Origin of the sequence: Bacillus paralicheniformis (assembly GCF_001042485.2) — a bacterium.
Lineage (GTDB): Bacteria > Bacillota > Bacilli > Bacillales > Bacillaceae > Bacillus > Bacillus paralicheniformis.
On the sequence record NZ_LBMN02000012.1, the window covers coordinates 400,764 to 458,434 of the forward strand.

At 46.3% G+C, this 57,671-nt stretch carries 59 protein-coding genes, 1 tRNA gene and 1 riboswitch (2 of these 61 cut by a window edge); of the genes, 10 read left to right on the forward strand and 50 right to left on the reverse strand.

Going from position 1 to position 57,671, the window contains the following annotated elements:
• From ACH97_RS11115 to ACH97_RS11160, 10 genes are all read right to left on the reverse strand, one after another.
• On the reverse strand, nt 1–102 hold the start of the coding sequence (locus tag ACH97_RS11115; protein WP_020450717.1) for an NADPH-dependent FMN reductase. The gene continues 417 nt to the left of window position 1, outside the view; 102 of the gene's 519 nt are visible here — the first part of the coding sequence; its start codon is at nt 100–102; its stop codon lies beyond the left edge, outside the window.
• Between the two features lie 4 nt (nt 103–106).
• On the reverse strand, nt 107–757 hold the full coding sequence (locus ACH97_RS11120) for a response regulator transcription factor (protein WP_020450716.1): 651 nt from the start codon (nt 755–757) through the stop codon (nt 107–109).
• Entirely contained in the window at nt 745–1,893 is a 1,149-nt protein-coding gene (locus ACH97_RS11125; protein WP_020450715.1) for a GAF domain-containing sensor histidine kinase, read from the reverse strand. The genes ACH97_RS11120 and ACH97_RS11125 overlap by 13 nt, the downstream gene beginning before the upstream one ends.
• 118 nt (nt 1,894–2,011) lie before the next feature.
• Complete coding sequence (locus tag ACH97_RS11130; protein ID WP_020450714.1) at nt 2,012–2,209, reverse strand: helix-turn-helix transcriptional regulator; 198 nt, start codon at nt 2,207–2,209, stop codon at nt 2,012–2,014.
• Between the two features lie 21 nt (nt 2,210–2,230).
• Nucleotides 2,231–2,689 (reverse strand): DUF6773 family protein, encoded by a 459-nt coding sequence (locus ACH97_RS11135; protein ID WP_020450713.1) that lies wholly within the window; start codon nt 2,687–2,689, stop codon nt 2,231–2,233.
• Between the two features lie 131 nt (nt 2,690–2,820).
• Nucleotides 2,821–4,566: a phospho-sugar mutase gene (locus ACH97_RS11140; RefSeq protein ID WP_020450712.1), complete on the reverse strand. Its 1,746-nt coding sequence runs from the start codon at nt 4,564–4,566 to the stop codon at nt 2,821–2,823.
• A gap of 184 nt (nt 4,567–4,750) precedes the next feature.
• On the reverse strand, nt 4,751–6,418 hold the full coding sequence (gene glpD / locus ACH97_RS11145; RefSeq protein WP_023856505.1) for a glycerol-3-phosphate dehydrogenase: 1,668 nt from the start codon (nt 6,416–6,418) through the stop codon (nt 4,751–4,753).
• Nucleotides 6,419–6,563: 145 nt separating this feature from the next.
• Nucleotides 6,564–8,054 carry a glycerol kinase GlpK gene (gene glpK, locus ACH97_RS11150; RefSeq protein ID WP_023856504.1) on the reverse strand — a complete coding sequence of 497 codons (1,491 nt, stop codon included), beginning with the start codon at nt 8,052–8,054 and terminating at the stop codon, nt 6,564–6,566.
• A gap of 44 nt (nt 8,055–8,098) precedes the next feature.
• Nucleotides 8,099–8,914: an MIP/aquaporin family protein gene (locus ACH97_RS11155; RefSeq protein ID WP_023856503.1), complete on the reverse strand. Its 816-nt coding sequence runs from the start codon at nt 8,912–8,914 to the stop codon at nt 8,099–8,101.
• 226 nt (nt 8,915–9,140) lie between these two features.
• Complete coding sequence (locus ACH97_RS11160; protein ID WP_020450708.1) at nt 9,141–9,698, reverse strand: glycerol-3-phosphate responsive antiterminator; 558 nt, start codon at nt 9,696–9,698, stop codon at nt 9,141–9,143.
• Between the two features lie 173 nt (nt 9,699–9,871).
• Between ACH97_RS11160 and ACH97_RS11165 the strand changes: the two genes are divergently transcribed.
• Entirely contained in the window at nt 9,872–10,864 is a 993-nt protein-coding gene (locus ACH97_RS11165) for a quinone oxidoreductase family protein (protein ID WP_020450707.1), read from the forward strand.
• A gap of 101 nt (nt 10,865–10,965) precedes the next feature.
• Here ACH97_RS11165 and ACH97_RS11170 read toward each other — a convergent pair whose 3' ends face one another.
• The 8 genes from ACH97_RS11170 to ACH97_RS11205 all read right to left on the reverse strand — a co-directional run bounded on the left by ACH97_RS11170 (nt 10,966) and on the right by ACH97_RS11205 (nt 18,948).
• Nucleotides 10,966–11,877: an AEC family transporter gene (locus ACH97_RS11170; RefSeq protein WP_020450706.1), complete on the reverse strand. Its 912-nt coding sequence runs from the start codon at nt 11,875–11,877 to the stop codon at nt 10,966–10,968.
• Nucleotides 11,878–12,062: 185 nt separating this feature from the next.
• A complete protein-coding gene (locus tag ACH97_RS11175; protein ID WP_048350328.1) occupies nt 12,063–12,260 on the reverse strand; it encodes a hypothetical protein in 198 nt (65 codons plus the stop codon).
• A 353-nt stretch (nt 12,261–12,613) separates the two neighbouring features.
• Entirely contained in the window at nt 12,614–13,414 is an 801-nt protein-coding gene (locus ACH97_RS11180) for a formate/nitrite transporter family protein (RefSeq protein WP_020450704.1), read from the reverse strand.
• Between the two features lie 245 nt (nt 13,415–13,659).
• Entirely contained in the window at nt 13,660–15,288 is a 1,629-nt protein-coding gene (gene abc-f, locus ACH97_RS11185; protein WP_020450702.1) for a ribosomal protection-like ABC-F family protein, read from the reverse strand.
• 334 nt (nt 15,289–15,622) lie between these two features.
• Complete coding sequence (locus ACH97_RS11190; RefSeq protein ID WP_020450701.1) at nt 15,623–17,161, reverse strand: bifunctional GNAT family N-acetyltransferase/carbon-nitrogen hydrolase family protein; 1,539 nt, start codon at nt 17,159–17,161, stop codon at nt 15,623–15,625.
• 23 nt (nt 17,162–17,184) lie between these two features.
• Nucleotides 17,185–17,847, reverse strand: a complete 663-nt coding sequence (locus ACH97_RS11195; RefSeq protein WP_020450700.1) for an HAD family hydrolase — start codon at nt 17,845–17,847, stop codon at nt 17,185–17,187.
• A gap of 138 nt (nt 17,848–17,985) precedes the next feature.
• The gene (locus ACH97_RS11200) at nt 17,986–18,390 is read right to left on the reverse strand and encodes a CBS domain-containing protein (RefSeq protein ID WP_373368040.1); all 405 of its coding nucleotides are present in this window, start codon (nt 18,388–18,390) and stop codon (nt 17,986–17,988) included.
• 189 nt (nt 18,391–18,579) lie between these two features.
• Nucleotides 18,580–18,948: a YhcU family protein gene (locus ACH97_RS11205; RefSeq protein WP_020450698.1), complete on the reverse strand. Its 369-nt coding sequence runs from the start codon at nt 18,946–18,948 to the stop codon at nt 18,580–18,582.
• Between the two features lie 112 nt (nt 18,949–19,060).
• On the opposite strand from ACH97_RS11205, the gene ACH97_RS11210 reads away from it, so the two are divergent.
• Nucleotides 19,061–19,978, forward strand: a complete 918-nt coding sequence (locus ACH97_RS11210; protein ID WP_020450697.1) for an RluA family pseudouridine synthase — start codon at nt 19,061–19,063, stop codon at nt 19,976–19,978.
• A 30-nt stretch (nt 19,979–20,008) separates the two neighbouring features.
• Here ACH97_RS11210 and ACH97_RS11215 read toward each other — a convergent pair whose 3' ends face one another.
• The 3 genes from ACH97_RS11215 to ACH97_RS11225 all read right to left on the reverse strand — a co-directional run bounded on the left by ACH97_RS11215 (nt 20,009) and on the right by ACH97_RS11225 (nt 26,344).
• Nucleotides 20,009–20,593 (reverse strand): class D sortase, encoded by a 585-nt coding sequence (locus tag ACH97_RS11215; RefSeq protein ID WP_020450696.1) that lies wholly within the window; start codon nt 20,591–20,593, stop codon nt 20,009–20,011.
• Nucleotides 20,590–24,210 carry a DUF6359 domain-containing protein gene (locus ACH97_RS11220; RefSeq protein WP_048350327.1) on the reverse strand — a complete coding sequence of 1,207 codons (3,621 nt, stop codon included), beginning with the start codon at nt 24,208–24,210 and terminating at the stop codon, nt 20,590–20,592. The genes ACH97_RS11215 and ACH97_RS11220 overlap by 4 nt, the downstream gene beginning before the upstream one ends.
• 112 nt (nt 24,211–24,322) lie before the next feature.
• Nucleotides 24,323–26,344 (reverse strand): ATP-binding protein, encoded by a 2,022-nt coding sequence (locus ACH97_RS11225; protein ID WP_048350326.1) that lies wholly within the window; start codon nt 26,342–26,344, stop codon nt 24,323–24,325.
• 51 nt (nt 26,345–26,395) lie between these two features.
• On the opposite strand from ACH97_RS11225, the gene ACH97_RS11230 reads away from it, so the two are divergent.
• On the forward strand, nt 26,396–26,716 hold the full coding sequence (locus tag ACH97_RS11230; protein ID WP_048350325.1) for a hypothetical protein: 321 nt from the start codon (nt 26,396–26,398) through the stop codon (nt 26,714–26,716).
• A gap of 316 nt (nt 26,717–27,032) precedes the next feature.
• Entirely contained in the window at nt 27,033–27,680 is a 648-nt protein-coding gene (locus tag ACH97_RS11235; protein WP_020450692.1) for a spore coat protein, read from the forward strand.
• Here ACH97_RS11235 and ACH97_RS11240 read toward each other — a convergent pair.
• Together ACH97_RS11240 and ACH97_RS11245 are read right to left on the reverse strand one after the other, a co-directional pair.
• Complete coding sequence (locus ACH97_RS11240; RefSeq protein WP_230459164.1) at nt 27,670–28,569, reverse strand: hypothetical protein; 900 nt, start codon at nt 28,567–28,569, stop codon at nt 27,670–27,672. The genes ACH97_RS11235 and ACH97_RS11240 overlap by 11 nt on opposite strands.
• 115 nt (nt 28,570–28,684) lie before the next feature.
• Nucleotides 28,685–29,263, reverse strand: a complete 579-nt coding sequence (locus ACH97_RS11245; RefSeq protein ID WP_020450690.1) for a YhcN/YlaJ family sporulation lipoprotein — start codon at nt 29,261–29,263, stop codon at nt 28,685–28,687.
• Between the two features lie 145 nt (nt 29,264–29,408).
• On the opposite strand from ACH97_RS11245, the gene ACH97_RS11250 reads away from it, so the two are divergent.
• Together ACH97_RS11250 and ACH97_RS11255 are read left to right on the forward strand one after the other, a co-directional pair.
• A complete protein-coding gene (locus tag ACH97_RS11250) occupies nt 29,409–31,205 on the forward strand; it encodes a S9 family peptidase (protein ID WP_020450689.1) in 1,797 nt (598 codons plus the stop codon).
• Between the two features lie 47 nt (nt 31,206–31,252).
• The gene (locus ACH97_RS11255) at nt 31,253–31,594 is read left to right on the forward strand and encodes a hypothetical protein (protein WP_020450688.1); all 342 of its coding nucleotides are present in this window, start codon (nt 31,253–31,255) and stop codon (nt 31,592–31,594) included.
• Between the two features lie 45 nt (nt 31,595–31,639).
• Here ACH97_RS11255 and ACH97_RS11260 read toward each other — a convergent pair whose 3' ends face one another.
• The 4 genes from ACH97_RS11260 to ACH97_RS11275 all read right to left on the reverse strand — a co-directional run bounded on the left by ACH97_RS11260 (nt 31,640) and on the right by ACH97_RS11275 (nt 35,646).
• Nucleotides 31,640–33,025: an L-cystine transporter gene (locus ACH97_RS11260; protein ID WP_020450687.1), complete on the reverse strand. Its 1,386-nt coding sequence runs from the start codon at nt 33,023–33,025 to the stop codon at nt 31,640–31,642.
• 126 nt (nt 33,026–33,151) lie between these two features.
• The gene (locus ACH97_RS11265; protein ID WP_041817169.1) at nt 33,152–33,970 is read right to left on the reverse strand and encodes a MetQ/NlpA family ABC transporter substrate-binding protein; all 819 of its coding nucleotides are present in this window, start codon (nt 33,968–33,970) and stop codon (nt 33,152–33,154) included.
• 21 nt (nt 33,971–33,991) lie between these two features.
• Nucleotides 33,992–34,642: a methionine ABC transporter permease gene (locus tag ACH97_RS11270; RefSeq protein WP_020450685.1), complete on the reverse strand. Its 651-nt coding sequence runs from the start codon at nt 34,640–34,642 to the stop codon at nt 33,992–33,994.
• Nucleotides 34,643–34,644: 2 nt separating this feature from the next.
• Entirely contained in the window at nt 34,645–35,646 is a 1,002-nt protein-coding gene (locus ACH97_RS11275; RefSeq protein WP_020450684.1) for a methionine ABC transporter ATP-binding protein, read from the reverse strand.
• 99 nt (nt 35,647–35,745) lie between these two features.
• A riboswitch (SAM riboswitch) is annotated at nt 35,746–35,859 on the reverse strand.
• A 303-nt stretch (nt 35,860–36,162) separates the two neighbouring features.
• Here ACH97_RS11275 and cspB point away from each other — a divergent pair.
• Nucleotides 36,163–36,363, forward strand: a complete 201-nt coding sequence (gene cspB, locus ACH97_RS11280) for a cold shock-like protein CspB (protein WP_003155376.1) — start codon at nt 36,163–36,165, stop codon at nt 36,361–36,363.
• Nucleotides 36,364–36,482: 119 nt separating this feature from the next.
• On the opposite strand, the gene ACH97_RS11285 is transcribed toward cspB, so the two are convergent.
• From ACH97_RS11285 to queG, 15 genes are all read right to left on the reverse strand, one after another.
• On the reverse strand, nt 36,483–37,424 hold the full coding sequence (locus tag ACH97_RS11285; protein ID WP_020450683.1) for an ABC transporter permease: 942 nt from the start codon (nt 37,422–37,424) through the stop codon (nt 36,483–36,485).
• The gene (locus ACH97_RS11290; RefSeq protein WP_020450682.1) at nt 37,417–38,340 is read right to left on the reverse strand and encodes an ABC transporter ATP-binding protein; all 924 of its coding nucleotides are present in this window, start codon (nt 38,338–38,340) and stop codon (nt 37,417–37,419) included. The genes ACH97_RS11285 and ACH97_RS11290 overlap by 8 nt, the downstream gene beginning before the upstream one ends.
• Before the next feature lie 19 nt (nt 38,341–38,359).
• Complete coding sequence (locus ACH97_RS11295) at nt 38,360–38,902, reverse strand: ATP-binding cassette domain-containing protein (protein ID WP_241494248.1); 543 nt, start codon at nt 38,900–38,902, stop codon at nt 38,360–38,362.
• A 441-nt stretch (nt 38,903–39,343) separates the two neighbouring features.
• A complete protein-coding gene (locus tag ACH97_RS11300; protein ID WP_020450679.1) occupies nt 39,344–39,673 on the reverse strand; it encodes a hypothetical protein in 330 nt (109 codons plus the stop codon).
• Nucleotides 39,674–39,686: 13 nt separating this feature from the next.
• Nucleotides 39,687–40,217 (reverse strand): NAD(P)H-dependent oxidoreductase, encoded by a 531-nt coding sequence (locus ACH97_RS11305; RefSeq protein ID WP_020450678.1) that lies wholly within the window; start codon nt 40,215–40,217, stop codon nt 39,687–39,689.
• A 17-nt stretch (nt 40,218–40,234) separates the two neighbouring features.
• Nucleotides 40,235–41,800 carry a DHA2 family efflux MFS transporter permease subunit gene (locus ACH97_RS11310; RefSeq protein WP_217626294.1) on the reverse strand — a complete coding sequence of 522 codons (1,566 nt, stop codon included), beginning with the start codon at nt 41,798–41,800 and terminating at the stop codon, nt 40,235–40,237.
• 63 nt (nt 41,801–41,863) lie between these two features.
• On the reverse strand, nt 41,864–42,496 hold the full coding sequence (locus ACH97_RS11315; protein WP_020450676.1) for an HlyD family secretion protein: 633 nt from the start codon (nt 42,494–42,496) through the stop codon (nt 41,864–41,866).
• 307 nt (nt 42,497–42,803) lie between these two features.
• Entirely contained in the window at nt 42,804–43,970 is a 1,167-nt protein-coding gene (gene yhbH / locus ACH97_RS11320) for a sporulation protein YhbH (RefSeq protein ID WP_020450675.1), read from the reverse strand.
• Nucleotides 43,971–44,136: 166 nt separating this feature from the next.
• Complete coding sequence (gene prkA, locus ACH97_RS11325) at nt 44,137–46,032, reverse strand: serine/threonine protein kinase PrkA (protein WP_020450674.1); 1,896 nt, start codon at nt 46,030–46,032, stop codon at nt 44,137–44,139.
• A gap of 396 nt (nt 46,033–46,428) precedes the next feature.
• The gene (locus tag ACH97_RS11335; protein ID WP_048350450.1) at nt 46,429–47,130 is read right to left on the reverse strand and encodes a hypothetical protein; all 702 of its coding nucleotides are present in this window, start codon (nt 47,128–47,130) and stop codon (nt 46,429–46,431) included.
• A 14-nt stretch (nt 47,131–47,144) separates the two neighbouring features.
• Nucleotides 47,145–47,855: a polymer-forming cytoskeletal protein gene (locus ACH97_RS11340; RefSeq protein WP_048350449.1), complete on the reverse strand. Its 711-nt coding sequence runs from the start codon at nt 47,853–47,855 to the stop codon at nt 47,145–47,147.
• A 15-nt stretch (nt 47,856–47,870) separates the two neighbouring features.
• Nucleotides 47,871–48,485: a YhbD family protein gene (locus ACH97_RS11345; RefSeq protein ID WP_023856473.1), complete on the reverse strand. Its 615-nt coding sequence runs from the start codon at nt 48,483–48,485 to the stop codon at nt 47,871–47,873.
• Nucleotides 48,486–48,583: 98 nt separating this feature from the next.
• Entirely contained in the window at nt 48,584–49,057 is a 474-nt protein-coding gene (gene trmL / locus ACH97_RS11350) for a tRNA (uridine(34)/cytosine(34)/5-carboxymethylaminomethyluridine(34)-2'-O)-methyltransferase TrmL (protein ID WP_020450670.1), read from the reverse strand.
• A 47-nt stretch (nt 49,058–49,104) separates the two neighbouring features.
• On the reverse strand, nt 49,105–50,007 hold the full coding sequence (locus ACH97_RS11355; protein ID WP_035339151.1) for an amidase domain-containing protein: 903 nt from the start codon (nt 50,005–50,007) through the stop codon (nt 49,105–49,107).
• 63 nt (nt 50,008–50,070) lie between these two features.
• Nucleotides 50,071–51,219: a tRNA epoxyqueuosine(34) reductase QueG gene (gene queG / locus ACH97_RS11360; RefSeq protein ID WP_025811864.1), complete on the reverse strand. Its 1,149-nt coding sequence runs from the start codon at nt 51,217–51,219 to the stop codon at nt 50,071–50,073.
• 80 nt (nt 51,220–51,299) lie between these two features.
• Here queG and ACH97_RS11365 point away from each other — a divergent pair, with 80 nt between their 5' ends.
• Entirely contained in the window at nt 51,300–51,929 is a 630-nt protein-coding gene (locus ACH97_RS11365; RefSeq protein WP_023856471.1) for a hypothetical protein, read from the forward strand.
• A gap of 108 nt (nt 51,930–52,037) precedes the next feature.
• Here ACH97_RS11365 and ACH97_RS11370 read toward each other — a convergent pair.
• The 7 genes from ACH97_RS11370 to ACH97_RS11400 all read right to left on the reverse strand — a co-directional run bounded on the left by ACH97_RS11370 (nt 52,038) and on the right by ACH97_RS11400 (nt 56,310).
• A tRNA-Gly gene (locus tag ACH97_RS11370) sits at nt 52,038–52,111 on the reverse strand.
• 143 nt (nt 52,112–52,254) lie between these two features.
• Nucleotides 52,255–52,524, reverse strand: a complete 270-nt coding sequence (rpsN, locus tag ACH97_RS11375) for a 30S ribosomal protein S14 (protein WP_023856470.1) — start codon at nt 52,522–52,524, stop codon at nt 52,255–52,257.
• A 106-nt stretch (nt 52,525–52,630) separates the two neighbouring features.
• Nucleotides 52,631–52,915: a hypothetical protein gene (locus ACH97_RS11380; protein WP_011197680.1), complete on the reverse strand. Its 285-nt coding sequence runs from the start codon at nt 52,913–52,915 to the stop codon at nt 52,631–52,633.
• The gene (locus tag ACH97_RS11385; RefSeq protein ID WP_020450665.1) at nt 52,912–53,820 is read right to left on the reverse strand and encodes a PqqD family protein; all 909 of its coding nucleotides are present in this window, start codon (nt 53,818–53,820) and stop codon (nt 52,912–52,914) included. Before ACH97_RS11385 ends, ACH97_RS11380 begins: the two co-directional genes overlap by 4 nt.
• On the reverse strand, nt 53,810–55,279 hold the full coding sequence (locus ACH97_RS11390) for a hypothetical protein (protein WP_031305077.1): 1,470 nt from the start codon (nt 55,277–55,279) through the stop codon (nt 53,810–53,812). Before ACH97_RS11390 ends, ACH97_RS11385 begins: the two co-directional genes overlap by 11 nt.
• Nucleotides 55,245–55,991, reverse strand: coding sequence for an ABC transporter ATP-binding protein (locus ACH97_RS11395; RefSeq protein WP_020450663.1), 747 nt, complete (start codon nt 55,989–55,991; stop codon nt 55,245–55,247). The genes ACH97_RS11390 and ACH97_RS11395 overlap by 35 nt, the downstream gene beginning before the upstream one ends.
• Nucleotides 55,992–56,097: 106 nt before the next feature.
• A complete protein-coding gene (locus tag ACH97_RS11400; RefSeq protein WP_020450662.1) occupies nt 56,098–56,310 on the reverse strand; it encodes a hypothetical protein in 213 nt (70 codons plus the stop codon).
• Between the two features lie 549 nt (nt 56,311–56,859).
• On the opposite strand from ACH97_RS11400, the gene ACH97_RS11405 reads away from it, so the two are divergent.
• Together ACH97_RS11405 and ACH97_RS11410 are read left to right on the forward strand one after the other, a co-directional pair.
• Nucleotides 56,860–57,066, forward strand: a complete 207-nt coding sequence (locus tag ACH97_RS11405) for a helix-turn-helix transcriptional regulator (protein ID WP_020450660.1) — start codon at nt 56,860–56,862, stop codon at nt 57,064–57,066.
• A complete protein-coding gene (locus tag ACH97_RS11410) occupies nt 57,063–57,521 on the forward strand; it encodes a hypothetical protein (RefSeq protein WP_025811868.1) in 459 nt (152 codons plus the stop codon). Before ACH97_RS11405 ends, ACH97_RS11410 begins: the two co-directional genes overlap by 4 nt.
• 30 nt (nt 57,522–57,551) lie before the next feature.
• Here the strand turns inward: ACH97_RS11410 and ssuD are convergent, their stop codons facing one another.
• Nucleotides 57,552–57,671, reverse strand: the 3' end of a protein-coding gene (gene ssuD / locus ACH97_RS11415; RefSeq protein WP_048350455.1) for an FMNH2-dependent alkanesulfonate monooxygenase. It continues 1,005 nt past the right edge of the window; 120 of the gene's 1,125 nt are visible here — the last part of the coding sequence; its start codon lies beyond the right edge, outside the window — the gene reads right to left on this strand; the stop codon is at nt 57,552–57,554.

Below are 57,671 nucleotides of genomic sequence, written 5' to 3' on the forward strand. Positions count from 1 at the left end.
TAAATCGATAAGCTCCGCCTGATACGTGCGGGCGATATAGGAAGCGGCGATCCGCGTTCTGCCTTGTTTTCTCGCGGTTCCGCTGATTACGGTTATTTTCATTTGCTCATCTCCCGTCATTTTGTTGTAGTCCGTGTTTTACTGCAAAGAGCGCGGCTTGCGTGCGATCGGATAAGCCTAGCTTTGACAGCAGATTGGATACATGGGTTTTCACTGTTTTTTCGCTGATAAATAAAGATGTGGCAATTTCCTTGTTGCTTTTCCCTTTTGTAATTTCCAATAAAACATCTTTTTCTCTATTTGTCAATTGATGTATTTTTTCTTTCTCATCAGCCTGTGACACATGGTGAAAGACGTGGGACATGATGCTTGGATCCAAGGAGTATTTCCCTCCATAAACAGCGCGTATCGTCTCGACAAGTTCATCAGGCTCGGCGTCTTTCAGCTGATAGGCAGAGGCTCCCGCCTGGATGGCGGGAATCACATAGCTTTCGTCCGCATAGCTTGTCAGCGCTATGATTTTGACAGACGGATATTCTTTTTTTATTCGCTTAGTCGCCTCAATTCCGTCCATTTCAGGCATTGATAAATCCATTAATACGATGTCTGCTTCCCGTTTTCGCAAGACATCGAGCGCCTCGATTCCTGTCGATGCCTCTCCGACAACGTCAAAATCGCTTTTTGTTTTGAAAAAAAACAAGAGGCCTTTTCTGACAATATGATGATCATCGGCAATGATGATTTTCACCTGTTCCATCCTGCCTCCCCCTTCTCCTTCAAAGGCAAAACCGCCCGGATTTTCGTCCCCTTACCGATTGCGGAGTTGATCAAAAACGTGCCGCCCGCTTTTTCCGTCCGCTCCTTCATTCCTTTCAGCCCAAGCGTCGGAAGCCCCGCGTCAGGATCGTACTGAAACCCTTTGCCGTCATCTTCGATTTCCAAGACGGCAGACGACTGGAATACATCGATTTTCACTTGTATGCGGCTTGCACCGGCATGCTTTTTGCAATTGTTGAGAGCTTCCTGGCTCAGCCGCCACATCAATTCCTCAACAGAAGGCGGTAGACGGAGCACACCGCTGAGCTTGAACATCACCTGAAGGCCGAGCACTTCCGCATATTTTTCAAGTGCCGCCGCCAACCCTTCTTCCAAGCCCTGGGGCCTGAGCTGCCAAATTAACGCCCGCATCTCAAGCAGCGCTTCATGAGAAAGATGTTGCATAAACTCGAGCATTTCCCTGATCTCAGGCTGGTCTGTCATTTCACCCGCCGCTTTAGCGGTCAAGCTAAGCGAAAAAAGCATTTGATTGACGGAATCATGCAAGTCCTGAGCCAATCTGTTTCTTTCGGTCAGCAGCATGTGTTTTTGCTGTTGTTCAGCAAGCCGCATCCGTTTGATCGCCATTCCGATTTGCAGAGCTACAGCTTCGAGAAGCGCCAGTTCTCCGCGGCTGAAATGAATTTTGCCCGGAGCCGCAACGTTCAGTAAACCGAACCGTTTCTTCTGGTCGCTGAGCGGGACGGTTGCATGGTGTGTGATACCTTCCGGATCTCCAGTTTTCTGTTTCATAGCCGTCGTAATCCGCCGGCAATGGATGATATTTTTCGCCCTGTCCAGCTTTTCGTCCCTATATTGTTCAAGACAGTAGCAGCTTCCTTCGCATAATAAACGGTTGTGCCGGTAAGAAAGCGCCTGGGGCAGGCGGACCGAAGCGGCCAGTTCAAAGTTCCCCTTTTCATCGATCAGAAACAGCCACGCCGTTTTGAGCCCTGTTAAGCGGAGCAGCTTTTTTAAAACAGCATGAAGCGTTTCTTTTAGATAGTTCCCTTCGTTTAACGTTTCCGCTATTTCTTTGAGCGTTTTCAATTTTTCAAACTGCGTGTCTTCCCGCAAAAGCTTCATCCCCTTAAACCGGAGTTTCTTTTATTATATCGATATTTGCTAAAAAAAAGCCGCTCTCATGAGATGAACTTTTCTAAGACTTTTGACCGAGAAGGGACAAAGCGAATCGTTAAGCTTCTTTTTCCCAAAACAATTCATCAAGCGTTTTATCCAGCGCCTTTGCAATCGCGATGCAAAGGTGCAATGTCGGATTGTATTTATTTTTTTCGATCAGCCCGATCGTCTGCCTTGTCACATTGACCCGCTCGGCAAGCTGGGCTTGTGTCAAAGACTTTTCGATCCGGGCGAGTTTGACCCGGTTAACCATATGCTCACCCGCCGTTTTCATTTAATCATCTAATAGATCTTGATTTTTCCGAAAGGATTTGCGCAACGAGATAAAGTTGATCAGAAAATGAATAAATACAAACAACATCACCATGACAATAAAGTCAACCCAACTGCCGAGATGTTCCGGTATGCCGGTAAAGATAAGCGCTAAAATGGCAAATATGAGGCCGGAAGCGAGGCTGAGGGCTGTGATTTCTTTTCTTTTTTTCCTGTACGCTGCTTGACTTGCGATCTCCGGATATTCAAACCCCGACAAAAGATAGCGAAACAATATCCAGCCTGCATAGACTGCAAAACCGATGGCGCTGATAATGTATTCGGATGACGGTCTTCCTAAAATGAAGCCCCGGATGATCACATCCAAAAATAATATAGCAGCGACGATCGTACCGGCTTCGCTAAAAAATTGCGTCATTTTCTTTTCTACGTATTCATCCCCGGTTTTGATCCATTTCATGTCAGCCATTTTCCCCTTTCAAGATGCAATTTATATCTGACTTATTGTTAAGTATATATTACATCATGTATTGCCGCTTATCAATAAAAATTGAAAACCCGCCGTGTAGCAAGGCGGGTTTTCAGCAATTATCAATTTGAAGTCGCTTTTACAATATCATCGATTTTTTTCATCACTTCATCTGTCAATTGATGGAGAAGCGCTTCACTGTCTTCATTTGTTCGGCCTTTGACCGCGAAATAAAATTTCACTTTAGGCTCTGTGCCAGATGGACGGAGGCAGAACCATGAGCCGTCTTCAAGGAAATATTTCAAAACATTGGATGTCGGCAGATCGATCGTTTCTGTTTTGTTTTCCTTCAGCAGCGTCCGCTTCCCTGTCAAATAGTCTTCTGCGGATACAACGTCTTTTCCGGCGATGGAAAGAGGCGGCTGTTCTCTGAATGTGCTGAGGATGGCTGCGATTTGCTCCGCTCCCTCTTTTCCTTTTAAGGTCAGGGACTTCAAGCCTTCTCTATAGAAGCCGAACGATTTATACAATTCGAGGAGCCCGTCATACAGCGATTTTCCCTGCTTTTTATAGAAGGCGCATACTTCAACGGCGAGCAGTGCGGCCTGGACGGCATCCTTGTCTCTTGCGAAATCGCCGATCAAGTAGCCGTAGCTTTCCTCATAACCGAATTGGAAAGCGTATTCGCCCGATGCTTCAAATTGTTTGATTTTTTCTCCGATGAATTTAAAGCCGGTCAGCGTGTCGATCGTGTCAAGTCCGAAAGAAGCGGCGATGTCGCGCCCCATTTCGCTCGTCACAATCGTTTTCAGAACGACTCCGTTATCAGGCAGCGTGCCTTTCTGCTGTTTTTGCGATAGCAGATAATGCAAAAGCAGCGCGCCGGTTTGATTTCCTGTCAGCACCGTGTAGCGGCCTTCTTGATCCTTTACAGCGACGCCGAGGCGGTCCGCGTCGGGATCGGTTCCGATCAGAATATCGGCTCCTTTTTCTTCTCCGAGCCTGATCGCATATTCAAAAGCGGCGTGCTCTTCCGGATTAGGAGAAGACACGGTCGAAAAGTCAGGGTCAGGCAGCTCCTGTTCAGGGACGACTGTGACATGTTCATATCCGAGAGCTTTCAAGCCGCGTCTTACGGATTTGTTTGCCGTGCCGTGCAGCGGGGTGAAAATGACTTTGACTTCAGTTTCCTTTGCCAGATCAGGATTGACAGAAATCGATGTCAGTTTATCAAGATACGCTTGATCGATTTCCTCGCCGATTATTTTGATCAGCCCTTTTTCGGTTAAAGCAGCTTCATCGCCGGCTTCGATCTCCAGTTCGTTTTCAATCGCATTGACATAGCCGATGAGTTTGTCGGCATCAGCAGGCGGAAGCTGCGCGCCGTCCTCTCCGTAGACTTTATAGCCGTTGTATTCAGGCGGGTTATGGCTCGCCGTGATGACAATACCTGCAAACGCATTCAGTTCTCTTACCGCAAAGGAAAGTTCAGGTGTCGGGCACAGTTCGTCAAACACGTACGTTTGAACGCCGTTTTCTGCGAGCGTTTTAGCAGCTTCCATTGCGAATTCAGGCGATTTGTGGCGGGAATCGTACGCGATCACAACGCCGCGCTTTTTTGCTTCTTCGCCGTTCGCTCCTATGTATGCGGCAAGGCCCGCCGATGCTTTGCGAACCGTATAAACGTTCATGCGGTTCGGACCGGGTCCGATCTCTCCGCGCATGCCGGCTGTACCAAACTCAAGTTTTTTATAAAAGCAATCCTCTAATTCTTTTTCATTTCCTTCAGCTTCCAGAAGAAGCGATTTTAATTCGGAATCTAAGTTTTCTCTGTTTCTCCAGCGTTCATAGCTCGTTCTCCAGCTCATGATTACCTCCAATATTCCAGCTAAATAATTGCAGCTTTTCTTTTATCATATCGACAAACAGCCGCTTTGTCCAAATTTAGCATGCCGAACGACAAAAATGAGGCTGCCTGATCAAGACAGCCTCACGTTAGGCCATTCGATTGATTTTTAACGAAATTTCATCAAGGTCATTTGACCCGATCAATTATCTGCTTTCCAGCGGGACAACAGCGTCGTGAAGAAGTCCTTCCAAGACCTGGACATGCCGGGCCTTCGTTTCGCCATCCCAGTTCAGCTTCTCGCTCATGTAGTCCGTAAGGCTGTCTTTGTAAGTGCGGACCCAATTGATGTCAAAGAACAGCGCACCCGTTCTGCGCACGAAGAAGTCTGCCGGGACGGCAGCCATTTCTTCCTCGATCCCGTAATCCATTTCTGCCAGTACATGGACAGGAATGCGGCGTTCTGCTGCTTCATCTTTTAGGGATGGAACACGATCAAACAGGCGGTCTGCGTTCGAACCGTATCGTGCGGCGATCTGTCTGGCCGTCTCTTCGGACAGTCCAGCCTTGATCCCTTCGGCTGCTTTCGCTCGAATAAAATCCTCGAGATTTTTGGAGCCGCCGATATGGCCGCCTGAGATCGGCATCGTTTTTGTTCTGCAAGGACCGAAGTCTCTGCCGCCCTCTTCTTTTAATCGGTCTCTGACAAGATCAACGATATGCTCAGCCATTTTTCTGTAGCCGGTCAGCTTTCCGCCGGCAATCGTGATCAGTCCGGATTCAGAAGTCCAGATCTCATCTTTCCGGGAAATCTCGGATGGGTCTTTTCCTTCTTCATGAATCAGCGGTCTGAGCCCAGCCCAGCTTGATTCGACATCCTCGGCCTTGATTCCCAGTTCAGGGAACATATAGTTGATGGCATTAATGACATAATCCCTGTCTGCAGTCGTCATTCGAGGATGTTCCAGATCCTCGTTGTAGACGGTGTCCGTTGTGCCGACATATGCCTTACCGTCTCTCGGAATCGCGAACACCATGCGGCCGTCGGGTGTATCAAAATAAACGGCTTGTTTTAAAGGAAAGACCGATTGATCAAAAACAAGATGCACGCCTTTTGTATGCTGAAGGTGTTTGCCTTCTTTTGAATGGTCTTTTTCCCGCAGACGGTCAACCCACGGACCCGCGGCATTGACGATTTTTTTCGCGTGGACGCGGTATGTTTTTTTCGTGAAGACGTCTTCAATGACCACGCCGGTGACCTTGCCGTTTTCATAAATAAAATCGCTTACTTTCGCATAATTGACAGCCTCGGCTCCGAATTTAACCGCTTCTTTCATGACTTCGATCGTCAGCCTGGCGTCATCCGTCCGGTATTCGACATAATAGCCGCCGCCTTTCAGACCGTTCTTTTTCACGAGCGGCTCTTTTTGAAGCGTTTCTTCGGCATTCAGCATGCTCCTCCGCTCAGCTTTTTTGACGCCTGCTAAAAAGTCGTACACCCTCAGTCCGATTGACGTGCTGAATTTGCCGAAAGTGCCTCCCTTATGCATCGGAAGCAGCATCCATTCGGGCGTTGTCACATGCGGCCCGTTTTCATAGACGATCGCCCGCTCTTTGCCGACCTCAGCTACCATTTTCACTTCAAATTGCTTTAAATAGCGAAGTCCGCCGTGTACGAGTTTCGTGGAGCGGCTTGACGTTCCGGCCGCAAAGTCCTGCATTTCGCAAAGCGCCGTTTTCATTCCGCGCGATGCGGCGTCCAATGCCGTCCCTGCACCTGTAATCCCTCCGCCGATAATAAACACGTCATACTTCTGCTTCGTCATATTCTGTAAAATATCGTCCCGTTTACGGCTTGAAAATAATGATTCCATGTTCATGTCCTCCCTTGTTGTCACGGTAAAAAATAGAAAAAGAGACCACAAACATCCAAAGCGCTGATACTGCTTTGGTGCCTGCGGTCTCTCCTCTTCTCCAACCGTTTCTATTAACTTAATTAGATTGTAACATACATGCGGCTTATTTAAAAGCCCTAGCTGCATTTACAGCTTTCTTCCACCCGCTGTACAGACTCTCACGCTCTTTTTCTTCCATTTTCGGTTCAAAACGTTTGTCAAGCTGCCATTGGTCTTTAATCTCGGAACGATCGCTCCAGAAGCCGACGGCAAGGCCCGCTAAATAGGCTGAACCGAGCGCTGTTGTTTCATTGATTTCAGGACGTTCTACAGGGACATCCAAAATGTCGCCCTGAAAATCCATCAGGAAGTTGTTTTTGACAGCTCCGCCGTCGACTCTCAGCGTTTTCACCGAGATCCCGGAGTCTTCCTTCATTGCGTCAAGCACGTCTTTCGTTTGATAGGCAAGCGCTTCAAGCGTTGCTCTGACAAAATGCTCTTTCGTCGTACCCCGGGTCAGTCCGAATACAGCGCCGCGGACATCGCTGTCCCAATAAGGCGTGCCTAAACCTACAAATGCAGGGACCACATAAACACCATCGGCAGATTCTGCTCTTACAGCGTATTTTTCACTTTCTTTGGCGTCTTTAAACATTCTCAGCCCATCACGGAGCCATTGAATAGCGGAACCTGCGACGAAGACGCTGCCTTCCAGCGCATATTCCACCTTTCCGTCGATGCCCCAGGCGATTGTCGTCAGCAGGCCGTGCTCTGATTTGATCGCTTTTTCGCCGGTGTTCATCAGCATAAAGCAGCCTGTTCCATACGTGTTCTTAACCATTCCCTCTTCAAAGCAAGCCTGCCCGAACAATGCTGCCTGCTGGTCGCCGGCTGCACCTGCAATCGGAATGTTTTTGCCGAAGAAATGATAATCGACCGTTTCAGCGTATACATGCGATGAAGGCTTGACTTCCGGAAGCATCGATTTCGGCACGCCGAGAATATCGAGAAGTTCATCATCCCATTTTAGGTCATAGATGTTGAACATCAATGTTCTTGAGGCGTTTGAATAATCTGTCACATGCGCTTTTCCGCCGGACATTTTCCAGATGAGCCAAGAATCGATCGTACCGAAGAGAAGGTCGCCGTTTTCAGCTTTCTCCCGTGCCCCTTCCACATGATCCAAAATCCATTTCACCTTCGTGCCTGAGAAATAAGGATCAATTAAAAGACCTGTTTTTTCTCTGATCGTCTCTTCATAGCCTTTCTCTCTCAATTCCTGGCATATTTCCGCCGATTGGCGGGACTGCCACACAATCGCGTTGTAGACCGGTTTGCCGGTATGTTTATCCCAAACCACGGTCGTTTCCCGCTGGTTTGTGATCCCGATTCCGGCAATTTGTCCGGCTTCGATCCCCGATTCTGAAAGCGCAGAAGCGATCACCGACAGAACCGAGCCCCAGATTTCATTTGCATTATGTTCAACCCAGCCGGGGTTTGGAAAATATTGTTGAAATTCTTTTTGCGCAATATGGACGATTTCGCCTGCTTTGTTGAAAACAATCGCCCTTGTGCTTGTGGTGCCTTGATCAAGAGACAAAATGTATTTTTCCATTTTTTAAAACTCCCCCTTATATGTCTGTTAAGATTGCGTTTTTTTTAAATGTTGACCGATTGATCAACCGACTGTTTTTTCATATGAATATAGAAACCTAACAATATCACAACTAATATAACGCTTACAATCCAAAATGTGTTGGTGATGTGCCCTTTGAATGCGGCGTTGTAAAAAACACCTGCAAATGAACCGCCGAGCGCCGGTCCTAAAACAGGAATCCACGCGTACTTCCAATTTGAACTCCCTTTGCCTGCAATCGGAAGGACAAAGTGGGCAATTCTCGGCCCCAGATCGCGGGCAGGATTAATCGCATAGCCTGTTGTTCCGCCGAGCGAGATCCCGATCGCCACGATCAGAAATCCGACAACAAGCGGATTCAGTCCGTCAGTAAACTTGTTTGCACCGATCGCTAAAAGTCCGAGAACGAGAACAAAAGTCCCCAATGTTTCACTGAACAGGTTTGCAAATGTATTTGGAATCGCCGGACCTGTCGAAAATACTCCCAGTTTCGCGCCTTGATCCTCGGTTTCTTTCCAGTGCGGCAAGTAGTGAAGAAAAACGAGCACCGCTCCTAAAAATGCGCCGATCATCTGTCCCAAAATATAGGAAGGCACTTCTTTCCAAGGAAAATCTCCGACAAATGCCAGCCCCAATGTAACGGCGGGATTTAAATGCGCTCCGCTGATGCCGCCGACGGCATATACCGCCATGGCCACGCCAAGCCCCCAGCCGAAGACGATCACAATCCATCCGGATTGATGGGACAGCGATTTTTTCAAATTAACTCCTGCACAAACTCCGGCTCCAAAGACGATGAGCAGCATCGTTCCGATAACTTCCCCCCAAAATGCTGTCAAGGCTATCCCTCCTAAAATCTATTATGAAGTGTTATTTTAAAGATGAACACCATAGGCTCACCTTTTCCACTGTGTCTATAAGACCATAAAAAAACACAGCAAACTTTCTTTACATCATTGAGTAAAGAACTGCTGTGGTCTCCGGGTCTCCGTCACAATGTATTAACTTAGTAAAATCGTATCGTATAGTGAAAGCGTTGTCAATAATTTTTCACATTTTAAATTTTTACTTCCAGTATTTTTTCCATAAATCAGTGTCTGAGGTGGTGACTGCGGAAGCCCCTGCTGCAAGCGCCTGCTCGACGTCTTTTTCAGTACGGATAAACCCGCCCGCAAAGATCGGAATGCCGGTTTTTTCTTTGACTTCCTTGATCAGTTCCGGCACCACTCCGGGAAGCACTTCTATATAGTCGGGTCTGTGCTTTTTCACCAATTCAATACTCTTCTTCATGGCGCTTGTGTCGATTAAAAACATGCGCTGGATCGCATACACTTTCTTCTGCTTTGCTTTGGCAATAACGCTTGATCTTGTAGAAAGAATCCCCGCCGGCTTCATTTCCTGGCAAATGAATTCCGCACCGTATTCATCATGCTTAATTCCTTGGATCAAATCGACGTGCACAAACATTTTTTTCCCATGGGATCTGGCCGCGCTGATGACACCCCCCAGCTGTCCAAGGTGGATGTCAAGCAGAACCCCGTATGAAAATGGGCTGTCCAGGAATGTATCAAACTGCTTCATATTGCGTACCGCAGGTAAAATTTTTTGATCGTGAAAACTCATGTTCCATCTCCTTCACTTGCTATCTTGCTTCTGTATTACACTAATGGAATTTCCGCCTCATTGCAATCCTTTATAAACAGAAGCCGCTCGCGGTCCCCGGGCAAATCATTTTACATTTACCTTCATTCATGTCCATAATTTAACACAACCAACTCGAATGGAGGGAATTTTTTATGAAAGCGATCATCCATGAAGGAATCAAGGGCCTTTCAGGGCTGAAATATACAGATGTTTCCGACAAAACGCCCGGTCCGGGTGAAGTCAAAATCAGACTGAAAGCGGCCGGGCTGAACCACCGTGACTTGTTCCTCTTTCAATCCAGGGAAGCGGGGGATGCCCCGTTTATACCCGGCTCCGACGGAGCAGGCACGATCGAAGAGACAGGCGAAGGTGTTCAGGGCCTCGCCGTTCATACAGAGGTGATCATCAATCCGAGCATCGGCTGGGAATATACGGATTCTGTTCCGCAAGTACCTGACATTCTCGGCGGCCCATCTGACGGAACCTTCGCAGAGCATGTCATCGTCCCGGCGAAGCACGTGTTGAAAAAGCCGGCGCACCTTTCCTGGGAGGAAGCAGGCGTCCTGCCTTTATCCGCTCTGACTGCTTACAGGGCGTTATTTACGAAAGGACATTTGAAAAAAGGCGAACACGTCTTAATACCGGGAATCGGCGGAGGCGTCGCCACAAATGCGCTGCTCATGGCAAAGGCCGCGGGGGCGCGGGTGACTGTAACCTCCCGAAGCGAAGAAAAAAGAAAAGAAGCGCTCCGCTATGGAGCCGACTTCGCAATGGACAGCCGCGGCCTGTGGAAAGAAAGCTTGGGCGGGGAACGGGTTGATTTGATCCTCGACAGCATCGGCCCGGCAACTTTTGCGAATTATTTCGATGTCATCGAGCCGAACGGAAGGATCATCAATTTCGGCGCCAGCTCGGGAGACAGCATCCAGCTTCCGCTGCGCTCGCTCTTTTTCCCGCAAATCAGCATCATCGGCACTTCGATGGGCAGCCTCGAAGAATTTCGGCAAATGATTGATTTTATCGAACGCCATTCGCTTAAGCCGGTGCTTGATCAAGTGTTTCCTTTATCAGAAGCGGTTGCAGCCTTTAAACGGATGAAAGACGGGGAGCAGTTTGGAAATATCGCTTTGCAAATAGGTGGGTAAACTCTGGGGGGGGGGGAACGGCGGCTTGCCATGTCATCAGCCGCCGTTTCAAGCTGCCTTTTTGGTTTCGCCGGAAAAAAAGGCCGCCTGAAAGATTCAGGTCAGCCCCATAATGAAAGCAGCCACAGCACGACCGGTAGGGTGACGATGCTGAGCATTGTACTGATAAAAGTCGCGCTTGAAACGATTTCCGGCTTTGTTTCAAACTGCACCGCCATCAAAGTTGTATTCGCCGCCGTCGGCATGGCGGCCGCCAACACCATGATCTGTTTGACCAGTCCGTCGACGGGAAGAATCAGCGCAAACCCCAAGGCAATGAGCGGAGACACGAATAATTTCAGCAAGAGCGAGTAGGAAATTTTCCGGTATTCGATATGTTGAAAGGAGATCACCGCAAGCTGCATGCCGAGAATAATCATGATCGTCGGAATCGCGGCGTCCCCTACCAATTTAATTCCTGTCATTAACTGTTCGGGAATCGAAATATGCCCCAGCTGAAAGCATATGCCGAGCAGCGCACCGTATGCGACCGGCATCCGGATAACCCTTGTCATCACAATTTTAAATCCGCCCGCTTCAGGGCTTCCTTTCGCTGCATAATATATGCCGATCGTGCTCATGACAAGCTGCTGAAGCACCATCAGCACAACGGCGATATCAAGCCCGGCCGTGCCGTAGACAAGCAGGACGACGGGAGTGCCGTAGTTTCCGTTATTCATGAAAGCGGATGATAAAACGAGAGCGCATCGCTCCTGATTGGAATACCCGTGAACATATGAAATGAGGTAGACAAATAGAATCAAAATGAAACAGAGGCCGAGACAATAGACAGACATATAGATATAATCCATCGTCAGCTTGTTCTCATAAAACGTATCAAACGCTAAAAACGGAGACATTAAATACAGGGACATTTTAGATAGGTTCTGAATATCAAAATGAAGCAGCTTTTGTCCGATGAACCCGATCGCAAATATCCCGAAAACCGGCAGTAAAACAAGCACAAACTCCATGATGCACCTTCTTTTTATGTATAACCGTTCTCATTAATACTATCAATCATATAGAAAATTCCGTTTGTTTTCAACGGGGTTTCCAGCCCGTTTGCAGAAAAAGAGCTCCCGTATACCCGGCCCTGCTTGGCTAGGTGTGCGGCAATCTTCTTCATGTTCTGGGATGCGGCTGTGAGGGAACTTGTTCACTCACATTCTGTTTTCCCTGAAACAGACAAACGATTTTGTGGGCCTCCCATATATGCCGGGTGATGACTTTCTGGCGGTTCTTTGATCTTGGCAGTGCTCAAGCAATCGGCATGTTTCAGGATTTTTATATGACCGGCAGCCTTTTCGGTCTTGCTGGTTTGGGCAAATGTAACTGCCTTTTTCACTGTCATCATGAAACTTCCATATATCACTCCCCCCCCTTTCCGCGGGCAAATAAAAACCGCAGACAAAAGAAGACAACCGATGCCTCTACTGTCTGCGGGGAGTTGCGGATGTCCGTCTATTCCGATTTTAATGAGTGCGATAAGCATTGGTTAAGGAAGGACACGAACTCTTCCGCAGGATGAATGAGCCATGAGCTTTTCCTTGTGTATCACATTCAGGTTGACGTTGCTGTCTCATTGTCGTTCAGCTCCGTTGCTTTTTTCTTACTTTGTAAGCACACCCGCCTAATCCCATTTCATCATCATCTTTTTCCAAAAACGGACGGCATTTGTATGTTTCATCGGATGGATTTGCCCTTTGTTTATGATACCCGCTTTATTTCTTGTCTGGAGCGGTCTTTCTTGTGGTATCCAATAAAATAAATGAGACCGACAAACACGGCTCCGCCAATGACATTGCCGATAAAAGCCGGAATGATGTTTCCGATAAACTGCCCCCATGTGAACGAGCCTGCAAAAATGGCTGCGGGAATCACAAACATGTTGGCGACAACGTGCTGAAATCCGATGGCCACAAAAGCCATAATTGGGAACCAGATGCCAAGGATTTTTCCTGCTCCGTCTTGGGCGCCGAAAGAAAGCCATACCGCAAGACATACAAGCCAGTTACAGCCGATGCCGGAAATGAGAACCTTGCCGAAGCTCATATCCAGTTTTCCTTGTGCAACGGCGATCGTTTTTTCTAAATAAGGGCCTGTTTCAGTCAATCCAACCAAATGTCCGAAAAAGTAAGCAACAAACAGTGCGCCGATTAAGTTCATCATCGTAACGATTCCCCAGTTAACCGCCAATTGTTTCAGTGATATTTTTCTTGAAAATAAAGCCATCGCAACGGACATCATATTCCCTGTGATCAATTCAGCGCCAGCGAGCACCACAAGTATCAGACCGACAGGAAATACGGCAGCTCCGATCAGGCTGGACAGGCTTCCCCATTCTTTCGGCAGGTCGCCGATTACCCTGATATCAAGCAAGTACCCAAGCGCGATAAATGCGCCGCCTAAAAACCCCAATACAAGCAGAGCCGGCAGCGGGAGCTGTACTTTTTTCATTCCTGCTTCAATTGCCGCATCCGCTATTTCATCCGGTTTTCGAAAAGCCATACTAAACCCCTCCATGATTTCTTCTTTTCTCACAGTTATGGCAGAAAGACAATAAAAAAAGGCAGCACTCAAATAACCTGTGTCAACCAGGCGTTTGAATGCTGCCTAACTTGTATGCATACCCATACAACAAAATCAAGCAGTATTAAGATATCGAAAGAGAATATATACAGTCCGTGCATACATTCCATTGCTTTTGCCTTCTATAACTGTAGCAATATCCTATCAAATGTGATAAAAATGTGTCAACCCTGCCGCCGTTTCTCTCTTGCGAATGTATAGTTCCCTTCATACTTGACGAGTTTCTTGCCGTCAAGCCACCAGGTAACATTGAAAAGCCGGTCAAGAAAGTATCTGTCGTGCGAAACCGCAATAATCGTCCCTTGAAATTGGCTTAATGCTTCTTCAAGCATCTCCTTCGATTCGATATCCAAATGGTTTGTCGGCTCATCGAGGATCAGCACATTATGGTTTTGGTGAACGAGCTGGGCCAAGCGGAGCCGCATCCGTTCGCCTCCGCTTAAATTTTTCACTTTTTGAAAGACGGATTGGCCGAAAAACAAAAACTTTGCAAGCAACATTCTGGCTTCGCCTTCTGATGCAGAAACATGTTCACGGAATTCGGCTAAAACCGTGCGCTCTTCCTCCATTTCGCCGACATGCTGCGTCAGATATGCGGCCGATAAATTGCTGCCAAGCTGCACGTCACCGCTGTCCGGCGTTTCCTTCCCGCTAATGATGTTGAGCAGCGTCGTTTTGCCGCTGCCGTTCTCTCCGACGATGGCGGCGCGCTCCTGAAAACGGACATGCATATTGAGATTGTCAAAAAGCAACCGCTCACCGAAGCTTTTGCAGACATCCTCAAGCCTGACGACATCTTTTCCGCTTCGTTCATCCATGCTGAAAGCTAAATCGATCTTTTTGCGTTCCAGTACGGGTTTTTTCACCTTCCCCATGCGTTCCAAAGCTTTTTCCATGCTTTTCGCTCGCCGGTGCAGGCCGTCATTCGGAGGATTGGCGCGATTCGCCCATTCCTTCAGCCGCTTGATCGTTTCCTTCATTTTTTTGATTTTCTTCTGCTGATCCTGATAGTCATGAAATTCTCTCATGAGGCGCTCTTCCCGTTCATCGGCATAATGTGTATAGCCGCCTTTGGAAAAGTGAAGCTCTCCCTGGTCGATTTCAAGAATTGAGGTGACCGCTTCATCCAGGAAATAGCGATCATGCGATACGATGACTGCTGTGCCTTTGTACTGCTTTAAAAAAGATGTCAGCCATTCGATCGCTGTCAAATCCAAATGGTTTGTCGGTTCATCCAGCAAAAGCAGATCCGGAGCTGCCAAGAGAAGCCTGGCAAGACCCGCTTTCGTCCGTTCTCCTCCGCTTAACTCCCGCCACTCGGCATCGAGTAGCCGCTCAATATTCAAACCGTGCGCCACCCGTTCGATTTGCGCACTGATGCCGTAGCCGCCTTTTCGCTGAAATTCATCTTGCAAAGCCCCGTACTTTTCCAAAAGAAGACTGAGTTTTTCCGCGTCCTTTTCAACCGCCAATTGCCGTTCAATCCGGGAAAGCTTCTGCTGTGTGTCCCATAATGATGAAAAAACGTCATAGAGCAGCTCTTTTACCGTTTTCCTGCCGTCCCATGCGGGATTTTGCTCCAAGAGCCCCGTTGATAATCCTTTTTTCCAAGTCACAAGGCCTTCATCAGGTTTCATTTGGCCGCCGATCAGCTTTAACAACGTCGTTTTCCCTTCCCCGTTTCGTCCGATCAGACCGATTCGCTCCCCTTGGTGCAGGTCCCATGACAGCCCGCTGAAAATCGTATGTCCTCCGTATGTTTGCCCGACACGTTGCAAACTGCATATTATCATCTATCTTTCCTCCGCATCCCGTGAAGAGACACTGAGCATAAAAAAGACGGCAGAGCTTACACCCCGCCGTCAGCATCAGAAAATCCGATTGTGGGCAGATGTCTCTCACTGGTATTTTTTCCAATTGAATGTGTAAAAAAGGGCAGACTGATCCCGTAATACGCATTCCCCGGAAAAAATCGCGCGACAAATATACAGATGAGCTTGCATATCCGTCATGCGCTTACCAGTTTGATTCATCTTTTCCACCTCCTTTTAATAGTTACAATATATGAAAAATAGAGAGAAAAGTCAACATGAAAAGCCGGCCTCAAGCGGCCGGCACACGAATCTGCTATTTTTGATAATGAATCCGGTAGATGTCATGGCGTCTGTCTTTGAGCTGCCGGACCGTTCCGTCCTGCCGCTGCCTTCTGAGAATTTCCAGGTCGACATCGCCGATGACCACCATTTCAATGTTCGGATTGCATTCGCCGACGATTCCGTCCCTTGCGAATTCAAAATCTGAAGGAGCGAAAATCGCGGATTGCGCATATTGGATATCCATATTTTCGGTTTGCGGCAGATTGCCGACCGTACCGGAAATAACCGTGTACACCTGATTTTCAACCGCTCTTGCTTGAGCGCAGTATCTGACTCGCAAGTAGCCTTGGCGGTCTTCCGTGCAGAAAGGGGTAAAAATAATCTTGGCCCCTTTTTCGGTTGCGATTCTGCCGAGTTCCGGGAACTCGATGTCATAGCAGATCTGGATCGCGATTTTGCCGCAGTCTGTGTCAAAGACGCGCACTTCGTCCCCCCTGCTGATGCCCCACCATTTTCGTTCATTCGGGGTAATATGAAGCTTATATTGCTTTTCGATCGTTCCGTCTCTTCTGAACAAGTAAGCGATATTGTAGATCTTCCCTTCTTCTTCAACGAAGTGGGAACCGCCGATAATGTTGACATTGTATTTAACGGCAAGATCTGTGAACAGGCTGATATAGTCTTCTGTATATTCGGTAATCCGCTGAACGGCCAGGCTCGGTGAGCGCTCTTCAAGAAACGACATCAGCTGCGTCGTAAAGATTTCGGGATAGACGGCAAAATCCGCTCCCGCGTCTGAAGCTACATCTGCATAGTATTCGACTTGGTTGGCAAACTCCTCGAAGGAATGAATCTGCTTCATCTCATATTGAATCACACAGATTCTCACCGGAAAAGCTGATTTGTAATAGCGCTTCGTCTGCGGCAAGTAGTCGACATTATTCCACTCCATCAATGTCGCATATTTGCTTGATGCTCTGTCATCCGGGAGATAGTTCGGGTTGATCCTCATCATCGTAAATCCGTTCAACAGTTGAAACGAAAGGACCGGATCATAGATCTGGTGGTGGATGACTTGTTCGACATACTCCCTCGGCGTCATCTCGGAAGCGTACTTATGATAGTTCGGAATCCTGCCGCCGATGATAATGCTCTTTAAATTTAAGCGCCTTGCCAGATCTTTACGCGCTTCATAGAGACGGTGGCCGATCTTCATCCGTCTGTATTCAGGATGAACCATAACCTCGATCCCGTACATGTTTAAGCCGTCGGGATTATGATTCGTAATATACCCGTCGTCTGTAATATCCTGCCATGTATGTCTGTCATCATATTCATCAAAGTTGATCAACAGGCTTGAACAGGAACCGATCACTTCTCCGTCAAGCTCTGCGCAAAACTGGCCTTCCGGGAAGTGTTCCAAATGGCTTTCCAGATGTTCCCGTTTCCATGGGATCATTCCCGGAAAACATAGCTCTTGAAGCCCGATGATGCTGTCGATATCTTTTTCTTCAATATTGCGGATGACAATCTTTTTTTCAAAGCGGGAAAGATCCAGTTTTTCAGACACGTCCCATTCCTCCTCTGCCTTCTTTATGATGGGTCGGAAATTTTTTCGATCAGCTGTTCCAGCTCCATTTCCGCCATTGATTCCAAACGGTGGTCATAATGCTCGAACAGCAGGCTTTTCGTTACTTTATTCGGTACAATGACACATTTCATTCCGGCTCTTTTCGCGGCGATTGATCCGTTGACAGAATCTTCGAACGCAATGCACTCTTCAGGCTTCACACCGAGACATTCCGCCGCTTTTAAATAGAGTTCCGGGTTCGGTTTGACTTCCTCAACATCATCGGCCGTTCTGATGCACTCGAAATCATCGTACAGGCCGATTTGTTTCAAATGCTGAGACACCCATTTATAATCCGAGCTTGACGCCAGGCCGATTTTTAAACCGAGCTCTTTCGCCGCGGACAAATAAGCTTCCACACCGGGACGCGCTTTTTCGCTTTCCATTCTTTTCGTAAAACGCTCTTGCCTCAATTTCGTCAATTGCTCATGGTCCAGCTTTTTTTGCAGCTGTTCCTCCAAATAAGAGAACGGCCGGAATCCGGCGGCCGTGCCGATGACATTTCCCCAAACCGACATTGGCAGCTCTGAGCCGTGCTCTTCAAAAATTTCCTGGAGCACTTCATATTCGTGCGTTTCTGTATCTAAAATAAGACCGTCAAAATCAAATATCACTGCTTTAATCATCGCGCTTTAGCCCAACTCCTTTTGACTGTTTGCACCATTCATTGTATCCTTCTTGCCGCCCCTTGAAAAGAGAAGACACTAAAAACCGGTATGTATAAATGAAGAAGAGCCTGCTGTAAGAGGCAAGCTCTTCCGTTCTTACTGAGTCCGTGCCGGAGTGGAAATGTTCGTAAGCGCCTGTCCGGCAGATTCATTGGACATTTCGTTTACCGCCAGATCCCCGAGCGCCAAAATCCCGACTAAATGGTTGTTTTCGACGATCGGCAGACGGCGGATTTGACTCTGAGCCATCATCTGTGATGCTTCTTCAAGGCTCATGTTCGGGTTCCCTGACACAACATTTGTTGTCATCACGTTTGAAACAGGTGTCTGCCCATCCTGGCCTTCCGCTGTCGTTCTGAGCGTGATATCACGGTCTGTGATCATTCCTTTTAACACGCCTTGATCCACGACCGGGATCGCCCCTATATTATGGCGGCTCATCAACTCAGCCGCTTCTTGAACCGTTTGATTGGAAGAAATTGTTGCCACTTGTCTAGACATCGCATTGCTGATTGTCGTCAATAGACTGCACCCCTTTCGATTGTTAGTATGTACAGGTCATGCACATGCTAAAAAGGAAGTTGGCACCATTTCATTGTGTTTTCCGCTTATTTCTTATATCATCTTTTCATAAAAAGAAGAGCTTTTCCGAAAACGGAACAAGCTCTTTCAATTCAGACAAACCCGGCTTTACATCAGCATTTTATTGTCGGTATTCACGATATGAAAGTCGGCAGATGTCAGAGGGAAGTACAGACCGCAGTCATTCAGCTTGCGGCAGTTTTTATCGAACAAATCACGATCTTTCAGCACCCACCGGCGCTTCGCCTTAGTTAATAAGGCATGAATCAATTGCAGGCTTGTCATAATCTGAAACGCTTCATCGAGCGTTCCTTTGTATTCATCCTCTTTCAATTCAAGCACGCCCTGCTTTTTGAGTTCTTTTATTTTTTGTTTATTCAAGTACAATGGAAATATTTGATACAGCTCTGATACAAGCTCTTCTATATAAATTTCTTGTTCTTCAGTTGCTGCCTTTACAATTCGCAAATTGATCACCCTTCATCCCTTGTTCAAATCTCTTCAAACAGAATAGCATACATAAACAATGGGCTGTGAAGGTAAGTGTTTCCTAATGGCTCAACGCTTTTTACAGAAAGGAGCAGTAAAAATGAACCAAAAAAATCACGGCTTAATCTTCAGCGCAGGCAGCCGGCATCACGGCGAACATTTATTTGCATATTTAAAAAGAGAAGCGAAAGCATCGAAGCCTGTCATTCAATACTGGATCGCAAATGAGAAAATTAAAGTGAATCATAAACCCGTGGATCATAACGTTCAGCTTGAGTGCGGAGACAGCGTAATGATCGATCTCAGAGAGGAAGAAGAAAGCGGTATCGTCCCTGAATACGGAGAACTTCCCGTTCTGTTTGAAGATGATCATATGCTCATTGTCAATAAGCCGGCGGGAATGGCGACACATCCGAATGAAGCTGGCCAGACCGGCACGCTGAGCAACCTTGTGGCGTTTTATTTTCAAATGAACGGGGAGGAGCGAAAAGTCCGGCACGTCCACCGTCTTGACAAGGATACGAGCGGCGCTGTCGTTTTTGCAAAGCACCGCCTCGCCCACGCCCTTTTAGACGAACAGCTGCAAAGAAAAGAACTGGCGCGGACATATCTAGCTGTAGCGGAAGGGAAATTCAGAAAAAAAACGGGAACTATTTCGGCGCCGATCGGCAGAGACAGGTACCATCCCGTCAGAAGAAGGGTGTCCAATTCCGGACAGCCCGCCGTGACCCATTTTGAATCGTTAGGGTATGACAGCCGGCACGATGTTACACTATGCAGGCTGCAGCTGGAGACAGGCCGAACCCACCAAATACGTGTTCACCTTGCAAGCATCGGTCATCCTTTGTCAGGCGACACTTTATACGGCGGTTCAGAAGGGCTTTTTCCGAGGCAGGCTCTTCACGCGATCGAAATCAATGTCACCCATCCGATCACAAAAGAACGCGTCACTGTCACAGCACCGCTGCCGGATGACTTGAAAGACGAAATCGGACGACTGTTCGGCACGATTGATTAACCATAAAAAGGCTGTCCATTAAGGACAGCCTTAAAGCGGTTTTGCATACATAATATAGCGCTCAGGCGCATTTCCGACATAAGAAAACGGATAGCATGTCGTTAACAGCAATTCTTCTTTTTCGTGCTGCAGCGTGATGATGGATGTATCATCTTGATCAACAATTTTCGTGTGTGTGATTTCATATTCGAAGCTTCCGTATGGAAGCTCGATTTTCAGCTTATCTCCGATTTCCAGCTCCCCTGTTCTGCGAAAAACCGTATCCCTGTGCCCTGAAAGAACAATTTGCCCGTTTTGTTTTGGATAATAGCTGTCTTTATAATGACCGACGCCTTTTTCCAAATCATCGGGACTTGTTCCTTCAACGATGGGAAGCTGAGCGCCCAGTCTGGGTATATGGAGGATGCCTGCCGCTTCGCCGTTGGCGGGCTTAAACGATGCTGGCGCTGAGGGGTGCTTTGCCGAACGGACGGATTGACTCGATGCAATGGCTTCTTTTGCTTCAGTTAAAGAAATATCGGTCTGTCTGTTCATATCGAATATTTTCCAGCCGCCATATGCAAAAATGGCAAGCCCCGCCGTCATCAGCAGAAACGATAACATCTTCACTTTCATAGTTTTGCAATACCCCTTTTCCGCATATAAAGAATCACTCCGAACATAAACGTCAGGAAGCCGTACAAAAGGAAACCGCCGTAAGAAGCCGCCGTGTCGGGCAGCTTGTGCTCTTCACGCGAATCTGACAGAAACGCATCATTTGACAGACCGTCCATCTTCTCCTCCGGCGCATCCGCCCCTTCACCGATCGTCACGCCTGCAACAGGAACAGCACCGCTCTTTGACGTATCGCCGGTATTGCCATGAACCGACTTTTCTCCGCTGTCATTGCCGGGCTTTTCTCCATCGCCCTTATCTCCAGCCGGTTTTTCTTCGTCATTCGGATCAGCGCCTCCGCTTCCCGGTTTTTCTTCGTCATCAGGATCTGCCCCGCGTCCGGGTTCTTCTCCCGGACGTGAATCATCTTCTGCTAATTTTTTGATTCGTCCTTCGGCAGCATAAGCGATCGGTTCTTTAAAGCTTTTGACAAATTCTACTGTAGCTTCGATATCTTCCGGACCTGTGACCGGATTTTTTCCAAGCCGGGAAATCGGCAAATACTTGCTGCCTGAAGCAGATGCCATAAAGTTGTTTACGGTCAGCGTATATGTCCGGTCTACATCAATCGGCGTTCCGTCCTCAAGAAAAATATCCGCGGTTTTGTTTGTTTTCGGGTCCCACGTGTAGGTAAAGCCGCTGATCGAGTAATCCGGGCCGTATGATGGGGATATTTGCGCGTCTATAATATCGTATAAATCCCTGCCTTTTATTTCAAGCCGGACGAGTACATTGCCGAAAGGCTGGATATTGAACAAGTCTCCCCATGTAATCGTTCCTTTTTTTAAATCTTGACGGATGCCGCCCCCGTTCATTAATGCGAAATCTGAATTCATCGCGCTCCGCATCCCGTCAGCAATCAGATTTCCGAGAGGGGTGTCTCCGTCATTTGAATAGCCCCCTGCCATATCGTGTGCAGCCTCACCGACTTTCTCGCTGATGATCGGCGCAACCATCCGCTCATATTTATCCAATATCTGACCGACCGCCGGATCCGGCTTGAGCTTTTCCTGATTCACATATTCGATTTCCGCTTTCTTTTGAACGATGTCCTTCGTTTCCCGATCGATTTCAAGGTCGACGATACCGATTGCCTTCCCGTATTCGTATGCTTGAACGATTAAAATATCATTGACTTGGCCGTTGACCACTTCATGATTGTGGCCGGCAAAGATGACATCGATCTCAGGATCTGCTTTTTTAGCAAGTTCGGCTGATTCACCGGTCACAACTCCGCCGTCCTGGGAAGCTGTCATATGGGCGAGCACCGCTATCGCCCGGACCCCTTTCGCTTTCAGTTCTTTTGCAGCCTGGTTGACGGCCTTTGCTTCATCTGTAAATTCAATTGAGCGAATTCCTTCGGGCATAACCATATTGGCGGCCGCCTGTGTCACGACGCCGATAAAAGCGACAGGCACTCCTTCAACTTCAATGATTTCATATGGAGGAAGAAAGCTTTCCCCGTTTGTTTTCAACTTGCAATTGGCGCAGACAAGCGGGAAATCCTGTCCGTCATAACCTTTTGTCCCTTTCCCTTCAGGGTGTTCGCCGCCGTTCAACATACGCAGCAGCTCTTCGGTCCCTTCATCAAACTCGTGGTTCCCGACGGTTCCTACATCAAATCCGATTTCCTCCATGACTTCAACTGTCGGTTCGTCCTGAAGCAGGGAAGAAACCGGCGAGCTTCCGCCGATCATATCGCCTGCGTGGACGATCAGCGTATTTTCCCGCTCGGCTTTTTTCTCTTTGATCAATGCTGCTGCATAATCCATCCTGCCGAATGTTCCATCTGTCCGGCCATCGCCGTTTAGATCGAGCTCATATTGCTGATCGATCTTTCCGTGCAGATCATTCATGCTTAACAGGCGCAGCGGAATATTGCCGCTTTGCTCTTTTTTCGAATAGCCTGCAGCTTCCGCTTCTTCAGCCGACGCAAAGAAAATTCGTCTTTCCACCGGAATCTCTCGCCACTTCTCAGGCGCAACATACGTTTTTTCCGCAGAGTCACCGACATGCCGCGTCAGCCCTTTGCCCTGCTCCCTGGCACGAAATTCAAACGGCATTTCGAGGAGCGGATCAGCGGGATTCCAAATACCGATTTTCTCATCTTTCGCCTTTTTGACGGCGCTTTGAAACAATTGATAGTCTTCATCACTTCCAACCGGCCAAATGAAATAGGTGACGGCCATCCCCTTTTGGACAAGCTGTAAATTCGTATTGACGCCGTCTTCAGTGATGACTTGGGCAAGCAGGCGGCCGTAGCTGTCTTTTGCTTCCTTGCCCACCTTCACAGTGACTTTGTCTCCCGGAGCCAATATAGACTGCAAATATTCCTTCGCCTTGTTGCCGTGCTTCAGCTGGTTTTCATCTAATTCATTTTTCGGCGTATGATAAGTTTCGGCTGTATCTATGTTGACATAGCGGACTTTTGTAGATCCGAGAACCGGCTCTTTTAAGTGAATCGTATCCCCGTCAACAACTCGTTCCACAACGCTTTCGTATTCCCCTTCAGCTGCGGGGGGAGGATGCGCGATGCCGTCTAATATCTGAAGATCGTCCTGCTTTCTCGGCAGAAGCTGCACCGTATCATAACGGCTTAACACGCCGGTAATTTCGTACCATTGTCCTTGTTCTATCGAACCGGCGGCATTCGTTTGTTCCATCACCCTTAGTGTGAGCGGATGATAGTTTTCATCGATCATCGTGATATTATAGCCGCCGCCTGCCGGCGCATCCGGCTTTGTTTCAATAAAGCCTTTCATCTTTACTAGCCGGCCTTCGTATTCAGCTGCCGTTCCCTGATCGAGCACATCTTTAATGGTCAGTGGAACAGGGTCGGGCAGTACCGCTCCTTCTCCGGTTACTTCAATGCCTGACGGTGCGGGAACGATTTCTGTCAATCCTTTGTATGTCGTGATCTTCCCCGTGACCGAGACAGACATTCCCTCTTTCAGCTCCGGAAAATCGCCTTGTGCAGCGGAATAGATATTGATTCCCGCCGTGTCGTCCTGAATAAATGTGGACAGCTTTCCTCCTCCGACAGCCGCCTGATCTGCAGTGACAATTCCTTTGATTTTGACCGTTTCATTTAAAAGCTTGCGTGCCTCGGCTATCGTTTTGATCTCAGGCTGGACAGGCGGTGCATCGCCTCCGGAAAATGTGATGGATTGAACGGATTTCAAACCGGGGGAATTAAAATATGTAGAGCGTTCGCCTTCGATGATGAGTTTTTTTCCGATGAGATGAGGGTTTGTCTTTAAACCGAACTGGTCTCTGTAAGATGCGGGTATCTGCACGGGGAGTATGTTCTCAGGTGATGTTTCCTCTTTTTTATCAGCGATTGCGATGTTATAATCGTTGGCGAAATTTCCGCTGAAACGATAATGGCCGCTCGACACAGTGTGCCCGACGACATACCCTTCAACGGCTGCATGCCCTTCGTTGTGCTTAATCGCTTCTTCTACGGTAATCGTTTCTGAAGCGCGCGATACATCCGCAAACGGCGTCAAAAAAGACGCAATCATCATAAGCGTGATCGTCAAACCAGCTAAAAAACGACACTTTAGAACATTGACCATATATTCGCCTCCCGTTTTTTGCTTCCTGTCAAGTTTATCTGATGATGATAAAGAACATATGATTTTTTTGTAAAATTTTCAAAAAAGAATGAGAACAGGGATGACCGCATTCTCATTCTTTAATCGGAAGCTTCAATTTTACGGTCGTTCCTTTTCCTTCCTCGCTTTCAAAATGAATGCTTCCGCCGTGATTTTCAATAATTTTAAATGTAACCATTAATCCGAGCCCGGTTCCTTTTTCCTTCGTTGTATAAAATGGCTCCCCAAGCTTTTCAAGCACATCTTTTGAGATGCCCTTGCCCTGATCTTCAAAGGTGATGAATACGCTGTCTTTTTCATAGTAGGAACGTATTGTAATAAAGCCTTCAGCATCCTCCATCGCCTCGATCGCATTTTTTAATATGTTGAGGAAAACCTGTTTCAGTTCATTTGAAACAGCGAGAATCTCAGGGAGATCTCCGCTCAGCTGTTTCTCGATCCGCACATTGTTCAGCACGGCCTGCGACTCCAATACCATGCAGACATCTTCAACAATCGAGTTGACCTGAACCGGATCAAATGTAGTCGATTTTGTTTTGGCCAATACGAGAAATTCGTTGATAATCGCTTCAAGCCTGATGAATTCGGACATCATCACTTCCGCATAATCTTTTTGATATTTTTTAGACTGGATCATCAGCTGGAGGAACCCTTTCAGAGATGTGAGGGGATTCCGTATTTCATGAGCGATCCCGGCAGCAAGCTGCCCGACCGCTGACAGCATTTCCGATTTCATGAGCATTTTTTCAGATCGCTTTTGGTTTGTAATGTCCTCGGATATCAGCATAACCTGATGCACGTTCCCCGCGCTGTCCTCCACAGGAATAAGGGAGATTTGCTCCCACCTGTCCTGCTGCTCCCCATCCTGGTAATTAAGCTCCCCTGACCATGGTTTCTTATCAAGGGCGTGCTTCCAGAAGCGATTGAGATCATCACAGTGAAAATGCTTGCGGTAAATGTCAAATACATCGCCGCCGATAAGGTCATCCGGATGTTTTTCGAGCATCCGGCAAAAGCGTTTGTTTGCATAAGTGACCGAACCGTCGACCGAAGTGAGCAATATGTTGGCCGGACTTTGATCAATAGCCTGTGAGCTGATATGCAGCGCCTCGTTCGTCATTTTCAATTCAGTGACATTCGTGAACGTGACAACAATGCCTTCAACCTTTTTCCCCGAAGCATAATAGGGCATCATTTTCACGGTATACCAGCCGCCGTTTGGCATTTCGAACTCTTTTACGACCGTCTTGTTTTCATAAAGCGTGCGCTTTATGTCATCGGCATACTCCTTATAGTTGAACCTCTCTGTCAGCTTATCGGCAGGCCTTGAAAGGTCCTCTTTTTTCAGGTCGAACATGTTGGCGGCTTCTGGCGTAAATAATTTCAATTTCAATTCCTGATCCAAAAAAACGGCGGCGATGTTCGTGCTGGTCAGCAGATTGTTCAGATCATTTTTAAGGGTGTTCAGCTCATTCACTTTCTTTTCAAACGCCCTGTTTAGCGCCGTTAATTTTTTGTTTTCCTCTTGAAGCTTTTGATTGGCAGACACCAAAGCGTCATTGGACGCTTCGAGCTCTTTTACCGTCCGGTACAGATGCTGGAGATGAAGCTGGCCGTCCTCTCCGCCGGATACCGGCGCGCGGGCTGCCTCTTCTTTTGCTTTTTCGATAAACAGCACATAAAGCTTGTGATACTGGCGGAAGAAACTTTTTAATGTCAAATGAACAAAGGATAGTTCTCCGCTTAAATAAATCGGAACGTTTTTAAACGACACTTTTTTCTCTTTCTTTGCCCGCTGTAAAGCGGCATTGACCTGCACGGATAAGCTCGCGGGAAAAGCTTGATGAATGTTGCCTTTTGAACTTTTCAAATATTGATCGGCGCTTTCTGAGGACGCGACAATTTCTCCCCGGTCATTCAGGATCAGACAAGGAAACATATACTGGTCGATCAAGGAAAGATAAATATCATCCAGCCTATGAAAACCACTCAGTTCATTGATTTTTTTATATACTTCTGTTTGCACCTTCGGATACACAGAATCATTACCAAATAAACCTGACATTTTTCCAACCGTCTCACTTGAGCCCAGCATTACAAAACTCCTCCTTTTCTAAGTGCAAAATCAAAAAGGAAAACACCTTTTTTGCATTTTCATGATGATTGGCAGCTGAAATCATTTACGGAGGGAGAATCCTTTACAGATCGCGCAGGGGCAATAAAAAGTTTGCAGGCACCTTCTTTAAATGCCAAAGTTCTTCATGCCGATATCCACCCGGGCATTGCAAATCGATTGTTTTTCAGTCCATATTTAAACAAAGTGCGTGAACACAAAACCGACATCGTCTTTTATTCTTTCTTCCGGCAGCCTTTATTTGAATCCGACCTGTTTCGGCTCATTTGTTTTTTCGGATATCAGACATCCATCCACTCACCGAATTCCTTTAACTGCCGGAAGCATGCATGAACATTTCATCACCGCCCGGCAGATATGTGCTCCGTTTACAAAGGTACGAGGAATCTCAAAACCGGCCTGAATTTCCTCTCCTGATCCTCAGTTTTTTCAGTTTGACGCCAAAATGACCTCATTTCCACTTTCGACCAATGAGATGATATATTGTCTTGAACACAAGACCCCCATAATATTTTCTCTGAACTAAACTATTCGACGGTTAGAATAAAATCCCTTTAAATCCAGTTTATCGATTATTCCTTTTTTGAATAAACATGACGGCAAAAACGAAATATAATAGTTGAATTACATTTAAGGAGGATACGTTAGAGTGGAACAGCAAAACCAGCCGCAAATGCAAATCAATCAAGGCAATGAAGGAATGCAGCATATGAATCATGGGGGCCACGAAGTGTTTGACATGCATGAAGTGTTGTCCGGTATGATCGGCGTTCTTGAGCAATATATGATGTTCAGAGAGCATGTCAAAGATCCGGAGCTGCTCGATATTTTGGACAGGCAGCACCGGTTTATTTCGTCTCAGTACAACATCACAACAGAATGTTTCAGAACGGGGCAAAAGCCGAGCCAGGAAACGGCAACATATATGATGAAAGAGGATCGCCAATTTGTCTACGGGTTAAAAGATGCCCAGCCGAAACAGCCGAAGCAATCCGTGCAGGCCATTGATGACGCCTGTATCAGCAGCTTTATGCTCGGCTTGATGAAAACCAATTGTTCAGCATTGGCCATGGCGGCTCCAGAAGTGACAAACCCTGTCTGCAGAAGGGTTCTCGCAGACCAGATTCCTCACTATATCGAAATGGCTTATGAAATTTTCCTTTATCAGAACAAACACGGATACTATCAAGTTCCTCAGCTTGCACCACAAGACATGCAGAAGATGACTTCAGCATTCGCTCCGGTGCAAGGTCAGCCGCAAATGCCTCCGAACGGGCAGCAGAGACCTATTCATTGATAATGAAAACGGCACGGAAGGTTTCCTCCTTCCGTGCCGTTTTTTTCGCTTCATATTTCCGTTTGAATTCTTTTTCAAAGCCGGGTAAAGACTGACCGACGGCGGCCTTAAATCCGTCTTCAAAACTTCCCCGCTCAGCCGTTTCCTCGATAATGTCGAGGATGACACCACTTCCTTTTTTCTCAGCGAGCTCTTCAATCAAATAATAACTTTGTAAATAAATATCGGTTTCATATCCGGTACGGGCTTTTTGCCACTGCCGGTCGGTCTTCAGCTTGCTCAAAGGAACGGCTGACGGCAAAGTCCGGGTTTCTATAGCGTCATGCGCAGAAGCCCATTCCGCCACTCCCTCGTGAAACCAAAGCGGATAAGCTGCCGGGTCGGCATTCAGTTCTCTCAGCTTGACGTGAAAAGCATAATGGGTATACTCATGTATCAGCACCCGTTTGTACAGGAAGACGGCGAATCCCTCGCCGCTATTCAGATGCTTTTTCTCCTCGGGCAAAAGCCCGATCATCCGCATATCATTTGAGTAAAATCCGGTGATATCCTTTAATTTTGAAAATGACTCCATATCATCACGGTTTGAAAAAAAGATCAAATCAACGCTGTCTTGAAGAGGGCTGGCAAACAGTTCCCGATTTATGTCAGCTGCATCCCGAAGCGTCTCCTTTGTCAGCTCCAGAATCGTCCTATCTTCTTCAGCGTAATAAATGCTGACACTTTCATATTTAAGCATTTTCAGCGATTCTTTCAGTTTTTCTTTTTTCCCCGAAAGAACAGCTGCCTCAGGGCTCTCTTGGCTGAACACGACAAAAACAGCCAATAACAGAGCGGATAGAGTGCCCGCCATAATTAAAATAAAGGCTGCTTTCATCTCTCCCGTCACATGTCATCCCTCCATCCGCAATGTGCTTCACTGTACTACACAATATGCGGGAAGGTTCAGGAAGTGGCCTGTATGAAAGCAGCCAACAAAAAAAGCCGCTCATTGCGGCTTTTGATTATCTTTGATTCGGGAAAATTCTGTTGATCGTTTCACCGAATTCTTCAAACATGCCCTCGATTGGTTCGCCATTTTGGATTCTGTCGCCATAATTTCTCATCCGGTCAACAAAATCAGGATTTGCCGAAACGAATACATTGTTGATGTTATTGTCTGCTTCTTTAACCTTTTTCGAGATTTTCCCTTTCAGCTCATTCGTTACGTCGCCTTTCGGATTGCCTTTCAAAACGACCGCTACATAAGCGTTACGGTTTGTCGTAATGACGTTTGCACTTCTGACTTCTTTCAGTTCCGTCACTTTGTCTGCGGCTTTATCCGCCACTTCCATATTATTATTATCCCGGTTGGCATCGCGGTTGTCTGTCACATTCATTTGGTCGTTGACGTTTCTGCCGTCGTTGACGTTTCTGCCGTCATTGACATTCGTGCGGTCGTTATCTCTGTTTGTTACATTTTGAAGCGCATTGTCCTGGTTGCGCCGGTTGTTATCCGCTCCCTGGTTTGCCATGCCGCATCCGGCTGTGAACAGCAGCGGAAGGAGCAAAGCAGCAATCGCGCTTTTTTTCATATTGAACATTAAAATTACCTCCTATAATGATTTACGTATAGTTTTTTTCTTTTTCGTGTTATTTATTTGTCTAAAGGATATTTTTTATACGCGACTTTTGTTATGATCTTGTTGAATGTAAAAATACCCAAATAAATCCGGAGGTGTATATGAAATGGAAAAAGCAAAAAGCATTTTGTATGTGCTGCGAATTAAAGACTTTGCGGTCCATCCCGATGAGACACAGCTTGTTTTTGATACAAATCTCAACGGAACATCAAACCTGTGGGCGATGGATCTTCCCGATGCATACCCGTACCAGCTGTCCTTCTTGAATCAGGATGCAAAAGGAATCGCCTACAATCCCGACGGCTCTATTCTCTATGCCGGTTTTGACCATGACGGAAACGAACAAAGCGGACTGTACAAGCTTTCTTCAAAAAACGGGTCGTTCCATTCATTAAACGGAAACCAAACAGACCGCCACTTCGAGCCCATTCCTGTCCAAAATGCCGTTTACTACTCCTCTACAAAGGACAATCCGACATTTTTAAATACATACAGATACGATTGTCTCACTGAAAAAGAAGAGCTTATTTTTGAAGGAAAAGACGGAACTTCAATACTGGCTGATGTAAGCCCGGGCGAGAAAGCCGTCAGCATCCATGTCTACTATGTCAACAGCCACAATGTCTGCATGATCCATACCGCTGAAGGTGTGACGACAGGAATCGTCCCCGATGAGACGCTGCCTCATATGGTTTATTCTTCCCACTTTGCATCTGATGATCGGTTATTCGTCACGACAAACTACGAAGCCGAGTTCTCATACCTTGCCTTGTACACCGTTTCATCCGGTATTTTTGCGCCGGTGCTTTCGATTGACAAAACTGATTTAACAGCCATCCACGCTGATCCGAGTGGAACTTTCCTTTATCTGATTGGAAAAAAAGGCGTCAAAGAGGTAATGTATGAGTACAACACAGCAACAGGAGAAAGCCGTCAGGTGGACTGCCCTTGCACATCCATTTCGAAAATACACTGCGCCTCTTCGGGCACGCTGTACATTCTCGGCTCAACGCCGACCAGGCCGGCTAATCTCTATGTATTAACGAAAGGACAGACGAAATGGCGGCAATTAACGAAACATTCGGTTCCGGGTTTCTCCGAACAGGAGCTGTCATATCCGGAGGTTGTGACATATCCTTCTTTTGACGGTCTCGCAATAGAAGGGCTGCTGTTTAAGCCGGTCCCGGAAGAAGCGAACGGCTGGACGATTATTTGGCCGCACGGCGGACCGCAAGATGCAGAAACCTTTATGTTCTATGATCTCTTTCAACTCGCTGCGAAAATGGGCTACCAGTTATTCGCCCCTAATTTCAGGGGATCAGCGAATTACGGCTATTCCTTCTTTAAAATGGTTGAACAAGATTGGGGAGACGGACCGCGCCTCGATATGACTGCAGGCATCGACTGGCTTATCGATCAAAAGCTTGCGGACCGCGAAAAACTTTTTTTAATGGGGGGCAGCTACGGAGGGTATATGTCGCTATTGCTTCACGGAAGGCATCCAGAGTATTTCCGCGCCGTCGTCGATATATGCGGAGTCAGCAATCTGTTTTCGTTTGTCGAATCCGTACCGGATTTCTGGCAGCCGATGATGGAAAAATGGGTCGGCAACCCTGAGCGGGATTATGAAAAACTGAAAGCCGATTCTCCTGTTACATACCTGGAGAATATGACTCAGCCGATGCTGATCATCCAAGGCGCAAACGATCCCCGCGTCGTAAAGGAAGAGTCCGATCAGGTCGTCGATCGGTTAAAAGCCATGGGGCGGAATATTGAGTATCTTGTTTTGGAAAATGAAGGGCACGGTTTTTCTAAAAGAGAAAATAAAATAAAAGCCTACCATAAAATTTTCGAATTTTTCGAAAGTAACCGCTTATATCTCGCGGCACAGCTTGAAGAATAAAACCGATCAGGACTGGGGATGGTATACGTAAAAAGGAGGTTGACCCTTTGTTTAGAAGAAGATCAGGCATCCATCCCGCTGTATTGGTTTTAGGATCAGCTGCATTGACCGCGGCTTTTTCTCCCGAAATCCGCAAAAGATTGACAGGCATGTTCGCGAAGGGCATGGGAGGTCGACAGCAAGGTAACGGCCGAAACCAGATGATGATGAATCCGGCTGACATGATCAAACAGGCTTTCAATTCCGGAGGACAGTCACAGGAACATCGCCAGTCAGGCCATACGGCAAACGACCAGCATCAATCAAGCCATATGACTGCCCCGGTTAATGTCATGAACGATCAGACTGCAAACCAGACGATGTTCGATAACGACCAAAACTATTCATAAAAAACGGCCCGCACGAGCAATCAAGCTGTGCGGGCCGTTCTTCTTTTACACTTCTGCTTCAATGATATTAGTACGGTCTTGGTACGTGTCTTTTTCAAGTTCATTTGTTGCTTTGCTTGTGACAAGTCCTGACGTCATGCTGCCGCTGACATTAAGAGCCGTACGCCCCATGTCGATGAGCGGCTCAACCGAAATCAGCAGTCCAGCAAGCGCTACGGGCATATTTAACGCCGAAAGGACGAGAAGCGCTGCAAATGTCGCACCTCCGCCGACGCCTGCCACTCCGAAAGAGCTGATCGCAACAACAGCGATAACCGTGAACAAAAATGACGGCTCAAGCGGATTTTGTCCGACCGTCGGCGCAATCATGATCGCGAGCATTGCAGGGTAAATTCCGGCACATCCGTTTTGTCCGATGGACAGTCCGAAGGAACCGGCAAAGTTTGCAATGCCTTCGGGAACACCGAGGCTGCGCTGCGTTTTAATGTTCAGCGGCAAAGCGCCTGCGCTTGATCTAGATGTAAACGCGAATACAAGGACCGGAAACGCCTTTTTCAAGTATGTGACAGGATTTAAACCGCTGAATGTAATGAGCAGCAGGTGAATGATGAACATGACGATCAGCGCCACATATGAAGCGATGACAAATTTGCCGAGCTTGGCAATGCTGTCGAGATCGCTCGTTGCAATCGTTTTTGTCATGATCGCCAATACACCGTAAGGCGTCAGCCTCAGAATCAACGTCACTACACGCATAATGATCGCATACACGGCATCAACCATCTTTTTGAAAAGCTCAGCTTGTTCAGGCTGTTTTCGATTGACCCCGAGATACGCGATTCCAAGGAAAGCCGCAAAAATAACAACGGCGATCGTTGATGTCGGTCTTGCTCCCGTAAAATCTAAAAACGGATTCCCCGGAAGAAGCTCGACAATTTGCTGTGGAAGTGTTTTGGCTTCCATGTCCTGCGATTTCTGTTCGAGTTCCGCCCCTCTCATTGACTCTGCCTGGCCTTGATCCACATGGACAGCCTGCAGGTCGAAAGCAAGTGCGGACGCGATTCCCACCGCAGCAGCGACAGCTGTCGTCGCGATCAAGAGGCCGATGATCAATCCGCTGATTTTTCCGATATTGTGCGTCAGTTTAAGCTTTGTAAAAGCACCCAAAATCGAGATGAATACAAGCGGCATAACGATCATCTGCAAAAGCTTCACATAGCCGCCGCCTGCAATATTAAACCAATCAGATGTCTGCGTAATCGTTTCTGAAGACGAACCATATATAAAATGCAAAGCGAATCCAAAAACAATGCCGATTCCCAGAGCGGTAAATACCCGCTTAGAAAAAGAAACATGTTTTTTTTGCATCATATAAAGGAGCGCCATCAGGCCGAGCATGACGATAATATTAATAACAACAAATAATGTCATGGTAACAAAAGCACCCCCAGAATTTTTTACATTTAAAAACTATAGTACAACAAACCTGATTGGTCAAGTAGGAATTATCGATGTATTTCAATATATGACCCGGGAATCAATTGCGCGACTGACATTTTATTCGCCGATGTCTTTCAGTGGAACAAAAGTCGGCAGCTGTGCACCGTCAAACTCTTTTTTGATCAATTCAGCGGTATCGTCTGATTGGTACAGCTCAACGATCTTTTTCAAATCTTCACGGTTCCGGTCTTCTGTTCTGGCCGCAATAATGTTGATGTACGGTGTCGCTGTTTCGTCTTCCAGTTTAATCGAATCTTTGACAGGATGGAAGCCGGCGTCAACCGCTATGCCGTTGTTGATAACAGATGCAGCGACGTCGGGAAGCACGCGCGGCGTTTGCTCTGCGGCCACCGTTGTGATTTTGAGTTTTTTAGGATTTTCTTTAATCGCATCAAGCGTTCCGTTTCCGTCAAATCCGTCCTTTAATTGAAGCAGGCCGGCGGACTCCAACAGGAGCAAGGCTCTGCCCATGTTCGTCGCTTCGCTCGGAACAGCGATTTCCGCGCCGTTTGGTATATCGTCAGGCGAATCATACTTCTCGGAATAAATGCCCATCGGAGCGATGATCGTTGTGCCGATCGGCGATAGTTCAAGATTGCGTTCCTTTTTGAATGCATTAAAGTAAGATATCGTCTGAAATGCATTGGCGTCAATGTCACCGCCCGCCAAAGCCTGGTTCGGCTGAACATAATCAGAATATTTGACGATTTCAAGCTTTAAGCCTTCTTTCTCGGCTTTTTTCTTCACAAAGTCCCAGATTCTTGTATCCGTTCCGCTGATGCCGATTTTAATGGTTTTCGCATCAGAGTCTGCCGCACACCCCGCGATCACTCCCGCAAGCAGCAGTAAAATGATAACAAATGTGAACTTTTTCATCATAGCTGTCTCCCTCTCTGTTTATCTTCTTCTCAATTTTTTGGACAGAACGTTTCCGGATGTCTGCAATCCCTGCACAACGATGACGAGAATTGCAACCGTGATGATCATCGTCAGCGTGTCAAACCTTTGGTAGCCGTATGTGATCGCCAAATCCCCAAGACCGCCGGCGCCTATCGCACCAGCCATCGCCGACGCTCCGACCAATCCGACCGTTGCCACCGTAAAACTCAGCACAAGCGAACCGAGCGCTTCCGGAATCAGAAACCGGAAGATGATCTGCCGCGGAGTCGCTCCCATTGCTTCAGCGGCTTCAATGACTCCCGGATCGACTTCAAGCAGAGAGTTCTCGACGAGCCTTGCGATGTAAGGCCCCGCATAAAAAGTCAGGGGAACAATCGCTGCCGATGTGCCGATGGACGTCCCCACAATCAGCCTTGTCACCGGAATTAAAGCAACCATCAAGATGATAAACGGAACGGAACGGAAAATGTTAATGATCATATTGACAACCGTAAAAACTGCCGGATTTTCAAGCAGATGCCCCTTCCTTGTGACAACCAGCAAAATGCCGAGCGGAATGCCGATCACGCTTGAAAATAAAAGCGAGAAAACCGTCATTTGAATCGTCTGAACCAGTGCGTCAATGATTTGGTCATATGTAACAAGCATGCTTATACCTCCCTGATGCGAATGTTTTCTCTGCGGATATATTCGAGCGACCGCCCGATTTCACCGTCTTCCCCCTGCAGTTCAACCGTCATACTGCCAAACGGAATTCCCTGAAGCTCTGTAATCGTTCCGTGCAGAATGTTGACTTCTACGTCAAACCGCTTTGCCACTTGCGAAAGAAATGGCTTCCCGGAAGATTCGCCGACAAATTGAAGCTGGTAGAGATGCTTCACATTTAATTTTTGAATCGATTCAGGTATCTCGTGGTCGATGGCTGATTTGACAAAGCTTTTGGCCGTTTCGGTTTCCGGCGCGGAAAACACGTCAAACACGCTGCCTGATTCAATGATCCTTCCTTTTTCAATGACCGCGACTTTGTCGCAGATTTCTTTTGCCACATTCATTTCATGAGTGATCAACAAAATCGTGATGTTATATTGTTCGTTGACGCGCTTCAGCAGCTTCAAAATATCGCCGGTCGTCTGCGGGTCAAGCGCGGATGTCGCTTCATCACAGAGCAGAACCTCCGGATTTGTCGCCAGCGCCCGGGCAATGCCGACGCGCTGCTTTTGGCCGCCCGACAGCTGATCCGGATAATCGCGGGCTTTATCCTCAAGTCCGACAAAATGGAGCAGTTCCGTCACTTTTTGCTTGATTTCGGCTTTCGGTGTTTTGACAAGCGCGAGCGGCTCAGCGACATTAGCGAAAATCGTCTTTGAATTTAACAGGTTAAAATGCTGAAATACCATGCCGATCTTCCTTTTAACAGCTCGAATCTCAGCTTTCGACAGAGACATTAAGTCTCTTCCGCCGACGAATACCTTTCCGGCCGTCGGTTTTTCAAGGAAGTTCACACAGCGGATCAGCGTGCTTTTCCCTGCGCCGCTGAATCCGATGACGCCGTATATTTCCCCTTTATCTACATGAAGGTCGATTCCATTGAGCGCATGAACCTTCTGTCCGCCGCTTTCATAGACCTTTTCAACGCCTTCAAATGTAATCATGATGATCTTCCTCCTCTTTTTGGCTAACAAAAAAGGCTCCCTCTTAAAAAATAAGAAGAAGCCTTAGACGACACGAAGTAAATAGAGTGGTCCGCTCTCTTCTTATCTTCCAAGCCCGTACGGCTTGTTGGATGTGGCACAGTATTCTGCTGTATGCAGAACCCGCTGCCGAGGCTTCATAGGGCCAATTCCCTCCGCCTCTCTGAATAAGAAGTGTTGATGCATGAAGTTTTACCTAACTTTACAGCTTCTTTGAAATGTTGTCAATCAGATTTGTGAAAATTTCAAAAACATGCTTTTCAATGCTTTATTTTTCGCCCTGATTATTAAATTTCACTTTTTTTAAAAAAATTGTGTTTAGCAGTTGTAATTTCGCTTAAACACTGGTAAAGTAAAGGTAATTATTTTTGTTCGAACTATCTTTAAGAAGAAAGTTTTGTAAGAGTTTTCGTCTTGGAAGTTTGTTTTAGAGCAAGAATAGTGAATTTAAGCGTTATCGCTTTAGGAGGAAATTTCATGCTAGAAGGTAAAGTAAAATGGTTTAACTCTGAAAAAGGTTTCGGATTCATCGAAGTTGAAGGACAAGACGATGTATTCGTTCATTTCTCTGCTATTCAAGGCGAAGGCTTCAAAACTTTGGAAGAAGGCCAATCTGTATCTTTCGAAATCGTTGAAGGAAACCGCGGACCACAAGCTGCTAACGTAACAAAAGCGTAAGCTGTGAACCGCTGATCTTCATACAGGACTGCTGACCGAATGTCAGCAGTCTTTTTATATTTTATTTAAAAAAGCCTCACGCCCGGAAAACCGGGGTGAGGCTTTTTCGTGAATACCGCTTATGAAGCGATGTCTCTTTTTGTGAATGCCCCAAAGGCGAGCACATGAAAAACGATAAAATAGACAGCCAGCACGACAATCGAGAATCCCAGCGTCATATCTGAAACAAGCGGAGATCCATCAAAGTATTGAGTGAGATCAGTGTTGGCAAATAAGATGTATTTCACCCATTCAAATTTTGTCGCGAGCAGGTTTGTCACCGTTCCGCCCATTGCCAAAAGGAAAATTGAAATACCTACGGCAAGCGAGCTGTTTCTGAAAACAGCTGAAATCATAAAGGCCATTGTCGCCATCATCAAAAGCGAGATTGAATTCAGCAAATAGCTGCCGGCCAAGTGCAGCAGCAGGCTTTTTTCTTCAACTGTTCCATCGGCGTACGCCAAGTGAACCTGGCTGCCGTCGCCTGCCCCGAATAAAGCAAGGCCTGTGATACCCGCGCTTGCGAACAGAATGAAAAGCAAAGCCAATGCAAAAAGCAGAACTGTAAAATATTTTGCCAGCAAAATTTTAAAGCGGCTGATCGGCCTGATCACAAGCAGCTTCACCGTCCCCCAGCTGAATTCATTCGCAACGATTCCCGCAGCCACCGTGATCACAAACAGACCGAGGAGGGGAATGATGCTGCTCGCGTCGCTGATGAACGACAGGGCCGAATAGTCCCCGTCTTCCGGCAAATCGTGCTTGATTCGATACTCATTAATGGCGGTCGACCGTTCATAGCTTTTTTCAAGTGCCGGATTATTGACCCCTTTAAGTTGTTCTTTCATATCTTTATTTTCCTGCATTAATTCTTTTTTCCAGTCCGGGTTGTGGTCTGTCTCTCCGATCGTCTTTGTGAGAACGCCCAGCCCGATGGCAGATAACAGCAAAATCGCGATCATGACGTATGTGCCTTTTCGATTAAAAATTTTGATCCATTCATTTACGATGAGATTAAACATGCTGAGCTTCCTCCTTATCTGCGGTGATTTCCAGGAACCGGTCTTCCAGCGACTTGTTCACAGCCTTCACTTCATATAGGCGGACACCGCTGTCTGACAAGTGTTTGATCAAATCAGGCACTTCATCCTTTTGAAGGCTGAGCTCTATCCCGCCTTCCGCTTCGTCAACCTTCATCTTTCTGAAAGCAGCCGCTTCCCGCATCAGAGCCTGATTGTCATCCGCTTGAAGATAATAGCGCTTCTTTTCATCCCGAGCGGGTCCGTGCACATGCTGAATATCCCGGAGCTTTCCGTTCTGGATAATGGCGATCCTGTCGCACATCAGCTCCATTTCTGAAAGCAGGTGGCTTGAAACGATGACCGCCATACCTCTTTCTCTCGTCAGCTTTCTTAAATGATCGCGGATTTCCCGGATACCGGCCGGATCAAGCCCGTTCGTCGGCTCATCGAGAATCAAGAGCTTCGGATCGTGCAAAAGGCTTTGGGCCAGGCCAAGCCTTTGTCTCATTCCTAAAGAATACGTTTTGACCTTATCGTTGATCCTGTTTTTCAATCCGACAAGCTCGACGATTTCGTCAATTTTCTGTTTCGTTACGCCTTTCGTCATGCGCGCGTATTGCTGAAGGTTTTGGTAGCCCGTTAAAAATTTATACAGTTCCGGATTTTCAACGATCGCTCCGATATGCCGTGCAGCCTTTTCAAAATTTTCTTTTACGCTGACACCGCACACGGCGATTTCACCGGCGGTGATGTTCATATGCCCGACAATTATCCGGATCGTCGTCGTTTTTCCGGCGCCGTTCGGACCCAAGAAGCCGAAAATCTCGCCTGCCTGCACGTCAAAGCTCAAGCCGTCGATGATCTTTTTCCCCCTGATCGTTTTTGATACATTTTTTAATTCTAAAAGTGTTTCCACTGTTTCTCCTCCCGCCTTTTCAATCTTTTTCTTCGATAAACCGTTTCAGCCATTCCAAAAGCGACATTCCGGATTCCTCGCGCAGCTGTTCGACATCCTTTTTTTCTTCAATTCGGCCATTTAAGACGACGACGACCTCATCCAAAATTTGTTCAATTTCATGAATCTCATGGGTGGCGATGACGATCGTCTGCTTATCAAGCTCCAAATATGTAAGAAGGCTTTTAACGATCGACTCTCTCACCATCGGGTCAAGACCGGAAAATGGCTCATCAAGCAGTACGACCGCTGCATCGCGCGCCAATGTGAGCGCGAGCTTCAGCCTGCCCCAGTTGCCTTTGGAAAGCTTGCCGATTTTTTTATCCCTGTCGATTTTCATGTCCTTTAACAGGTCCCACGCTTTATTTATACGGAAATCGGAAAACTGGGTTTCATAAAAGTGAATCATATCCTTGACGCGAAATGGATCGTAGAACATATCAAGCTCTGTTAAATAGGCAATGTTCTTCATCTCCTTTCTGGCTGAATCAGCTTTTAAAGAAATGCTCCAGAATCTCTGCACTTGATGAACAGCGCCTCGAATAATCCATAAGCATTGTAGATCAACAAGGAAATGTCCCGGATGAATTTTTGATAGCCGAATATTTTCTGAGCGCTTCATCTATCGTTCGAAAGAACATCACCTCATGTGGAAAAAACACGGAGCCTAAAAAGACAGCGATATTGACAAGAAGCAAATGACGCGGAAAACAGGCTGTTGCTGCTTGAGAGCAGAACGCTTCTGACAATCAGCCCGAAAATGAATAAACTAGCGCGGGAAATCAATTGGTATACAACAGCAATAACGCACTGTTGTTCGGATTATATAACCAAAGCTGCGTCTTTCCTTCCAGACCGAGCTGTATCAGAGTACTGCATCAGTAGTACGAGGGAAATCACAAGTAATATTGCAAAAAAGCGCAAATAAAAAAAGCAAACCCGCTGGTTCCCAGCGAATTTGCCTTTAATCCTGTTCCCGTTTTTTCATGGATTTTAATGCTTTTCGGTAATCCATATCGTCCATTTCCGTTTTCTCGGAATGTTTTTTTTCCTCTTTTGGATGTTGAAGTTTTTGCAGAATCGCCCGATAGGTTTGATCATTCATTTCGAACGGATCTTGCTGATCGGCTTCAACTTGCTCAGGCGCTTCTTCCTGAACATGAGGAATGCCAGCTTCAGCTGCCGCGTTATCCTCATGTTCGGGTTTATCCTGTGAAGACGCCGACCGCACATTAAATACCACCAGACCGATAATGACGAGGACAGCAGCGATGATGGTCAATATAATGGTCATGTCAAATCGCTCCTCACTGTCCTGCTGTAAAGCGGTCTGTCACTTGGGCGACGCGTCTGCCTAAAGCCCGGCCCAGCTCCAGGCCTTCTTCGCCGATCAGTTCGTCACTGTCGACAGGACACGTGATGCCTGCACCGTAATAAGACCCGTATAAAGCATTTTCAGGTACATTTCCAGGCAAGCCGACGACCATCATGCCTTGATGAAGCATCGGTGTTATTAAGTTGAGCATTGTCGCCTCAAGACCGCCGTGAGTTGTCGCTGTTGTGCAGAAGACTGCGCCGATCTTATTGATCAGCTTCCCTTCCGCCCAAAGGTAGCCCAGCCTGTCGATCCAAGTTTTTAATCCGGAGCTGATTGTACCGAAATGACCTGGGCAGCCCCAGATGATAGCATCCATTTCTTCGAGCTTTCTAATATCCGCCTGGCTGACATGATCGATCAGCACGTCTGCAGCCTCATGTTCCCCTGCACCTTCCGCAATGGCTTCAGCCAGCTTTTTCGTATGCTCGCCTTCACTGTCGTAAACAACATAAATTTTCATGTCAGAACCTCCTCATTTTAAGATTCTTTCGCTTCTTTAGGAGCCGGAAGCAATGTCAGCTCCTCCGCCTTGTTCTTCCTGCGCAGCTTGTCTTTTCTGACATCCCTCAAAAACAGGCTGAGAACGAGGCCGATGACACAGAACCCGGCCGCCCACATAAATGCGTCATTGATGCCCATGACATTCGAGTTGAGCTGAGCCTGTCCGGTCAAATATTTCACGACATATTGTTGTGCTTGTTCAAGAGATATATGCATCGATTGCGCTGTTGACTGAATGGTTGACTGCAATGTGCTCATAAATGACGGATCAGCCGTATTTGTCTGATCGGCCATTGATGCATAGTGGAATGTCGTGCGATTTGTATAAATCGTCGTGATCAAGCTCGTTCCGATCGAACCGCTGATTTGGCGAAGCGTATTCGACATCGCCGTTCCGTGGCTGTTTAAATGCTGCGGAAGCTGGTTCATGCCGGCAGTCATGATCGGCATCATCAACATGGACATCCCAAACGCCCGAATCGCATAGATCAACACGATGTGCATATACGGTGTATCGATCGTAAGCGTCGTAAATTCGTAGGTCGTCACAACAGTGATCAATAATCCGACAATCGCTAGCGGCCTTGGGCCGACTTTATCAAATAAAATTCCTGAGATCGGCGACATCACAAGCATGACAAGTGCGCCCGGCAGCATCAAAAGCCCCGACTGAAGCGCTGTAAAGCCGACCAGGTTTTGCAAATAAATCGGAATCAGGAACATTCCTGCATACAAAGCAACTGTAATGATGGCGTTGATCACGCTTGACAGTGAAAACATATCGTATTTGAACACTCTGAAGTCAAGCATCGGCTCTTTCGATTTCAACTGCTGGATGATAAAAGCGGCAATGCCGATCACACCGATCACAACTGTAGAAAGTACGAGCGGATCATCCCAGCCGTCTGAGCCGGCTTCGCTCACACCATACAGCAACGCCGCAAATCCGACAATTGAAAGAATCGCGCCCGCTGTGTCCAATTTGATTTTTTTAGGTTCCGTCATATTTTTAAATAGGAAAAAACCGAAAATGATGACGATCAAACCAACCGGCACAAGGCCGTAAAACATGATCCGCCAGCTGTAGTTTTCAATGACCCAGCCGGATAGCGTCGGACCGACAGCAGGAGCAAACATCATCGCAAGCCCGAAGATTCCCATTCCTTTCCCGCGGCTTTCCGGAGGAAAGATAAAGAGAATCGTGGTCATGACCAAAGGCTGAAGTATGCCTCCGCCGACTGCCTGAATGAGGCGTCCGGTTAACATCGTCGAGAAGTTAGGCGCAATTCCGCATATCAGCGTTCCGACCGTAAACAGCAGCATCGCCGTTAAAAACAAGCTCCGTCCGCCGAACCGCATAATCAGGAAGGCTGATAAAGGAATCAAAACGCCGTTGACAAGCATATATCCGGTTGTCAGCCATTGAATCGTTGTGGCGCTCACATTGAACTCTGTCATGAGATGAGGCATCGCCACATTCAGTAGCGTTTGGTTTAAAATGGCCAGAAACAAGCCGCCCATTAAAATGATGAGCAGTGACATATTTCCTTTTTTCTGAGAAGCCACTTATGACATCCTCCTTTCGCTCGTTTTTATTTCCCCCGGTTATTTTGAAATTTTCACGGATGCGTTCATTCCCGGCAGCACTTTGTCAGACGGGTTTTTAATTGAAATTTTCACAGGTACTTTCTGCGTCACTTTCGTGTAGTTTCCGCTTGAATTGCTTTGAGAAAGCAAGTCAAATGTTGAGTTTGTCGCATAGCCGATTTCTTCGACATTTCCTTCAAATGTAGTGCCTGAATCACCGTCAACGACGATATCGACTTTGTCCCCTTTTTCGATGTCTTTCAGGTCGTTTTCTTCAATGTTAGCTGTAATGTACAGATGATCCATGTCGATGGTTTTCGCAAGCGTTTGACCGGCTTGTACGATCTGGCCTTCTTTCGCTTCGTTTTTGACAATCGTTCCGTCCATGATCGACTTCACGTCAACCGTTTGTTCCCCTTTGATTTTCGCTGCTTTTTCGTCTTTTGAAACTTTTGATCCTTCTTTCAAATCCCAATCTGAGAGCTTCCCTGATGCAGGCGCCGTAATGTCGGCCATCTCGCCTGTCACGTGTGCTTCGTCGGTTTTCACATAGCTGATGCTGTCATAATAGAAATACGCACCTCCTGCTAAGATGGCAAGCACGATGATGAGTCCGATAATGTTCGTCGCAATTAAACGTCCTTTGCTCATGTTTATTTCTCCTTTCATATCCTTATATTTTGGATGAAGCCGGTTTGATCGGCTTCCGCGGTTTTGCGTTTTCCTATTTCCTGCCCAGCAACTTGCGGGACGTGTACTGAAAAAGTTGTTCAAAACTGAGCAAGAAAGATCGGAAGCGGTAAATTTGTTTTTACCTCTGCACAACAAAATAAATAGTTAACAAGATTAAATATTAGTTAAAGTAATAAAGAATGTCAATAACCTTGCACTTAAAATTTTGATTTAAATATTTTCCAAACAAAAAACCTCCGCTGCCGGAGGTTTCAATCGCGTTTTTTCATGTATATTGATGCCGTTCTTCATTGCTGAAGAAGCTCTTCAGAGCCTGAAAAACATCGGCTTTCTGTTTCAGCACATAATACTTGAATTTTTCGTTTTTAATATTTTTGTAGGCTGACATTAACGTTGAATGTCTGTTGTACTGGTTGACTTCGCCATAGCAAAAGATATTCGCTTTCTCCATAATCTCTCCGACAAGCTTAACGCAACGCGCATTGTCGGATGTCAAATTATCGCCGTCCGAAAAATGAAACGGATAAATGTTATAGCGTGTCGGATGGTATTTGTCTTCAATCAGTTCGAGGGATTTGCGGTATACAGATGAACAAATCGTGCCCCCGCTTTCCCCTTTCGAAAAGAAATCTTCTTCTGATACCACTTTGGCTTCAGTGTGATGGGCGATAAACTCAATATCGACCGTTTCATACTTTGTCCGTAAAAAACGTGTCATCCAAAAGAAAAAGCTTCGCGCCATATATTTTTCCCAAACGCCCATCGATCCGCTCGTATCCATCATTGCGAGCACAACGGCTTTTGATTCCGGCTTTACGGAGTCATTCCACGTTTTAAATTTTAAGTCTTCGGGGTAGATCGGATAAAATGAAGGTTTTCCCGTCATTGCATTTCGCTTAAAAGCGCTGAGCATCGTTCTTTTCTTATCGATATTACCGGTCAAACCCGTTTTGCGGATATCGTTGAACTCAATATCTTCGACAACGATATCATCCCGTTCTTTTTGTTCTAAATTCGGCAGTTCCATTTCGCTGAAGAGCGCCTCTTCCAAATCGATTAACGAAACTTCAGCTTCATAATAATCTTCACCGGCCTGATCGCCCGCTCCCTGGCCTTTGCCGGCGCCCCGTTTATCCGAACCGTCCCTTGCGACGATATCTCCTACCTCGCTGTCGCCGTCTCCTTGGCCGGCATGTTTATTTTTATCATAGTTATAGCGGATTTTATACTCATCTAACGATCGAATCGGAATTTTGACAACATCTTTGCCGTTGGACATAATAATGCTTTCTTCTGTAATCAGGTCAGGCAGATTGTTTTTGATCGCGTCCTGCACCTTTTTCTGGTGACGCTGTTGGTCATCATACCCTTTTCGGTGGAGGGACCAGTCTTCCTGAGAAATAATAAAATGGCCATTGTCTTTATGGGACATGAATTCCCCTCCTTATTGATAATCCCCTTAAATGGCTTCGGTTTATAGCCCTGCGGATGCAAGTCTAAAATGTTTATTGTTATCTTATGCAGGTGCAAATAACTTTTGACAAACAATTTTGAAAATGGGACAAAAGGACCCGCCCTTCTCCGGACGGGTCTTCAAGTTACCGGTTTAATAAGCTTCCTACATATTTTAAGAGTTCGTTTGCGCTAGTCGAGTTGTAGCCGTGCTCATCAATGAGACGGGCGACGACCTCGTTGATTTTCTTGAGCTGCTGTTCGTCCGGCGTTTTTGTCGATGTCGTGATTTTGACGACATCTTTCAAGTCTGCGAACAGCTTTTTCTGAATGGCTTCTCTGAGCCGCTCATGCGAATTATAGTCAAACCGTTTCCCTTTTCTTGCATAGGCAGAAATGCGAATGAGAATTTCTTCGCGGAATGCCTTTTTCGCATTTTCGGAAATGCCGATTTGTTCTTCTATTGACCTCATCAGCTTTTCATCCGGATTCATTTCTTCTCCCGTCAGCGGATCGCGAAGCTTAATTTTATTGCAGTACGCTTCGACATTATCAAGATAATTGTCCATCAGCGTTTTCGCAGATTCCTCATAAGAGTACACAAACGCTTTTTGGACTTCTTTCTTCGCCATTTCGTCGTATTCTTTTCTGGCGGCGGAAATAAAGTTCAAATAACGCTCGCGGTCTTCTGCCGAAATCGATGGATGCTGGCTAAGCCCTTCTTTTAAAGAACGGAGGACATCAAGCGCATTGATCGATTCCATGTTTTTGCGGATGATCGTCGACGAGATCCGGTTGATGACATAGCGCGGATCGATTCCGCTCATTCCTTCGTCAGTGTATTCTTTTTTCAAATCCTCGACATCGACAGAATTGTAGCCTTCAACACTCTCTCCGTCATACAGCCTCATTTTTTTGACAAGATCAATGTCTGACCGCTTCGGCTCTTTCAGCCTCGTCAAAATCGAAAACATCGCAGCCACTTTTAGCGTGTGCGGCGCAATATGAACATCAGACACATCGCTTTCAGCGATCATTTTTTCATAAATTCTTTCTTCTTCTGATACTTTTAAATTATATGGAATCGGCATGACGATAATCCGCGAATGGAGCGCTTCGTTTTTCTTATTGGATATAAATGAACGGTATTCGGTTTCATTCGTGTGGGCTACGATCAATTCATCCGCTGAGATGAGCGCGAACCGGCCCGCCTTGAAATTCCCTTCCTGTGTAAGCGATAAAAGATGCCAGAGGAATTTTTCATCGCATTTCAGCATCTCCTGAAATTCCATCATTCCTCTGTTCGCTTTGTTTAATTCTCCGTCGAACCGGTATGCGCGCGGATCGGATTCCGATCCGTATTCGGCAATCGTCGAAAAATCAATGCTTCCCGTCAGATCAGCGATATCCTGCGATTTAGGGTCCGACGGACTGAACGTGCCGATCCCCGTCCGTTTATCCTCTGAAAAAAAGATTCTTTCAACCTTCACGTCTTCTATTCTTCCGCCGTATTCCTGTTCCAGCCTCATCATGTTCAAAGGGGACAGGTTGCCTTGAATACGGATGCCGTATTCATTGTAAAAATCGTCCCGCAGATGCTGAGGAATTAGATGAAGCGGATCTTCGTGCATTGGACAGCCCTGAATGGCGTAGACAGCCCCTTCATCTGTAAGAGAGTATGCTTCAAGCCCCCTTTTCAGCATGGTGACCAAAGTCGACTTTCCCCCGCTGACAGGCCCCATCAAAAGCAGGATTCTTTTTCTGACATCAAGGCGCTTCGCGGCCGGATGAAAGTATTCTTCAACTAGGCGTTCCAAAGGCTCTTCAAGACCAAACAGCTCTTTGTCAAAGAAGCTGTATACTTTTTTCCCGTCTTTCTCTTCAATGCCGCTGTCTTTAATCATATTGTAAACGCGGGAATGAGCAGATTGCGCGACAGTCGGATTTTCCTTTACGATTTCTAAATATTCAGCGAAGGTTCCTTCCCATTTCAGACGCTGCTCTTCCTCTCTATACTGTTCAATCTTTTTTAATATATCCATAAGAACCTCCTATATGATGATAAATGCAAGGTGCCAAGTGAATCACTGTTACATTCAATCTATGCGGAGATGTCCCTTTAGATGCTTTTCATATAAAAAATGAAATGTACTTTCCTCGAATTGACAAGGATGGAGCAAACCATTCATAATAAGAGCAGAAAAGTTCCGTCCGCAAGTGCTCCTGCGGTACGGCTGACGGCATCGGTGCAGATGACAACAAGGGAATAAGGATGAGGAGGGATTTTAATGAGAACGTTGATCATGATGGGGGTCATCCTCGCGTTCCTCGTATCCATTTTTACTGCCGGATACGAAAGTAAACCCGGCAAATAAAATTCAAAGGAAAAAGGATGGCTCACTTTTGAAGCCATCCTTTTTTCGTAACATAACACTGTTTTATTCCTGTTGATCTTCATTTACTTCAGACTTAGGAGATACCCGGCAGCTGCTTTTGTATTCAACTTTCTCAATCTTGCATCCGGGCCCTATATGCACGCGGTTTCCCCTGACCATGCGGGCCTCCGTGTTTTCCAGGTAAATATCATCTCCTTCGATTGTCCCTGCTGAGAGAAAACCTCCGTTTCTATTAAACAAGAGCTCGCGTTTTTTGACAATCTTAATATGCGTGCCGCCGATATCGCCAATCGAACTGTTTCCGAACTTTAAGCCGATGTCAATCGCGCCGGCGTTCAGCAGACCCTTTACGTCCAAGCTGCCCGTCAGTGTAAAATCCTCTGCCTCACAATCGCCTCTTACGTTCAGTGCGCCTTTGAAATCGCACGTTTCAGCCGCCATATTACCCCCGATATTGATAATGCCTTTTACGGCTGCATCGCTGATGTCGGCGTCCTCAGAAACATCCGCCGTCCCGTACACTCTGGCTTTGTCAGCTTTCAGCCTCCCTCGGATCTCTGTTTCCCCGTGTACACTAAAGCTTTTGATTGTCGCATCGCCTGACAATTCGCTTGTGCCGTGTGTACTGAATTTTTCACATTCAATGTTTCCTGTGATCGTTCCTTCACCTCTGATGAGAACATGATGGAATGATCCGCCTCCGGCATTTCCGGAGCCGTGTATTTTCAAGTCGTGTTTCTTCATGTCCTATCCCTCCGCTATATTTTCCTCTTCTCTCCGACTTTTGCCGTTTCCGCCACCCGGATATCTTCCTTATACTCAATCAGGTCGATGTCGCAATTTTCGCCGATGATAACCGAATTGCCCCGGACAACTTTCGCGGCCGTATTGGCGAGTTCAATTTGATCCCCTTCAATCAGCTCGGCAGACAGTCTCGGAGGAGAAATAAGCGGCGTTAAAAACGAGAACAACTTCGATTGATGTGCAGTGCAGACGATCCGCCGGCACCCGATTTCTTTCACTTTACTTTCACCGCCGTGAACCTTAATCTCAATTTGTTCCGCGTTTAAAAGCCCGTCGATTGTAAAATAGCCTTCCGCAGTAAAATGTTCCACTTCGCAGTCTTTGCCGATTGACGTTTTTCCGCGAACGATTGCTTCGTCGCCTTTCACATGTCCGCTAATGCCGGCATAGCCTAAGACTTTAAGCTGTTCTGCTTCGACATCGCCATCCACCTTTGCAGAACCGTCGATTCTGACCTTGGAAGCTGCGATTGCGCCGTTTAGTTTGGCGTGGCCGCTGATTCTCAGCTCATCCGCTTTCACGTCTCCGTTTACAGTCCCGGTGCCGCTGCAGCTGAACCTTTCGCAGTCAATATCGCCGTTAATCGTTCCTTTGCCGTTTAATTCAACCGTTTGATACGTGCCTCCGCCTGAACTGCCAAATCCGTTTATCAATAAATTCTCCATCTTTTGATCCTCCATTTACATAAATTTTGTTTTCAATTCTTCGCTGCTCGCTGCCAGATTGATGTCAGCGGCGACCTTGACTCCTTTTTCCAACACGATGCTGCCCTCGGTGATCAGACATGTTGCAATGCCGAGCTTCCGAAGCACAATCAGCCTCCCTTTGTTCTCCGCCTCGTGCGACATGATGACATCCAGCACCATTTTTCCTTCATCCAGGCTGATGTCGCCGGATTGGAGCAGGCCTTCCAGCACATAAGCCGCAAGCGCTTCTGTCAGATGAAATGGATCATCGCGCTTTCCGGTGCATTCTTCAAAAAACGTCATGACCGCTTGTGAAACGATGCCTTTTTCAAGCAGTTCCCCGCGGCTCGCGCTAAGTTCGGACAGACCGGGTGTAAACATTTCCGCCATTTCATCAAGGGAAAGATTTTCTTTCATGCTTTGAATGGTTTCGATTCTTTTTAAAATGTCTTCCTTCGGAAAAAACGTTTCTTGTCCGGTGAACGTCGATTTCCGGATAAACCACTCTTCCGGTATTAAATTTTTCCGTTTCCATCTATAGAGCTGCCCGTATGAGATCGAAGTCAAATCCAGCAGCTCTTTTTTTGAAATTAAATCATCCTGAACCATCTGTTTCAGCTCCTTTACACACATTGTAACATAACACTGTTACATTAGAAAGTAAAAAAAGAACCCTCTGTTAAAAAGGGCTCTTTTCCTGATAAAGCTTAAGTCAAATCTCTGTAATTCTGCTGGCGAAGCGCCTCGTACACGAGGATTGCTGCAGTATTTGATAAGTTCAGTGATCTGACATGCTCTGTCATCGGCAGGCGCAGACAGCGATCCATGTTTTGTTCGATCAGCTCTTTCGGCAAGCCGTTCGTCTCTCTTCCGAAGACAAAGAAGTGATCTTCGTTTTGATCTGAATAATCAAATGAAGTGTGCGGTTTTTGACCGAATTTTGTAATGAAGAAAAAACGGCCGTCAGGATGGGCATTAAACAATTCGTCCAATGAGTCGTGGTAGACGACATTGACGAATTCCCAATAATCAAGACCTGCCCGCTTGAGCATTTTATCGTCGGTTGAAAAGCCGAGCGGTCTGATTAAATGAAGCGTTGTATCTGTTGCTGCACAAGTCCGTGCGATATTTCCTGTGTTTGCAGGAATTTCTGGTTGATATAGTACGACATGCAATGCCAAAAGTATTCACCTCTGTTTTTCTGATCCGCTGTTTATTATACCACTCATTACGATTTTGTCGTATCATCTGATATATGAAAAAACGCATATCGAATCGATGAAGTATAAGCAGGCGAATCCTCGTAAGACCAGTACCTCATCCGGCAGTCGTGCGTTTGCGCGTTCACCAGCGGCATATTGCTTTTATCCTTTGCCGTCACAAGAGCCACGTGGTCAAATCTTCCGTCTCCGTTAAAATCATAGCAAATGACATCGCCTTCGATCAGCTCTTTCGCGGCCCGCTTTTGAACCGCTCGGAGGCCGGCTTTTGACTGCTTCAAAAAGGTTCTGAGCGAATGAGCGACAGTCCAGCTGTAACTCCAGGAATGGTTTTGCATCCACCAGCCTTTTCCTCTGTTCGGATAGCCGCGCATCGGCGCATCTCCGGCCCTTATGCACTGGGAAATAAAGTTTGTGCAATTGTCTTCAAAGTTTTTGTAAGCGGGATTTCGTTTATTCCAATACGTTTCCGCATAGCGCACCGCGGCCAGCCGGTCATAGCGGAACGCCCTTCCCAGCAATTCGCGCATCTCATCATCGCCGCTTTCAGGCTCAGGATAAGACTGTGCGGCCGGACGCGGGGCCTTGGAATCTTTGATGACCATCTGATCATACAAAATGGCGCTTCTGTCTTCAATATGTTCTTCCATATACATATCATCCCCGTCTTTGCACAAGTATGCGGTATGGGTTTGATAGTTCACATGCGACGCGCCGTCTTCATCAAGCCAGTGCTCTTTTACAGCTGCTTTTATATTGGCCTTCACGATCTGCACGCCGCGTTTTTGAAAAAGCCTCCGCTTCCGTTCAATGATTTCAAAACCCCCGGCATCCCGCCAGTTTGTTTCATCTTTTCCGTTGATTAAGTAATGAAGTCTGGCTTTCAGGAGCTGCTCGATGATCTGTTTCAAGGGCTACACCACCATATGTTTGTTAATTCATTTCTCATCATTAAACATATGTCAGGACAGCCCTTAATTAGTCGCACTCGTTTCTTTTAAAAGAGCGATGCCTTTTTGGATTTCAGCTTTTGCTTCTTCATCCTGCTCGTGCGCGAGCGCGCGCTCCAATTCACCCATCACATCTGCTCCGCCGATCTTTCCGACCGCCCATGCGGCGGTTCCCCTGATGACCGGTCGCGGATCTTTGTGCATCAGCTCAATCAGTTCAGGGAGAGCGTCCGTTTCTTTAAAATGGGCAAGTGCGATAATCGCATTTCTCTGAATCGGCTTTTTGCCTCTCCATGAGCCGGCCACGTGGCCGAACTTTTCTTTAAATTCGCGATTCGACATCGTCAGAAGCGGTTTTAAAAGCGGCTTGGCAATCTCAGGGTCCGGCTCCATTTCAGGATGCAGATGAAAATCGACCCCTTTATTTTTCGGGCATACCATCTGGCACGTATCACAGCCGTAGATCCTATTCCCGATTTTCGTACGGAACTCGTCGGGCAGAAAACCTTTTGTCTGCGTCTGAAAAGCGATGCAGCGCTGGGAGTTGAGCTGCCCGGGGTTGACGAGCGCACCGGTCGGGCATGCCTCGATACATTTGTTGCATGAGCCGCATTGATCTTCGATTCTCTCATCAGGCTCGAACGGAATATTCGTAATCATTTCCGCCAAGTAAACGTAAGACCCGAATTCAGGCGTAATGATCATGCAGTTCTTTCCGCTCCAGCCGATGCCCGCGCGCTCTGCGACAGCTCTGTCCGACAGCTCACCGGTGTCAACCATCGATTTCGTTCTGACATCGCTGCGCTGCGCTTTCAAAAATTCTTCCAGCTGATCAAGCTTTTCCCGCAGGACATGATGATAATCCTTTCCCCAGGAAGCTCTGCAAAAGATGCCCCTCCGTTCGCCTTTCTTGCTTCTCGGCGCATCTTTCATTTTTGAAGGGTAAGCAAGGGCGATGGCGATGATCGATTTCGCCTTCGGCAAAAGCAGATCCGGGTTCGTCCGCTTTTCAAGATCGGGTTCTTCAAAGCCTGATTCATAGCCGAGGGTCCGGTTCTCAATCAATCGTTCTTTTAATGTTTCAAAAGTATCTGCACTGGCGAACCGGATTTTATCGATGCCGATTTCCTGTGCGAATTCGATGACATCCTGTTTCAGTTTTTTCACATCCATCGTGCAGAGCCTCCTTTCTTTGTTTTCGTTTTCGCTCTCTGTATAATAGAGTGTACCATGACACGGGAGATGAATTTAAATTGGAACTTCGTTTGCAAATCGCGCCTGCTATTTTAAACCGCATTCCTTCATTTAAGGTTGGCGCTGTGTTATATCAAGATATTGAGATCACCGGCTCCCCGCAAATGCTCAAAGGCCGGCTCCGCCTTTTTCAGGAATCGCTGTTTTTTGACTATGCCGATCGCAGTCCCGAAGATGAATCGGCCGTTAAAGAATGGCATGATGCCTTCCGTGAGCTGAACCCGTCTTATTCAGGACGGGAAAGCGGACTCGAACGGATGCTGAAAGATATCAAAGAACAACGCTTTGTTGAGCCGGAAAATTCAGCGATTGATCTGAGCCGTTTTTTCTCCCTCAAATATTTGATACCGGTTCATATATATGATGCCCGGAAATTAAACGGTCCGATCAAAATCGAACCCGGAAGTCCCGGCGAGATCATCACGTTCTCCGATGATGCTGGAGCATTCGGCACGATCACCGGAAACCTCAGCCTTCATCATGCAGGAACGGATACAAAAGATGCCTTGCAGCTCGTCTTTTTCAGGCCCTCATTATCTATAGAAGAATCCCGCCGCCTGCTCGAGTCTTTAACAAAAATGTTCGAACAAATTCACGGCGGCGAACATATCTCAACCGTCTTTCCTTAAAAACCTGTTCTTAAAGAGAGCAGGTTTTTTACGATGATTTCATACATGAAAAAACGCAATGCTTCGTTTAATCTGAGAAACGAAACACTGCGTTATAAACAGTATGTATGGAGCGGGTGATGGGAATCGAACCCACGACATCAGCTTGGAAGGCTGAGGTTTTACCACTAAACTACACCCGCATATGATCTCTAAAAACAACATCATCGTTTTGACTTTTATTATGTTACACGTTTATTAAAATTTCGTCAAGGGTATATTAAAAATTTGTCGAAAAAAAGCCGCCGATATGAACATCGGCAGCTTTTTTCCGGACATTGACAGATTACCAGCTGGATTTCTTCACACCTGGTACCTGGCCTTTATATGCTAACTCTCTGAACGCGATCCGCGACATTTTAAACTTTCTCATATATCCTCGCGGCCTTCCGGTCACTTCGCAGCGGTTATGCAGCCTTGATGGCGCCGAGTCGCGCGGAAGCTTGCTCAAAGCTCTGTAATCGCCTTTTTCTTTTAGTTCTTTTCTGAGTTCCGCATATTGTTCAACAAGCTTTTGGCGCTTTTTTTCTTTAGCAATTTTTGATTTCTTGGCCACTCTGAGTATCCTCCTTCTCAATAAAGCGTAATGATTACGATTTAAATTTATCACAACCCGTCTTCCGATGCAAATAAAAAAAGCCTGCCTCAAGTAGCAAGCTCTTTTAAGATTCACCCTTTTTTTTCTGATAAATTGATGAAATCGCGGCCGTTATAATAAAAATGCCGATAAACAGCCCGATCATAATGAAGAAAAAGTTGGGCTTCACCTGGAATGAAAAAGCCGATTCGCTCTCCATGACAAACGACAAACTGTTAAACAGGATATCGTTGCTCGTTTGATTTGAAAAAAGATGATAAAACAAAAGCGCAGCCGCAAGCATCGGAAATGCGAGAAAGCTTGAGAAACTGGCAAAGATTAGTCCCTGCTTTAAAGAGTTTGTATTCATGATGATTTACCTCCAATTCCTCTGATCATCAGCTGTTTCATAATCGACTTTCCGTCACCCATAAACGGAAGCAGATACATCATATGCAGAGCATAAGTGGAAAAGAACAGAAGCATGCCGACCGAGACCGCGTTTTCCTGAAGAAAAAAGATCGTAAACAGCACGCCAGCTATTCCGAGCGCCCCTGGTATAAGCGGCCCCAACGCCGTAATCCAAATCGACTTTTTATCATACGGCGATATGACAGGCCTGATAAATTTGACGGACATCATATCAGCCGCTAAAAACCCTTGAGGCCCGTTTTTTCCGACAAATTTCCGGTGCGCGATGCCGTGCACCACTTCATGAAGCGCTGTGCCGGTGATCAACCCGAAATAGATGACGGAAAAATAAGCGGCAATGCTGATGATTGAACCGTCCGGAACGAAAATGTAAGCCGAAAGCGACAGCATCAAAAAGACGAGCCAGAAAACAATAATTTTCTTAGAAATCACATGAAGAAATTTCATGTACAAAAACAGAAATGAATCAGAATCGCTTGAAAACCTTTCCTTGTAGCGAATATGGTACTGGCCGAAAAACTGATAGAGAAAACCGAGGAAAGACGGGCGTTCACCGTACTTCCAATTGATTAAATAGTTGCGGTTGAGCCCTGTCAGCAATTGGTGCAAATCCTTTAGCAACACCTCTTCACTGACGCGAAAGACGCCGGCCAGATCCCCGGCTATCTCCAGTTCGTCTTTTTTTCCGTCGACTTCTTTCAGCATTTGATAGGCTGTCGGATTGATGGGAAAATCCGCATCGAGATCGCGATCTGAAATATGCTTCCGATCCAGCTTCACATGCTCTGGAAAATAGGGAATTTTTTTGATTCCGACCAGTGCTTTCAACATCCTAATGATCATAATGGTACCTCCATTTAAACCCTCCGTATAACAGCAGGATCAGCAGTAATTCGAGACACGGTATGAGAAACAGCAGCGCTTCGCCCGTGACTTTATCGACCGCATAATTCACGATGAAAAACAGCGGAATCATAAAGATGAGGAGCATTCCGAAAGAGAAGATCCCCATATAAGGGTTGTTGCGGTCAAGCGGAAAAATAATGCCCGCTAAATAGAACATCGCAATTGCGTTTAATAGCACGGCAATCGTCTTTACGAAGACCGCAAAGCTCTCAGGAAAAGTCCACGTCAACACGGAAAACAAGCAGAGTTGAATGAGGCCAAGCACACACAGCCCGAGATACTTTGACCACAAAACCGTTGTTATTTTCAAGTGCATCGCCTTGTACACCTGCATCATCCGCAGATCATTCCCATATGAATTGAAGGCGATGATGCCCGTCACGCCTCCAAGCACCAAATAGCTCTCCCCGGTAAATCCGAACTGAAATTTGTATTTTAAAAAGCATAGAGCCAAAAGTAAAAAAATGAAGTTTAAAATATTTTCTTCATTTCTGGCCTGTGATTTTATTTCTTTCACCGCCAAAGACAGCGGTTTTGACGACGGGATTTTAATAAATGAAAACAGTTTGGATGATTTTTTTTCAGTGAGGATCGGCACAACATTCAGCGACATAAACGAAGCAGTTACTGCGGCTGCCAAGATCAGCACCACCAGTATAATTCCGGCGCCTGCCGACTGACCGTTCAGCACGAGAAACAGCGGCGCTGCAAAATATGTCAGATTATAATCAAAGGTTGAATAAGCGTTCTGAATCTTCCCCAGATCAAAAGAGGTGAATCCGTAAATAACAGCTAATACGACAAGAACAAACATTGAAAAAAATTTTTGCAGCGGAAAACCGAATTTCAAGATCACCATATACACCAGGTTATAAACAAGGTTGAGAAGCGAAAAGAAAAAAATGATCTGCACAAAAAGCAGGGCAAAAAACGTAAAAGCAAACCAAAAGCCTACACCGCTGGCGACAAAATTCGGAATCAGCAGAATAGACATGATAAACAGGACAAGGAATGAAACCGCGCCGGCAAACGGAATAAAATATCCGAGACTCCTCTCGAAAGCCGTCAGCGGGAACCAGCTCAGCTGCATGGAGAAGCTGTTCTGTTCAGGCGTCCTTACTTTAAATAAAATGAAGAAAACAAACGTAAAAATCGAGACGTTCATGAACATTGAAATCACGAACAACCCGAGTGAGCGAATTTCTCCATTCAGAAAAGCGCTTAAAAACATCCCCGTAAAGCTGTAGCCAATGATGCTCCCCATCGCAACCGCCAAAATTAAAAAAAGGGCGGCGATCATTTTTTTGGTGCCGGTATTTAAGAGCTTGCCCATTTCCTTCTGCCACATTTTCAGCATCATTTTAGAAATTTCGAATGATTTGATCAAAATGCGCACCCCTATCACTCAGCATCGAAGCTTTCAAGAACACTTCTTCAAGCGAATTACAGCTGTATTTAACCTTTAATTCTTTGACTTTTCCTTCATCCATCTTGACGCCTTTGGAAATAATCGCAATCTTATCGCACAATTCTTCCGCAGAAAGCATGTCATGAGTCGCAAGCAGTATCGATCCTTGTGTGGCCGCATAGCGCTTCATCAGCTTTTTCGTATTGATGACCGCTTCAATATCAAGCCCGCGAAACGGCTCATCCATGATGACAAATTCGCTCTCCAGCATAAAAGCAGCGATCAGCTGCGTCTTTTTTTTCATTCCGTGTGAGTACGTTTCAATCGGCTCCTGCAAAGCCTCTTTCATATCGAAAAGCTCAATTAATTGTCTCCGCTTTTCATTTGATGTACAATTATACATAGAAGAAACAAAATCCAAATATTCGGCAGCTGAAAGGGCATCCGGCAAAAGCAGTTCATCGGGAACATACGCCAGCTTTTGCTTGAATTCCGCCGTCGTGTTCTGCAGGTCATCCAAAAGAATGGTTCCTTCACTAGGCGTAATGATTCCTAAAATGGAATTAATAATCGACGTCTTTCCTGAACCGTTCGGACCCGCTATCGCGACAATCTGGTTTTTTTCAATCTTTATATGAAACCCGCTAACGGCAGTCACATTGTTTTTATATGTTTTAGATAGGTTATCTATAATAAACATAATGCCTCCAGGGTATGATTAATGTCAGGAAGACTTAACCGCCCCCCACAGACGGTTAAGCCTCATCAAATATGTCTCTTGTTGTGAACAGATACGTTAAGTATGGCTATTTCCTACATTCAATGTTGACTTTCAAACCGCTGACCCATTGGACGGATCCTGTGAAGCTGCCGTTTCCGTTAACTACACACCATACAGCGGCGCCAAGAACAACAGTTGCGCCAAGTGCCAAAAGCACTGCAACAAACACCAAGAACCAAGCCTGATCTTCGATCGACGGATTGACAGAATAGTCAACCTGAGGTGCTGCGTATGTCATTTTTCCCCCTCCTTTCTATCAAGTAACCAAAGAGTAACATATCCAAAATCATACTGAAATCTATGAAATTTCCTATTTCATAAACACTACGTTCCAACTATTTATTTAAGGATCTCGCGGTTTTTCAATCTAATGGCCCACGCTTTTCGGCTTGGAAGAGAAGATGAAAGCCCCGTTTCCACTTTATGATGTCTTTATAATCTTTTTGTCTTATTTCTCCTCCTTCTTTCTCTCTCATTTTTTCTTTTTATAAATCTCGTGTCTTTCAAGGATGTTAAGGAAAAAGAACCAGCTAATAAGACCCTCCTTCTCCTGAAATCCGAACCCCAAAATACCCTCAAAGTCCCTTTTTTTAAAAAGTGAGATAATTCTATTTTCTCTATTCCATTTCTGTTAATTTTATGTATAAATTTAAATGTTACAGTTAATAACCTGCCGATCCTAGATCAAAAGATATTGATTACATTGTAAAATCAAGTTAACATTATGTCAAACCCATTTAACAATATGTCAAATATACTATATAAACGAAGAATTGCAGGTGGTAGGATGAACAACAGGGTTAGAGAATTGAGAGCAAGGTACGGGTATTCACAGGAAGCCCTTGCAAACGCGATCGGAGTTACAAGGCAGACAGTTGCGGCCATTGAAAAAGGCAATTACATCCCGTCGCTTCTTTTGGCTTTGAAAATTTGCGAGGAATTTCAATTAAAAATGGAAGACGTATTTTGGCTAGAGGGAGGCAAACACGAATGAATATGATCACACGGACTTTCTTTCACATCCTTCTGTTCGGACTCGCATGCTGGACGTTTATAACCTTTTTTCACACATCGGAACAAATCGCCAAAAGCTTGAAAACAAACGCTTCAGAGCTCCATTTTGTTTTTAACCTGATTCCCATCCTTCTCTTTGGGCTCGCGCTTTCGATTTACACATACTTGGAGAAAAAAAGCGGTTCACGCAAGCAGCGCTTTATGCTCGTCCCTGACGAATTTAAAGAACAGGATGAAAGAGAACAGATGATTACCGCAAAAGCATGCAGAACATCTTATATCGTGCTGTATGTGGCGATGCCAGTCGCAGCGCTTCTATTGATCTTTTACCCGTTTTTCCAAGCCAGGATCCCGTATTTCCCGATCATCGTCATCTTTGTGCTGATCATTATTCAGCATCTTTCGTATATGTTTTCATTTTATAAAAACAGATAAAAAACTCCAGAATGTCTGGAGTTTTTTTATTTAAATCGTTTTTTCCTTTTGCCTAAAATGGTCATTTCCGATGACTTCGCCAGACGCTTTTCTTTGAAGTTTCGGGCGAAACGGAAGGAGCGGAAAGACCTTTTCGGCAAAATGATACGC

Excerpts from the sequence above, each read along its gene's own strand:
- ACH97_RS11120 (WP_020450716.1), bottom strand. The coding sequence starts at position 757 with ATGGAACAGGTGAAAATCATCATTGCCGATGATCATCATATTGTCAGA.
- ACH97_RS11130 (WP_020450714.1), bottom strand. The coding sequence starts at position 2,209 with ATGGTTAACCGGGTCAAACTCGCCCGGATCGAAAAGTCTTTGACACAA.
- ACH97_RS11135 (WP_020450713.1), bottom strand. The coding sequence starts at position 2,689 with ATGAAATGGATCAAAACCGGGGATGAATACGTAGAAAAGAAAATGACG.
- ACH97_RS11140 (WP_020450712.1), bottom strand. The coding sequence starts at position 4,566 with ATGAGCTGGAGAACGAGCTATGAACGCTGGAGAAACAGAGAAAACTTA.
- glpD (WP_023856505.1), bottom strand. The coding sequence starts at position 6,418 with ATGGAATCATTATTTTCAAGCCGTAAACGGGACGATATTTTACAGAAT.
- glpK (WP_023856504.1), bottom strand. The coding sequence starts at position 8,054 with ATGGAAAAATACATTTTGTCTCTTGATCAAGGCACCACAAGCACAAGG.
- ACH97_RS11160 (WP_020450708.1), bottom strand. The coding sequence starts at position 9,698 with ATGAGTTTTCACGATCAAAAAATTTTACCTGCGGTACGCAATATGAAG.
- ACH97_RS11165 (WP_020450707.1), top strand. The coding sequence starts at position 9,872 with ATGAAAGCGATCATCCATGAAGGAATCAAGGGCCTTTCAGGGCTGAAA.
- ACH97_RS11170 (WP_020450706.1), bottom strand. The coding sequence starts at position 11,877 with ATGGAGTTTGTGCTTGTTTTACTGCCGGTTTTCGGGATATTTGCGATC.
- ACH97_RS11175 (WP_048350328.1), bottom strand. The coding sequence starts at position 12,260 with ATGATGACAGTGAAAAAGGCAGTTACATTTGCCCAAACCAGCAAGACC.
- ACH97_RS11180 (WP_020450704.1), bottom strand. The coding sequence starts at position 13,414 with ATGGCTTTTCGAAAACCGGATGAAATAGCGGATGCGGCAATTGAAGCA.
- abc-f (WP_020450702.1), bottom strand. The coding sequence starts at position 15,288 with ATGATAATATGCAGTTTGCAACGTGTCGGGCAAACATACGGAGGACAT.
- ACH97_RS11195 (WP_020450700.1), bottom strand. The coding sequence starts at position 17,847 with ATGATTAAAGCAGTGATATTTGATTTTGACGGTCTTATTTTAGATACA.
- ACH97_RS11200 (WP_373368040.1), bottom strand. The coding sequence starts at position 18,390 with ATGTCTAGACAAGTGGCAACAATTTCTTCCAATCAAACGGTTCAAGAA.
- ACH97_RS11210 (WP_020450697.1), top strand. The coding sequence starts at position 19,061 with ATGAACCAAAAAAATCACGGCTTAATCTTCAGCGCAGGCAGCCGGCAT.
- ACH97_RS11215 (WP_020450696.1), bottom strand. The coding sequence starts at position 20,593 with ATGAAAGTGAAGATGTTATCGTTTCTGCTGATGACGGCGGGGCTTGCC.
- ACH97_RS11220 (WP_048350327.1), bottom strand. The coding sequence starts at position 24,210 with ATGGTCAATGTTCTAAAGTGTCGTTTTTTAGCTGGTTTGACGATCACG.
- ACH97_RS11225 (WP_048350326.1), bottom strand. The coding sequence starts at position 26,344 with ATGCTGGGCTCAAGTGAGACGGTTGGAAAAATGTCAGGTTTATTTGGT.
- ACH97_RS11245 (WP_020450690.1), bottom strand. The coding sequence starts at position 29,263 with ATGTTCAATATGAAAAAAAGCGCGATTGCTGCTTTGCTCCTTCCGCTG.
- ACH97_RS11250 (WP_020450689.1), top strand. The coding sequence starts at position 29,409 with ATGGAAAAAGCAAAAAGCATTTTGTATGTGCTGCGAATTAAAGACTTT.
- ACH97_RS11260 (WP_020450687.1), bottom strand. The coding sequence starts at position 33,025 with ATGACATTATTTGTTGTTATTAATATTATCGTCATGCTCGGCCTGATG.
- ACH97_RS11265 (WP_041817169.1), bottom strand. The coding sequence starts at position 33,970 with ATGAAAAAGTTCACATTTGTTATCATTTTACTGCTGCTTGCGGGAGTG.
- ACH97_RS11270 (WP_020450685.1), bottom strand. The coding sequence starts at position 34,642 with ATGCTTGTTACATATGACCAAATCATTGACGCACTGGTTCAGACGATT.
- ACH97_RS11275 (WP_020450684.1), bottom strand. The coding sequence starts at position 35,646 with ATGATTACATTTGAAGGCGTTGAAAAGGTCTATGAAAGCGGCGGACAG.
- cspB (WP_003155376.1), top strand. The coding sequence starts at position 36,163 with ATGCTAGAAGGTAAAGTAAAATGGTTTAACTCTGAAAAAGGTTTCGGA.
- ACH97_RS11285 (WP_020450683.1), bottom strand. The coding sequence starts at position 37,424 with ATGTTTAATCTCATCGTAAATGAATGGATCAAAATTTTTAATCGAAAA.
- ACH97_RS11300 (WP_020450679.1), bottom strand. The coding sequence starts at position 39,673 with ATGACCATTATATTGACCATCATCGCTGCTGTCCTCGTCATTATCGGT.
- ACH97_RS11305 (WP_020450678.1), bottom strand. The coding sequence starts at position 40,217 with ATGAAAATTTATGTTGTTTACGACAGTGAAGGCGAGCATACGAAAAAG.
- ACH97_RS11310 (WP_217626294.1), bottom strand. The coding sequence starts at position 41,800 with ATGTCACTGCTCATCATTTTAATGGGCGGCTTGTTTCTGGCCATTTTA.
- ACH97_RS11315 (WP_020450676.1), bottom strand. The coding sequence starts at position 42,496 with ATGAGCAAAGGACGTTTAATTGCGACGAACATTATCGGACTCATCATC.
- yhbH (WP_020450675.1), bottom strand. The coding sequence starts at position 43,970 with ATGTCCCATAAAGACAATGGCCATTTTATTATTTCTCAGGAAGACTGG.
- prkA (WP_020450674.1), bottom strand. The coding sequence starts at position 46,032 with ATGGATATATTAAAAAAGATTGAACAGTATAGAGAGGAAGAGCAGCGT.
- ACH97_RS11335 (WP_048350450.1), bottom strand. The coding sequence starts at position 47,130 with ATGAAGAAACACGACTTGAAAATACACGGCTCCGGAAATGCCGGAGGC.
- ACH97_RS11340 (WP_048350449.1), bottom strand. The coding sequence starts at position 47,855 with ATGGAGAATTTATTGATAAACGGATTTGGCAGTTCAGGCGGAGGCACG.
- ACH97_RS11345 (WP_023856473.1), bottom strand. The coding sequence starts at position 48,485 with ATGGTTCAGGATGATTTAATTTCAAAAAAAGAGCTGCTGGATTTGACT.
- queG (WP_025811864.1), bottom strand. The coding sequence starts at position 51,219 with ATGGATGTGAAAAAACTGAAACAGGATGTCATCGAATTCGCACAGGAA.
- ACH97_RS11380 (WP_011197680.1), bottom strand. The coding sequence starts at position 52,915 with ATGAATACAAACTCTTTAAAGCAGGGACTAATCTTTGCCAGTTTCTCA.
- ACH97_RS11385 (WP_020450665.1), bottom strand. The coding sequence starts at position 53,820 with ATGATCATTAGGATGTTGAAAGCACTGGTCGGAATCAAAAAAATTCCC.
- ACH97_RS11395 (WP_020450663.1), bottom strand. The coding sequence starts at position 55,991 with ATGTTTATTATAGATAACCTATCTAAAACATATAAAAACAATGTGACT.
- ACH97_RS11400 (WP_020450662.1), bottom strand. The coding sequence starts at position 56,310 with ATGACATACGCAGCACCTCAGGTTGACTATTCTGTCAATCCGTCGATC.
- ACH97_RS11405 (WP_020450660.1), top strand. The coding sequence starts at position 56,860 with ATGAACAACAGGGTTAGAGAATTGAGAGCAAGGTACGGGTATTCACAG.
- ACH97_RS11410 (WP_025811868.1), top strand. The coding sequence starts at position 57,063 with ATGAATATGATCACACGGACTTTCTTTCACATCCTTCTGTTCGGACTC.